At 68.0% G+C, this 57,671-nt stretch carries 48 protein-coding genes (1 of these 48 running past the window's edge); 23 read left to right on the top strand and 25 right to left on the bottom strand.

Annotated features, from left to right (window positions below):
• The 4 genes from K2R93_18185 to K2R93_18170 all read right to left on the bottom strand — a co-directional run.
• Positions 1–399 carry the 5' portion of a GMC family oxidoreductase N-terminal domain-containing protein gene (locus K2R93_18185; GenBank protein ID MBY0491774.1) on the bottom strand. Its footprint begins 927 nt before the window's first position, so only the first 399 of its 1,326 coding nucleotides appear in the window; it begins with the start codon at positions 397–399; its stop codon lies beyond the left edge, outside the window.
• A 1,039-nt stretch (positions 400–1,438) separates the two neighbouring features.
• On the bottom strand, positions 1,439–1,801 hold the full coding sequence (locus tag K2R93_18180) for a hypothetical protein (protein ID MBY0491773.1): 363 nt from the start codon (positions 1,799–1,801) through the stop codon (positions 1,439–1,441).
• Positions 1,802–1,962: 161 nt separating this feature from the next.
• Positions 1,963–2,898, bottom strand: coding sequence for an EamA family transporter (locus K2R93_18175; protein MBY0491772.1), 936 nt, complete (start codon positions 2,896–2,898; stop codon positions 1,963–1,965).
• Complete coding sequence (locus tag K2R93_18170) at positions 2,895–3,911, bottom strand: flippase-like domain-containing protein (protein MBY0491771.1); 1,017 nt, start codon at positions 3,909–3,911, stop codon at positions 2,895–2,897. The genes K2R93_18175 and K2R93_18170 overlap by 4 nt, the downstream gene beginning before the upstream one ends.
• Before the next feature lie 206 nt (positions 3,912–4,117).
• Here K2R93_18170 and K2R93_18165 point away from each other — a divergent pair, with 206 nt between their 5' ends.
• The gene (locus tag K2R93_18165) at positions 4,118–5,290 is read left to right on the top strand and encodes an aminotransferase class I/II-fold pyridoxal phosphate-dependent enzyme (protein ID MBY0491770.1); all 1,173 of its coding nucleotides are present in this window, start codon (positions 4,118–4,120) and stop codon (positions 5,288–5,290) included.
• On the opposite strand, the gene hrpB is transcribed toward K2R93_18165, so the two are convergent.
• Both hrpB and K2R93_18155 read right to left on the bottom strand, forming a co-directional pair.
• Positions 5,285–7,876, bottom strand: a complete 2,592-nt coding sequence (gene hrpB / locus K2R93_18160; protein ID MBY0491769.1) for an ATP-dependent helicase HrpB — start codon at positions 7,874–7,876, stop codon at positions 5,285–5,287. The genes K2R93_18165 and hrpB overlap by 6 nt on opposite strands.
• Before the next feature lie 25 nt (positions 7,877–7,901).
• Positions 7,902–10,310 carry a hypothetical protein gene (locus K2R93_18155; GenBank protein ID MBY0491768.1) on the bottom strand — a complete coding sequence of 803 codons (2,409 nt, stop codon included), beginning with the start codon at positions 10,308–10,310 and terminating at the stop codon, positions 7,902–7,904.
• 66 nt (positions 10,311–10,376) lie between these two features.
• Here K2R93_18155 and K2R93_18150 point away from each other — a divergent pair, with 66 nt between their 5' ends.
• From K2R93_18150 to K2R93_18135, 4 genes are all read left to right on the top strand, one after another.
• Entirely contained in the window at positions 10,377–11,552 is a 1,176-nt protein-coding gene (locus K2R93_18150; protein MBY0491767.1) for an alanyl-tRNA editing protein, read from the top strand.
• A 9-nt stretch (positions 11,553–11,561) separates the two neighbouring features.
• Positions 11,562–12,113, top strand: a complete 552-nt coding sequence (locus K2R93_18145) for a DinB family protein (GenBank protein ID MBY0491766.1) — start codon at positions 11,562–11,564, stop codon at positions 12,111–12,113.
• A 193-nt stretch (positions 12,114–12,306) separates the two neighbouring features.
• Positions 12,307–14,247, top strand: coding sequence for a transketolase (tkt, locus tag K2R93_18140; protein MBY0491765.1), 1,941 nt, complete (start codon positions 12,307–12,309; stop codon positions 14,245–14,247).
• A 107-nt stretch (positions 14,248–14,354) separates the two neighbouring features.
• Positions 14,355–15,710, top strand: coding sequence for a hypothetical protein (locus K2R93_18135; protein MBY0491764.1), 1,356 nt, complete (start codon positions 14,355–14,357; stop codon positions 15,708–15,710).
• Positions 15,711–15,907: 197 nt separating this feature from the next.
• On the opposite strand, the gene K2R93_18130 is transcribed toward K2R93_18135, so the two are convergent.
• Positions 15,908–17,476 (bottom strand): amidohydrolase family protein, encoded by a 1,569-nt coding sequence (locus K2R93_18130; GenBank protein ID MBY0491763.1) that lies wholly within the window; start codon positions 17,474–17,476, stop codon positions 15,908–15,910.
• On the bottom strand, positions 17,473–18,411 hold the full coding sequence (locus tag K2R93_18125) for an ornithine cyclodeaminase family protein (protein ID MBY0491762.1): 939 nt from the start codon (positions 18,409–18,411) through the stop codon (positions 17,473–17,475). The genes K2R93_18130 and K2R93_18125 overlap by 4 nt, the downstream gene beginning before the upstream one ends.
• Before the next feature lie 81 nt (positions 18,412–18,492).
• Between K2R93_18125 and K2R93_18120 the strand changes: the two genes are divergently transcribed.
• Positions 18,493–19,674 carry an FAD-binding oxidoreductase gene (locus K2R93_18120; protein MBY0491761.1) on the top strand — a complete coding sequence of 394 codons (1,182 nt, stop codon included), beginning with the start codon at positions 18,493–18,495 and terminating at the stop codon, positions 19,672–19,674.
• Positions 19,675–19,843: 169 nt separating this feature from the next.
• Here K2R93_18120 and K2R93_18115 read toward each other — a convergent pair whose 3' ends face one another.
• Positions 19,844–21,211, bottom strand: a complete 1,368-nt coding sequence (locus K2R93_18115; GenBank protein ID MBY0491760.1) for an MFS transporter — start codon at positions 21,209–21,211, stop codon at positions 19,844–19,846.
• Between the two features lie 136 nt (positions 21,212–21,347).
• On the opposite strand from K2R93_18115, the gene K2R93_18110 reads away from it, so the two are divergent.
• Both K2R93_18110 and K2R93_18105 read left to right on the top strand, forming a co-directional pair.
• Complete coding sequence (locus tag K2R93_18110; GenBank protein MBY0491759.1) at positions 21,348–22,679, top strand: hypothetical protein; 1,332 nt, start codon at positions 21,348–21,350, stop codon at positions 22,677–22,679.
• A 39-nt stretch (positions 22,680–22,718) separates the two neighbouring features.
• Positions 22,719–23,300 (top strand): rhomboid family intramembrane serine protease, encoded by a 582-nt coding sequence (locus K2R93_18105; protein ID MBY0491758.1) that lies wholly within the window; start codon positions 22,719–22,721, stop codon positions 23,298–23,300.
• An 8-nt stretch (positions 23,301–23,308) separates the two neighbouring features.
• Here the strand turns inward: K2R93_18105 and K2R93_18100 are convergent, their stop codons facing one another.
• Positions 23,309–24,799, bottom strand: coding sequence for an HDOD domain-containing protein (locus tag K2R93_18100; protein MBY0491757.1), 1,491 nt, complete (start codon positions 24,797–24,799; stop codon positions 23,309–23,311).
• A 116-nt stretch (positions 24,800–24,915) separates the two neighbouring features.
• Between K2R93_18100 and K2R93_18095 the strand changes: the two genes are divergently transcribed.
• Complete coding sequence (locus K2R93_18095) at positions 24,916–25,296, top strand: Rid family detoxifying hydrolase (GenBank protein ID MBY0491756.1); 381 nt, start codon at positions 24,916–24,918, stop codon at positions 25,294–25,296.
• Between the two features lie 9 nt (positions 25,297–25,305).
• Positions 25,306–26,421 (top strand): alpha/beta hydrolase, encoded by a 1,116-nt coding sequence (locus K2R93_18090; protein ID MBY0491755.1) that lies wholly within the window; start codon positions 25,306–25,308, stop codon positions 26,419–26,421.
• 174 nt (positions 26,422–26,595) lie between these two features.
• Here K2R93_18090 and K2R93_18085 read toward each other — a convergent pair whose 3' ends face one another.
• The 4 genes from K2R93_18085 to K2R93_18070 form a co-directional block, all read right to left on the bottom strand.
• Positions 26,596–27,108, bottom strand: a complete 513-nt coding sequence (locus tag K2R93_18085) for a lipocalin-like domain-containing protein (GenBank protein ID MBY0491754.1) — start codon at positions 27,106–27,108, stop codon at positions 26,596–26,598.
• Entirely contained in the window at positions 27,105–29,030 is a 1,926-nt protein-coding gene (locus tag K2R93_18080) for a multicopper oxidase domain-containing protein (protein ID MBY0491753.1), read from the bottom strand. Before K2R93_18080 ends, K2R93_18085 begins: the two co-directional genes overlap by 4 nt.
• Positions 29,031–29,125: 95 nt before the next feature.
• Positions 29,126–30,673 (bottom strand): PAS domain-containing protein, encoded by a 1,548-nt coding sequence (locus tag K2R93_18075; protein MBY0491752.1) that lies wholly within the window; start codon positions 30,671–30,673, stop codon positions 29,126–29,128.
• A 152-nt stretch (positions 30,674–30,825) separates the two neighbouring features.
• On the bottom strand, positions 30,826–31,371 hold the full coding sequence (locus K2R93_18070; GenBank protein ID MBY0491751.1) for a DUF4256 domain-containing protein: 546 nt from the start codon (positions 31,369–31,371) through the stop codon (positions 30,826–30,828).
• 478 nt (positions 31,372–31,849) lie between these two features.
• Between K2R93_18070 and K2R93_18065 the strand changes: the two genes are divergently transcribed.
• A complete protein-coding gene (locus K2R93_18065; GenBank protein ID MBY0491750.1) occupies positions 31,850–33,634 on the top strand; it encodes a DUF2075 domain-containing protein in 1,785 nt (594 codons plus the stop codon).
• A gap of 15 nt (positions 33,635–33,649) precedes the next feature.
• On the opposite strand, the gene K2R93_18060 is transcribed toward K2R93_18065, so the two are convergent.
• Complete coding sequence (locus K2R93_18060; protein ID MBY0491749.1) at positions 33,650–35,383, bottom strand: hypothetical protein; 1,734 nt, start codon at positions 35,381–35,383, stop codon at positions 33,650–33,652.
• 122 nt (positions 35,384–35,505) lie between these two features.
• Here K2R93_18060 and K2R93_18055 point away from each other — a divergent pair, with 122 nt between their 5' ends.
• Positions 35,506–36,123 (top strand): helix-turn-helix domain-containing protein, encoded by a 618-nt coding sequence (locus K2R93_18055; GenBank protein MBY0491748.1) that lies wholly within the window; start codon positions 35,506–35,508, stop codon positions 36,121–36,123.
• Positions 36,120–36,935, top strand: coding sequence for an SRPBCC domain-containing protein (locus tag K2R93_18050; GenBank protein ID MBY0491747.1), 816 nt, complete (start codon positions 36,120–36,122; stop codon positions 36,933–36,935). The genes K2R93_18055 and K2R93_18050 overlap by 4 nt, the downstream gene beginning before the upstream one ends.
• A 191-nt stretch (positions 36,936–37,126) precedes the next feature.
• Here the strand turns inward: K2R93_18050 and K2R93_18045 are convergent, their stop codons facing one another.
• The 3 genes from K2R93_18045 to K2R93_18035 all read right to left on the bottom strand — a co-directional run bounded on the left by K2R93_18045 (position 37,127) and on the right by K2R93_18035 (position 44,461).
• Positions 37,127–38,266: a hypothetical protein gene (locus tag K2R93_18045; GenBank protein ID MBY0491746.1), complete on the bottom strand. Its 1,140-nt coding sequence runs from the start codon at positions 38,264–38,266 to the stop codon at positions 37,127–37,129.
• 85 nt (positions 38,267–38,351) lie between these two features.
• A complete protein-coding gene (locus tag K2R93_18040; protein MBY0491745.1) occupies positions 38,352–41,792 on the bottom strand; it encodes a hypothetical protein in 3,441 nt (1,146 codons plus the stop codon).
• 122 nt (positions 41,793–41,914) lie between these two features.
• Positions 41,915–44,461, bottom strand: coding sequence for a protein kinase (locus K2R93_18035; protein ID MBY0491744.1), 2,547 nt, complete (start codon positions 44,459–44,461; stop codon positions 41,915–41,917).
• Between the two features lie 139 nt (positions 44,462–44,600).
• On the opposite strand from K2R93_18035, the gene K2R93_18030 reads away from it, so the two are divergent.
• On the top strand, positions 44,601–44,822 hold the full coding sequence (locus tag K2R93_18030; GenBank protein MBY0491743.1) for a (4Fe-4S)-binding protein: 222 nt from the start codon (positions 44,601–44,603) through the stop codon (positions 44,820–44,822).
• A 200-nt stretch (positions 44,823–45,022) separates the two neighbouring features.
• On the opposite strand, the gene msrA is transcribed toward K2R93_18030, so the two are convergent.
• Positions 45,023–45,523 (bottom strand): peptide-methionine (S)-S-oxide reductase MsrA, encoded by a 501-nt coding sequence (gene msrA / locus K2R93_18025; protein MBY0491742.1) that lies wholly within the window; start codon positions 45,521–45,523, stop codon positions 45,023–45,025.
• Positions 45,516–45,989 carry a peptide-methionine (R)-S-oxide reductase MsrB gene (msrB, locus tag K2R93_18020; GenBank protein ID MBY0491741.1) on the bottom strand — a complete coding sequence of 158 codons (474 nt, stop codon included), beginning with the start codon at positions 45,987–45,989 and terminating at the stop codon, positions 45,516–45,518. Before msrB ends, msrA begins: the two co-directional genes overlap by 8 nt.
• A 251-nt stretch (positions 45,990–46,240) precedes the next feature.
• On the opposite strand from msrB, the gene K2R93_18015 reads away from it, so the two are divergent.
• Positions 46,241–47,803, top strand: coding sequence for a YdiU family protein (locus K2R93_18015; protein ID MBY0491740.1), 1,563 nt, complete (start codon positions 46,241–46,243; stop codon positions 47,801–47,803).
• A 26-nt stretch (positions 47,804–47,829) separates the two neighbouring features.
• On the opposite strand, the gene K2R93_18010 is transcribed toward K2R93_18015, so the two are convergent.
• A complete protein-coding gene (locus tag K2R93_18010; GenBank protein ID MBY0491739.1) occupies positions 47,830–48,408 on the bottom strand; it encodes a hypothetical protein in 579 nt (192 codons plus the stop codon).
• 58 nt (positions 48,409–48,466) lie between these two features.
• A complete protein-coding gene (locus K2R93_18005; protein ID MBY0491738.1) occupies positions 48,467–48,877 on the bottom strand; it encodes a hypothetical protein in 411 nt (136 codons plus the stop codon).
• 49 nt (positions 48,878–48,926) lie between these two features.
• Between K2R93_18005 and K2R93_18000 the strand changes: the two genes are divergently transcribed.
• Genes K2R93_18000 through K2R93_17990 form a run of 3 tightly spaced genes read left to right on the top strand, consistent with a single transcriptional unit; the run spans position 48,927 to position 52,718 of the window.
• Positions 48,927–51,224: a molybdopterin-dependent oxidoreductase gene (locus K2R93_18000; GenBank protein ID MBY0491737.1), complete on the top strand. Its 2,298-nt coding sequence runs from the start codon at positions 48,927–48,929 to the stop codon at positions 51,222–51,224.
• A complete protein-coding gene (locus tag K2R93_17995) occupies positions 51,221–51,754 on the top strand; it encodes a (2Fe-2S)-binding protein (GenBank protein MBY0491736.1) in 534 nt (177 codons plus the stop codon). The genes K2R93_18000 and K2R93_17995 overlap by 4 nt, the downstream gene beginning before the upstream one ends.
• A gap of 7 nt (positions 51,755–51,761) precedes the next feature.
• On the top strand, positions 51,762–52,718 hold the full coding sequence (locus tag K2R93_17990; protein ID MBY0491735.1) for a DUF1080 domain-containing protein: 957 nt from the start codon (positions 51,762–51,764) through the stop codon (positions 52,716–52,718).
• 22 nt (positions 52,719–52,740) lie between these two features.
• Here the strand turns inward: K2R93_17990 and K2R93_17985 are convergent, their stop codons facing one another.
• Positions 52,741–53,538 carry a molybdopterin-dependent oxidoreductase gene (locus K2R93_17985; GenBank protein MBY0491734.1) on the bottom strand — a complete coding sequence of 266 codons (798 nt, stop codon included), beginning with the start codon at positions 53,536–53,538 and terminating at the stop codon, positions 52,741–52,743.
• Positions 53,535–54,413, bottom strand: a complete 879-nt coding sequence (locus K2R93_17980) for a cytochrome b/b6 domain-containing protein (GenBank protein ID MBY0491733.1) — start codon at positions 54,411–54,413, stop codon at positions 53,535–53,537. The genes K2R93_17985 and K2R93_17980 overlap by 4 nt, the downstream gene beginning before the upstream one ends.
• A gap of 20 nt (positions 54,414–54,433) precedes the next feature.
• Here K2R93_17980 and K2R93_17975 point away from each other — a divergent pair, with 20 nt between their 5' ends.
• The 3 genes from K2R93_17975 to K2R93_17965 are packed head-to-tail and all read left to right on the top strand — an operon-like array spanning position 54,434 to position 55,580.
• Positions 54,434–54,709 carry a hypothetical protein gene (locus K2R93_17975; protein MBY0491732.1) on the top strand — a complete coding sequence of 92 codons (276 nt, stop codon included), beginning with the start codon at positions 54,434–54,436 and terminating at the stop codon, positions 54,707–54,709.
• A 2-nt stretch (positions 54,710–54,711) separates the two neighbouring features.
• The gene (locus K2R93_17970; GenBank protein ID MBY0491731.1) at positions 54,712–55,308 is read left to right on the top strand and encodes a sigma-70 family RNA polymerase sigma factor; all 597 of its coding nucleotides are present in this window, start codon (positions 54,712–54,714) and stop codon (positions 55,306–55,308) included.
• Positions 55,305–55,580, top strand: coding sequence for a zf-HC2 domain-containing protein (locus K2R93_17965; GenBank protein MBY0491730.1), 276 nt, complete (start codon positions 55,305–55,307; stop codon positions 55,578–55,580). The genes K2R93_17970 and K2R93_17965 overlap by 4 nt, the downstream gene beginning before the upstream one ends.
• A gap of 238 nt (positions 55,581–55,818) precedes the next feature.
• On the opposite strand, the gene K2R93_17960 is transcribed toward K2R93_17965, so the two are convergent.
• The gene (locus K2R93_17960; protein ID MBY0491729.1) at positions 55,819–56,409 is read right to left on the bottom strand and encodes a DUF4126 domain-containing protein; all 591 of its coding nucleotides are present in this window, start codon (positions 56,407–56,409) and stop codon (positions 55,819–55,821) included.
• Between the two features lie 117 nt (positions 56,410–56,526).
• Between K2R93_17960 and K2R93_17955 the strand changes: the two genes are divergently transcribed.
• Entirely contained in the window at positions 56,527–57,039 is a 513-nt protein-coding gene (locus K2R93_17955; GenBank protein ID MBY0491728.1) for a hypothetical protein, read from the top strand.
• Positions 57,039–57,470 (top strand): hypothetical protein, encoded by a 432-nt coding sequence (locus K2R93_17950; protein MBY0491727.1) that lies wholly within the window; start codon positions 57,039–57,041, stop codon positions 57,468–57,470. The genes K2R93_17955 and K2R93_17950 overlap by 1 nt, the downstream gene beginning before the upstream one ends.
• The last annotated feature ends 201 nt before the right edge of the window (positions 57,471–57,671 follow it).

Raw genomic sequence — 57,671 nt, 5'->3', positions numbered from 1 at the left:
CGCCGCCATGTTGGCGTACAGCTGGGCGTTCGCCGCCAACGCGCGCGGCAGCCAGGTGACCAGCGCCGACTGCTTGGCCTCATGCCGACAGCCGGCGGTGCAGAAGCCGCAGCGCACGCACCCCGTGGCATTGAGTTCCCCCCCGCGTGCGGCCCAGCCGAGGGCGGCGGCACCGTCGAGGATGAGCCGGTTGTTCGCCGAGTGTGCGTCCGGTGGGACGGCGCTCACCTGCAGCCGGGCTTCGAGCTCCCGGAAGACGGGCGCGAGATCGGCCGCGCCAAGCCCGGCGAGCCCCGATTCGCGCGCCCACTGGTCGAGCACGAAGTCCGGGGTCGGGAGCCAGAGCATCCAATTGACGGTCGTGCCGCCCCCCACGGTCTCGCCCTGCAACAGCGCCATCGCGCCATCATCGGTGGTCCGCAGCCCCCCTCGGCGAGCAGGCGGTCGGCCATGGCCGCTTCGTCTTCAATGAAGTCGGCGCGCGAGTGCCAACCCCCGCCGTCCAGGATGACGACCTCGAACCCGGCCTCGGCGAGCTCCGCCGCGGCGACCGACCCACCGGCTCCGCTGCCGATAATGACGACGTCGGCGGTGCGATGGAGCGGGCGATCGAGCCGGACATGCACCCCGCGCGGCGGCGCTTCCGCGGGGAGATCCACCGGCAGCCGAATCGGCGTGCGCGCCACTGGCTCGGGCGCGGCCGGCGCGGAGTGCGCCGTGGGTTCCGCGGGGGGCAGCGGCCCTTCCCAGGGAAGCTCCGGCGTGCGGTGGCGAAAGGCGCCCCGGTATCCGATGGCCTGCCCCGCGGCCGGCGCACTGTAGTAGGTGACGAGCACCAACCGGCGCAGCGCCTGATAGGCCGTCCGCAGGATCGGCAACCGCGAGGCGCCCCACGCCGTGAGGCATCGGCGCTGATCGTCCGGGCTCAGCGCGGCGAAGCGAGTGAGCCGGCCGATGCCCAGGAGCGGGCCGATCGGGCTCGCCAGCAGGTCGATCGCCTGGCCGAGCTGGGCGCGCTTGTAGGCTGGTACTGTTGCGACTTTTTCGCAGCAGTTACGCGCCAGTGATTGTACATCCATAGGAGCATCGCCAACCCCTTCCGTGAGAATTCGCGCGAAGCAAGCGAGCGCATCTCGTTGTTTTGGAGAGAGATACGAATCGCTCACGGGTTTTCTCGGGTGACGGCGGGGCGGGGCACGCCCAACGGTACCGGTTGGTGCAACGCGCCACAAGCAGTGAGTCGGACCATCTGAATTTCGAGCCCCGATCGGGCCTCGGAATTCAGTCTCGGGCGCGGGGGTCAGACGATCAGGCCTCGGGATTCAGGCGCGGCGTGCGCTGCCTGAATCCCGAGGCCCGAGGTCCGATCACAGTGGCCGAGACCGAGGTCTGAGGCCAGAGCGCTGCCGAGGTCTGATGTCCGACCCGCGGGGCTCAACTACACGCCGAGCGCGAACTCCCGCTTGGTCTCCTCATGCGTGAGCACCCACAGGCTGTAGACCGCGAACGCAGTCCCCCACGGCCACCGGAAGAGGCGGAAGCAGCTCAACCCGATCACGACGTAGCGAGCCCAGTTCTGGTGGTTCAGCAGCGCGAAGCTCGCCACCAATCCCAATCCGCTCAGGATCCCGATGACCGCCGCGATCACCGCGCTGGTCACCGTGCCGATCACGATCACGACGGGGTTGAACGTGCCGAGCGATCCAAAGATGCCGCCGAACAACACACCGGCAGCGGCCAGCAGCCCGAGGGCACTGTAGGCAAGATTGACCAGCCCGACGACCTTCACATGGGTGCGCACCTGCAACTCCGGGGTTGGGGACAGGCATCCGTACGGGGTGGGGGCGCGCGGGATTCAGCGGGTCGGGAGCGTGTCGTGGAGACACCCAAACCCAAACCCACACCCACAACCCACCACCAAGAACCCGAAACCCCAAACCGATCAGTTCAGGGTTTCGGGCTCTAGGTCCTGGGTGACGGGTTCTTCCGGCTGCCCACCACGTTCACCATCGCCACCCCTCCCACAATGATCCCCATCGCCAGGAAGGCGGTGCTCGGCAGGCGCTCGCCGCCCAGCCACACGCCGAGCAGCACGGCGACCAGCGGGTTCACGTACGCGTACGTCCCCACGGCGGCGGGGCTCGCGACGCTCAGCAACCACATGTACGCGCTGAAGCCGATCAGGCTGCCGAAGGTGATCAGGTAGGCGAGCGACAGCCACGACTGCAGGCTGACCTGGGTGGTGGCGAGCGCGGTCCAGTTGCCGGTGGCTGCCGCCAGCAGAGTGAGACAGGCACCGCCCACGAGCATCTGCATGCTGATCGCCAGCGAGGCGGACTTTGATTGCGGCGCCGTGCGCGAGTAGAGCGATCCGACGGTCCAGCTCAGGGAGCCGACGACGAGGACGAGGGCGCCGATGGGATCCACCGCCGTCGTGCGGGCCCCCGCGCTCCCGTGCGCGGGCATGACCAGCAGCCCCACACCCACCAGCCCGATCAGCACCCCCACCACCTGCGCGACCTGGGGGCGCTTCCCCATCCACGCTTCGCTCAGCACGAGCCAGAGCGGGACCGTCGCCACCAGGACCGATTCGATCCCCGAGCTGACGCGTTGGCTCGCCCAGCTCACGCCGCCATTGGCGACGAAGAGCAGCAGGACGCCCACCACCGCGCTCGCCCGCCAGTTCGCCGCCGTCGGCTTGGGCGCGCCGCGCCAGCGGCTCCACGCGTAGAGCGCGCTGCCGGCCAGCAGGAAACGCATCGCGCCGAGGGCAAAGGGCGGAATCGTCTCCACCGCCCACTTGATGGCGAGATAGGTCGAGCCCCACACCACATAGATGATCAGAAACCCGCCGATCAGCTGCCAGCGTGGCACGGCGGGGGTGGGGCGAGCACTCACGTCGATGGCGTCGGAGAGGCCGTGGGTTTGAGCGCGCGCAGCGCCGCGTCACCGGCGGCGACGCCCCCCACGAGGATGTACAGATAGAAGGTGTAGAAGCGCCACCAGACGAGCGACGCCACAAAGATCGCGGGCGGAATGGCGCTCTTGAGCGTCGCCGCGAACGCGCCCTCAATGAAACCACCCCCGCCCGGCGCCGGTACCGCCACGCCGCCATAGAAGAGGGCGAGCGGCCACAACACGAGCGGCGCGAGCGTGTCCATCGTGAGCGGAAACCCACGATCGGCCACGTACACGAGAATCGGCAGCGTGGCGACCTTGCCGAGCACGTGCAGCACCGACCCGGCGAAGGCGAGCAGCATCAGCAGCGGATTCGCGGTACGCAGCGCCTGCACCGAGCTCCGGAGCGCGCGCAGGGTGCGTTGCACCGCGCGCCACCGCCCCGCATGCAGGCGGAGCCGGCGCGCCCATGCCGGCGGCGGTCCGTTCGCATTGCGCCGCGACAGGAACCACCCCGCCGCCCCCGCGCCAAGGACGAACGTGCTGTACCCGCCGACCAGCGCAATCAACCCGGTCGTAGACGCGCCTCGCCCCTGAAAGACCACCGCCAGCACCGTGCAGACCAGCACCAGCGACCACATCTCGAGAAACAGCTCGAGGAAGAGCACGAGCACGCGCTGCGCGGCCGGCGTGCCACTTTCGGCCAACACCAGAAATCGCGCCGGCTCCGCCCCCGACCGCGCCGGCGTAATCGCCGCGGCGAAATCCCCCGCCAGGCACACCCGCATCGCCGTCCCAAAGCGCAACGGAATCCCGCACGCCCGCGCCGATGCCTGAATCTTGAACGCCCGCGTGAAGATCTCCGCCGTCACCGTCGCGAGGGCCGCCGCATGCACGGTCCATCCCAACCACGGCATCCCCCCCGCCGGCCAGTTCCGCGCCACCACCCACCCCGACACGCCAAGCATGAGGGCGAACGAACCCAGGGTCAGGAGCCAGCGCTTCCAGGACATTCCAGAAAGGTAATTGCGGGAGGATTGGTTCTGATGTCGATTGAGTGAGCGAATGCTTATGCGAGACGCGTACACGTACTGCGCATAACTAACGCCCAGACGTACCGCGCAGACGTGGTGCGTCACCGCGGTACGTATGCGTTACACGTATGCGCCCCACGTATACGCCCCACGTATACGCCGTTCCCCCCCAGCCCCCCAAAGCAATGCCCAACCTGACCCGCCGCGACTGGCTCACCCGCACCAGCCTTGCCCTTGGCGCGACCGCCGCGCTGCCTGGTCTGCTCCCGGCGTCGCAGATGGCGCGCGCCTTGGGCGATGGCATCAGCTACACGGGGATGCTCCAGCAGCTCGAACGCGACGTCACGACGGCGCGGCGGCTCGCGGGGCCCGTTCGGCTCAACTACAACGAGAATCCGTTCGGCATGTCCCCGAAGGCCAAGGACGCGCTGATGGGGCACTGGGTGGAGCACACGTGGTACGCGCCGCCCATCCGCGCGGAGATTGCGGCGACGTTCGCCAGGCATGTCGGCGTGCCGGTCGATCACGTGCTCGTGACACAGGGCTCGAGTGAAGTGCTCTCGATCATGGGCGTCGCCTACGGCATGGGCGGGGGCGAACTGGTGACGCCATGGCCCACCTTCGAAGACACGCCGCGGTGGGGCGACACGATGCAGATGAAGGTGCATCGCATTCCGCTCGACGATCGGCTCGATCACGATCTCTACCAGATGGACGCGCGCATCGGGCAGTCCACGCGCCTCGTCTACGTGTGCAATCCGAACAACCCCACGTCGAACCTCGCCGATGACAAGGCGCTGCGGGACTTCGTGTCGAACGCCGCCCATCGCGCGCCGGTGATCGTGGACGAAGCATACATCGACTTCGTGGACGTGCCGGGGCACAAGAGCATGGTGGATCTCGTACTCAAGGGCGAGAACATCGTCGTGACGCGCACCGCCTCCAAGATCCACGGCCTCGCCGGCCTGCGCGTCGGCTTTGCCATCGCGCGCCCAGACATCCTGAACAAGATCAAGCAGTACGTCTCGGGCGATGCGAACGTCTTCGGTCTGCACGCCGCCAACGCGAGCCTGCAGGACACCGAGTATCAGGCCTTCGTGAAGCAGCGCAACACCGCGAGCCGCCAGCTGCTTACCGACACGCTCACGAAGCTCGGCAAGAAGGTGGCGCCCAGTCAGACGAACTTCGTCTTCTTCCAGGCCGGCAAGCCCACGACCGAGATGCAGAAGTATTTCGCCGCGAAGGGCTTCACGATCGGCCGCCCGTTCCCGCCGTACAACGACTGGTGCCGCGTGAGCATCGGGACGCCGGAGGAAATGCAGCAGTTCTGCGCGGTGCTGCCGGGCGCGTTTTCATGAGCCCCGCGGCTTCGCGCGCCGCGTCGCTTCCGCGGTGAGCGGATCCTCCGGCCACGGATGCCGCGGGTAGCGGCCGCGCAGCTCCTTGCGCACCTCGAAGTAGCTGCTCTTCCAGAAGCCAGCGAGATCGCGGGTCACCTGCACCGGGCGCTGAGCGGGTGAGAGCAGCTCCATCGTGACCGGTACGCGACCATCGAGCAGCATCGGCGTGCTCGTCCAGCCAAAGACCTCCTGCAGCTTCACGGCGAGCGTCGGCGCCTCAGGGGTGCTGTAGTCCACGGCAATGCGCGAGCCACTCGGCACCTCGAGATGCGTGGGCGCGAGGCGATCGAGGGCCGCGCGCTGATTCCAAGGCACCAGACTCGCGAGCGCCTCATGCCAGTCGAGCTGCTCGAGCTGCCCCCAGTTTCGCACGCCATCGAGAAACGGTGCCAGCCACGTGCTGGCCGACGCGAGCAACGCCGCGTCGCTGACATCGGGCCAGTCGCCGCCCAGATGATGATGCGCGAACGCCAGCCGTTCGCGGAGTCGCTCCGCACCGGTCGTGAGCGGCCACGCCGCCACCCCGATCTCCGTGAGATGCGCCAACACCGCCTCGCGCACAAGCGAAGGGTCCGCGTCGCGCAGCGGCTTCTCCTCCAGCACGAGCGCGCCGAGCGTGACGCGCTCCACCGCCTGAATGCGCCGCACACGCGCGTCCCAGAGCACCCGCGACTCCCGCACCACCTGCTCACCAAAGTCGGCGAGGATCTCCTCCAACGAAATCGGCGCCGCCCGCGCAATGCGATACTCCGGCGGCTGCCCCTCCAGCTCCGCAATGGCCAGGTACGGCGCATCATGAAGCGCGTCGTGCTTCACCAACGCCGCCCCACTCCCATTGCGCAGCACATACCGCGGCTCCGCCCCCGCCCGTCGTTGCGCCACCCGATCCGGAAACGCCAACGCGAGTAACCCCCCAGTCGCCGCGTCCTCAATCCCGCCTTTGGTCTTCCCGCCGTTCGTCTTCCCGCCGTTCCCGTCGTCCCAGCTTCCGCCGTCCAAGCTTCCGCCGTACAGGCTTCCGCCGTCCCGCAGTCGCCGCCCAATCTCCCCCGCCGCCACCTTGACCCGCCTCACCGAGTCCCGATCCACCCCCGCGCCCCGCTCTCCCACCACCGCCTCCACCCGCAGTCGCAAATCCGCCGGCATCGCCGTCCACGCCCCCTCCGCGCGCAGCACATCGCGCTCCTCCAGCAGCGCCGCGATCAGCGCCGCCAGCGCGCCCTCGCCGCGCGCCGTGCCCACGAGCACGAGATGCGCGAGCCGCGGTGACAACGGAAGCGCGGCCATCGCCCGCCCATGCGCCGTGATGCGCCCGTCGGCGTCGAGCGCGCCCAGCTGCGCCAACAGGCCGCGCGCCTGCGCGAACGGCCCCGCGCGCGGCACATCCAGCCAGCGCAGCTGCGCCGGGTCCACGACACCGGCATCGGCGAGTTCGAGCGCCAGACTCGCCAAGTCCGCCTCGAGAATCTCGGGCGGAGTACTCGGCAGGAACCCGTGCTCCTCGTGGGCATCCCACAGGCGATAGCAGACGCCCGGTGCCGTGCGCCCCGCGCGGCCGCGGCGCTGATCAGCACTCGCCCGGCTCACACGGGTGGTGCGCAGGCGCGTGAGCCCCGCGGCCGCATCGTAGCGCGGCAAGCGCGAGAGCCCCGCATCGACCACGATGCGCACCCCTTCCACCGTGAGACTGGTTTCGGCAACGCTCGTACTGAGCACCACTTTGCGAGCCCCCGGCGGGGCCGGCGCCAGCGCCGCGTCCTGCTCGGCGAGCGACAGCGTGCCGTGCAACGTGTGCAGGCGCACGTCGGCCGGCAGCGACCCGCTGAGGCGTTCGGCCACGCGCCGCTGCTCACCGGCCCCCGGCAAGAACACGAGCACATCACCGTCGTTCGCATCGAGCGCTTCGCGCACCACGCGGCTGGTCGTGGTTTCCAGCCGCTCGTCGCTGCGCGGCGGGCGATGATGCGTCGTGATGGGAAACATCCGCCCGCTGCTGCGGACCACCGGCGCCGGACCGTGGGCGTCGGCGATGAGCCGCGCGACGGCGTCACCATCGAGCGTGGCCGACATCACCAGCACCCGCAGATCGTCACGCAGCACCTGCTGTGATTCGAGTACGAGCGCGAGCCCGAGATCCGCATGCAGGGACCGCTCATGAAACTCATCGAAGAGCACCGCGCCGTAGGACTCGAGCGCCGCGTCGGCGGAGAGCAGGCGCGCCAGCACACCTTCGGTGACCACTTCGATCCGGGTCCGGCGCGACACCCGCGTATCACCGCGCACGCGATAGCCCACCGTTTCGCCAACCGGTTCCCCAAGCGTGCGCGCCATGAACTGCGCCGCCGCACGGGCGGCCAGCCGGCGCGGTTCGAGCATCACGAGGCGTTGCCCGCCAAGCCAGGGCTCCTCAAGCAACGCAAGCGGCACCCGCGTCGTCTTGCCCGCGCCGGGAGGCGCTTCGAGCACCGCGACGGTGCGGGTCCGCAACGCGTCGCGCAGCGCGGGCAGGGCCTCGTCGATCGGCAGCGCGCTCGTGAATCTCACGCGGCGTTCCGGCACACGGTCGTGCTCAGCGGCGCCGCCGAGCGCCGTCGAGCTGCTGCGCCAACCACTGCTGGGCGCGATCCATCACGTCATCGGCGCCACTGCGCATCAGTCGCACCGTGAGTCGCGCATCCACCACCGGCGAGATACCGACGCGCTGCCACGCCGAGCCATCGATGCGTCGCAGCTCCGCGGCCGGGACATCCACCGCCAACCGCCCCGGCAACGCGATGTGCACTCCCTCGGCCGGCGACCCCGCCGTGGCGGCACCAATGAACGTGACCTCCGTGGTGGCTTCGAGCGCCAGCGCGAGCCGCTCCATGGCGCCGCTCGTGCGTTCGTCCACCAGAGCGACCAGTCGCCCGGCGTAGTGCCCCGTCGTATCGCCACGGCTCACCCGCGCGCGCGTCTCGCGTTCATCGGCGCACTGCTGCGTGGCCTCCCGCAACGATTCGGCGAGACAGGGCGCGCTCTGGTACCGATGCAGCTCGCGCGCCACGACGGCGACATCGCGCGCGCGCACCGCGGCGAGCAGTCGCTCGCCCACCCGGCTGCTGTCGGCCAGCTCACCACGCAGGTCCACGATCCACGCCCGCGCTGCGCGATGCTGCGCAATAGCCGCGTCCACCGTCTGATCGGTAAGCCGATCCACATCGAGATACGCGATGCCGTTCGGCAACGCGAGCGACGCGGCCTGCTGCGGGCGCTCGACGGTGGGGAGCAAGGGCACGAAGCGCTCGCGGCGAGTCACGGTGACCTGGCGCTCGCGATTGTTGGCATCGCGCAGGCGCAGCAGCATGCCACCTTCCGGCCCCCGAGGCAGGAGCCGCATCAACGCCTCGGTGCGGGCCGCATCATTCGGCGCCGACACATCGCGGCGATGTTCGGCAAGCCACGCGGTAATCGGGAAGCCATCCACCGCCAGGAGCTCGAGCCCGCGTTCGAGTCCGGCGGTGCGCACGTCGGGGTCGTTCAGCACGTCGCTGATGATCGCGCGCCCTTCGACCAGCCGCACACGGAAGGGCGCGCTCGCCAGGCCGCGCACCGAATCGGCGGAAGGTCCCGTCAGCTGCACCTGCGCATCATCGAAGCTCGTCGTGAGATCGCGCAGGGCGGCGGCATACTGCACCGCCGTCTTCGCGCCTTCAAGGCGGCCCACCGTCCGCGCAAAGACGGCATCGATATCGTCGTCGTACAGATCGCGATGCGCATGCCGGGCGCGCATCGCGCTCCAGAGACGCGCGCCAGCGAGCACGCGTGCGCCCATGAAGGGATACGGATCGCTGTCGTAGTACCCCGGCAGCGCCGCCGGCTTGCGCACCAGCGGGAACCGGAAGGCGCGCGGTGCCCGCCCGGCGCGCAGCAGCGTCATCGCCGCGCGCAGCACCGGTGCCGTATCACTCGGCGCCGCCGCCGCGCTCACCGTCGTGTCGGCCACGAGACCGCTCGAGCCATCGGCGTGCACCAGCTCACCCGTACGGAGCCGCACCGAAAGCCCGTCGCCGATGGCGATCGATACCGACGGCACCAGCACATCATCGCGCACCGAGCCCTCGGCCACCAGCGTGCCGCGGGCACTCGCCACCAGCCCCAGCACGCTGCGCGGCAGCACCGTGTTGGCGTTGGCGAGCACCATGACGCGACGTGGCGCGGGGCTGCGGGGAATGAGCAGGCCGCCGTCGCGCCCCAGCCACGCATCATCGAAACGCCACACACCGGCATCAAGGCGCATGCCGCCCACGCGGCGCGTGCGCACGCTGCTGCGAGTGAACGGCAAGCTGGCGAGCTGCTCCACCAGCTGCGTGTTCGCAAAGAACGCCTCGACACTGTCGGCATCCGCCGGCGTCGTGGCGCGGAGATCGAGCACCACGCGCAGCGGGGCGTTCTCGAGGGCGGTGCGCACGGTGACCGCCGCCGCTTCGTCATAGCGCGTGGCGGTCGGTACCCGGAGGACCAGAATGCTGTCGCGCGTGCGCTCGGCGCTCACGCGCGCGTCCACCGGTGCGGGCGCGGTCATCGCGCCACGCTCAACGCGGGTGAGCGGATCGTCGAGTACGGCCAGAAAGCGCCCATACGCCGCTTCCAGCGCTTCGGGAGAGTTTGCGCTTCGGACCAGCGTGACCGCACGGATGTACGCCGAATCGAGCGGCACCCCGCGCACGGCCGCGGCGGGATGATGCAGCGACGCCAGATGCCACACCCACGACAATCGCACCAGCCGGGCGATCCCGGCGGAATCGGAGGGCGCGGCGTCTGGTTCTGCCTGCGGCGGCAGCAGCGGCAACCGCACGCCGGGCGCGGCCGCGGGCTCTGGGAGTGGCTGCGGCCCCGTCGCCATGGGAGGCTTGGCCACCGGCACACAGCCGCCGAGCATCAGGCTCACCGCAGCCAGCGTCGTGCCGAACACGCGCACAGGAAGGTGGGGTCGCGACATATTCCCCAAGATACGCACGCCGCCCGGTGTGCGAAGCTCCACCCGTGGCCGCATGCCCTCCCTGCCGTGACCGATCGCCTCTATTACAACGACGCCGCTCTGCTCCGCTTCAGCGCCACGATCACGGCGCTCGCCGACGGGGGTCGCGTGGTCTATCTGGATCGCACGGCCTTCTACCCCACGTCCGGGGGGCAGCCGCACGACCTGGGCACGCTGGCGGACATGGCGATCACCGACGTGGTGGATGAAGAGGCGCGCATTGCGCATCACCTCGCCGAACCCATCGGGCTGCCGGTGGGCGCGATGGTCGTGGGACAGATCGACGCGGCCCGGCGCTACGATCACATGCAGCAGCACAGTGGGCAGCACCTCCTGTCGGCCCTGCTGCACGATGCGTACGGCTGGCCCACGGTGAGTGTGCACTTCGGCGACGAAACCTCCACGCTCGACGTTGCGGCGGCGGACATTCCGGCCACACTGCTGCCCGATCTTGAGCGGCGCGCGAACGCCCTCGTCGTGGAGAACCGCCCCATCACGATCAGCTACGAGGACGCCGCCACTGCTGAAGGGCTGCGCAAGGCCAGCGATCGCGACGGTGAGCTCCGCATTGTGACCATCGAAGGGCTCGACCGCAGCGCCTGCGGCGGCACCCATGTGTCGCGCACGGCTGAGATCGGTGCGCTGCTGCTGCGACGCACCGAGAAGACCAAAGGCCAGATGCGCATCGAGTTCGTCTGTGGCCATCGCGCGGTGGCCCGTGCGCGACTCGACGCCGAGCTGCTCACGCGCAGTGCCCGCCCGCTATCAGCCGCGCCGAGCGACCTGCCCGCCCTCGTCGAAGCCCAGCAGGCCCGCGTGCTCGAGCTGGAGCGGGAGCGGCGCAAGCTGCTGCTGCAGCTCGCGGGGTTCGAGGCCGACGCCCTGTGGCGCGCCGCACCCGTCGATGCCGACGGCATGCGTCGCATCGCGGTGTCGTCGACGGGTCCGGTGAAGGACATGGAACCGCTCGTGCAGCAGCTGGTAGCGCTTGGCGCGTGTACGGTGCTCGTCACGCAGCCCGGCACCTTCGCGCTGCTGTTCGGCACCGCGGCCGATACGACCGTCGACGCGGGACAGACGCTGCGTGCCGCGCTGCACGCGCATGGCGGACGCGGTGGCGGATCGCCCCGCCTCGCGCAGGGCTCAGTGCCGTCGGCCGAAGCGCTGGAGGCGGTGCGCACCACGCTCGGGTTTCGCGAATAGATTGCGAGCATGGCACTCTCCATCCCTCGGCCCGGTGCGGGTGAACATGCCCCGTACGCCATCACGTATGTGAACGCCACAGCCGCCGCGTTGGCCGCGCGGGGCACTGATGATGTCGTAGCCCTGCTCGCCGCACAGCCCGCCGAATGGCGCGCCCTGCTCGGCGCGGCCGATCCATCGCTCGGCACGTATCGCTATGCCCCCGGCAAGTGGACACTCGCGGAGTCGCTGGTGCACGTCGCGGACACCGAGCGCGTGTTCGCGTATCGTCTGCTGCGCATCGCGCGCGGCGACCGCACGCCGCTGCCGGGCTTCGAGCAGGATGATTGGGTGCCGGAAAGTCGCGCCGAGCGGCGCTCGCTCGCCGATGTGCTCAACGAAATCGAGGCGGTGCGCGCGGCCACGTTGGCGCTGGTCCGATCGCTCGATGACACCGCGGTGGCCCAAAGCGGCATCTCCAGCAATCACCCCGTCACCGCACGGGCGCTGATCTGGATGCTGGCCGGGCACATGGCCCACCATCTGACGCTGACCCGCGAGAAGTACCTCGCCGGGGCGTAGCCGAGGCCGCTCACGCGGCGAAACCGGGCCGCCACCGCGCCCCCGGAGTGAGTAGATTTCAGGGCTGTGGCGCGCCACAGCGGCGCGCCCGGCCCTGACCTGCGCTCTAGGGAGCCCCTGCGTGTCCGCTTCTTCTGTCACTTCCTCGCCCGACGTCACGCGTCTGGCGATTGATACGGTTCGTACGCTGGCCATGGACGCGGTCCAGGCCGCCGAGTCGGGGCATCCCGGCACGCCGATGGCGCTCGCCCCCCTCGCGTACGCCCTTTATACCAAGCATCTCCGCCACGATCCGCAGGCCCCGGGGTGGGTCGATCGCGACCGCTTTGTGCTCTCGGTCGGCCACGCCTCGATGCTGCTGTATGGCACGCTGCACCTCGCCGGGTACGACCTGCCCCTCGAGCAGATCAAGGCGTTCCGCCAGTGGGGCAGCCTCACGCCCGGGCACCCGGAAGTGCACCACACCAAGGGCGTGGAGACGACCACCGGTCCCCTCGGCCAGGGCGTCGCGAACGCGATGGGCTTCGCGATCGCGGAGGCGAACCTCGCGGCGACCTTCAATCGCCCCGGACATACGATCGTCGATCACTACACGTACTTCGTGGCCGGCGACGGCTGCCTCATGGAAGGCATCTCGCACGAAGCGGCGAGCTACGCCGGCCACCTGAAGCTGGGCAAGCTGATCGGCTTCTTTGATGATAACGGCATCACGATCGACGGCAGCACGGCACTCACCTGCAGCGATGACGCGGCCAAGCGCTTCGAGAGCTACGGCTGGCAGGTGCTGCACATCAGCGATGTGAATGATCTCGCGCAGATCGACGCCGCCGTCGCCGCCGCCAAGGCGGAGACCGCGCGGCCCACGATGATCATCACGAAGACGCACATCGGCTTCGGCTCGCCCAACCGTCAGGATACGTCCAAGGCGCACGGCGAACCGCTGGGCAAGGATGAGATCGCGCTGACGAAGGCGGCCTATGGCTGGCCGTCGAGCGAGCCGTTCTTCATTCCCGACGGCGTGCGGGAGCACTGGGCCGGCGCGGTGGCCACGCGCGCGGCGGCACACAGCGACTGGCATGCGCGCTTCGACGCCTACAAGGCGGCGCATCCCGACCTCGCCGCCGAGTTCCAGCGGCGTATGCATGGCGAGCTGCCGGCGGCGATCGATGGCGCGTTTCCGACGTTCGACGCCAAGAGCGGCGCCGTCGCGACACGCGCGGCGAGCGGTGTGGTCCTCAACGCCATCGCCCCGGCGATCCCGGAGCTCATCGGCGGTAGCGCCGACCTCGCCGGCTCGAACCTGACGATGGTGAAGGGTGCGCCGATCTTCTCGGCCGCCGAGCCGGGCGCGCGCAACTTCACGTTCGGCATTCGCGAGCACGCGATGGGCGCGATCATGAACGGCATGGGGCTGCACGGCGGCGTGATTCCGTACGGCGGCACGTTCCTCGTGTTCAGCGACTACATGCGCCCGGCGATCCGCCTGGCCGGCCTGATGAACGTGCAGGCGATCTACGTCTTCACGCACGACTCGATCGGTCTGGGCGAAGATGGCCCGACGCACCAGCCCATCGAACATCTCGCGGCGCTGCGCTGCATCCCCAACCTGCTCGTCCTGCGGCCGGCGGATGCCGACGAAGTGAGCGAAGCGTGGCGCATCGCCATCGCGCACAAGACGGGCCCGGTGGCGCTCGTGCTGACGCGCCAGAAGGTGGCGTACTTCGGCGAACCCGCGCGCGCGAAGGCGGGGGTGGCCAAGGGCGCGTACGTCGTGGCCGATGAGGGCGCGCCGCAGGTGGTGCTGCTGGCGAGTGGCTCGGAAGTGGAGATCGCCCTCAAGGCGCGCGACACGTTGGCCGCGGACGGGGTGAAGGCGCGGGTCGTGAGCTGCCCGAGCCTCGAGCTCTTCGCGCAGCAGTCGGCCGAATATCGTGCGAGCATTCTGCCGGCCGGTGTGCCGCGCGTGGCGGTCGAAGCCGCGCATCCGGCGAGCTGGTACCGCTGGGTCGGCGACACGGGCGCCATCGTGGGCATCGAGACGTTCGGCGCGAGCGCACCGGCGCCGGTGCTGTACGACAAGTTCGGCATCACCGCCGCGCGCGTGACCGAGGCGGCGCGGGGTGTGCTCACCTGAGTTTCCTGCCACAGAGACCACGGAAACGCACGGTTCCTTCCGCACGAGGGGAAGGAACCGTGCGTTTCCGCGAAATCCGCGGCCGACTTTTTCTCGGAGGAGATCTCGTGCTTCGCCGATTCATTATGCTCGCCAGCGGTACCGCGCTTCTGGCCGCCTGCGGGGGATCAGACACCGCCAGCACCTCCAATGGCACGTCGCTGCCTGACGGCTCCTTTGCCCGTATTCAGCGCGACATACTCACGCCGCAGTGCGCGAGCTGCCACAAGACCGGCACGACCGACGCAAAAACCTCGCAGCTGGTCCTGACCGCCGACTCGTCGTACCAGCAGTTGGTGGGGGTGAACTCGGTACAGGCCATTGCCAAGGCCGATGGCGTGCAGCGCGTGAAGCCTTTCCGCGCCGATAGCTCGTTGCTCTTTCACAAGCTCGCCTGGATTCCCGGGCATCACAGCCGCGACTACGGCAACCTGATGCCGATGGGCACCACGACCGGGCTGTCGTCGGGGCAGCTCGAGTTCGTGCGCCGCTGGATCGAAGCCGGCGCCCCGCGCACCGGCAATGTCGTGGACACCACGGTGCTCCTCGACTCCCGCACGCAGACCGCGAGCTTCACGCCGCTCACCGCCCCGGCGGCGGGCACCGGCCTGCAGCTCACGGTGGACAGCTTTGCCGTCTCGCCCACGATGGAGCGCGAGCTCTTCCTGTACCGTCGGCTCGGCAACGCGAGTGACCTCTACGTCACCCGCATCCAGTCGCGCATGCGCCCGGGCAGCCATCACCTGCTGCTCTACACGTTCGACGACTCGAAGACCGCGTTCCCGTGCAACACGCGCCCGGTTCCCGATGTCGTGCGCGACATCCGCAATGCCGACGGCACGATGAATCTGGTCAACATGCTCCCCATGGCCTGCCACGTGTTCTTCGCCGGGGCCATGACGCAGGACTTTGACTACACCTTCCCCGCCGGCGTCGCCCTCAAGCTCCCGGCGAACGCGGCGCTCGATTTCAACGTGCACTACGTGAACCGCTCGCCCGCGCCGCTCCCCGGGCAGGCGATGGCCAATCTGTACACGACGCCGCTCGCCCAGGTGCAGAAGGTTGCGCGATCGCTCAATCTCGCCAACACGAGCTTCACGCTCCCGGCGAAAACGCGGACGACCATCCGCACCGTCTTCCCGACGTCTGTGCGTACCACGGTGCTGGGCCTCACCTCGCACATGCACGCACTCGGCGAGCGCTACGAGATTCTCGTGCGCCGCGCCAACGGTACCGAAACGAGCGTCTACGTGAACACCGACTGGGAGCACCCGGCGTTCATCAACTTCGCCACGCCGCTGGTGCTGGACGTGGGTGATGCGCTGGTCTCGGTGGTGACGTACAACAACGTCCGCGACACCGCCGTGGGCTTCGGGCTGCTGTCGACGGACGAGATGAATATCATCTTCGGGTACGCGTACTGATCGCCTGTTTCGATAGCGCCGAGTCGGCGGCCAGCACGCTGAACTGATCGCACAGAGTACACAGAGCACACAGAGCCACATGTGAAGCGGCGGCGCACTTCGAAGCCATCCGGAGCGCGCCGCTGTGTTCTCTGTGGCTCTGTGAGCTCTGTGCGATCAGTTCAAGAAAGCGCCGGCGCCGGCGACCACCGAGCCTCTCACCGCCGCCGAAGCCCGCGCCCCGCGGTGGCCCCCGTGAGCGCCCGATCGCGCACCGCCGCGACCCCGTTCACGAAGACGTGCACCATGCCTTCGGAAAGCTTCGTGGGCTCCACATAGGTCGCCACGGCGCGGATCGTCTTGGGATCGAACACGATCACATCCGCGAACGCGCCGGCGCGCAGCACCCCGCGATCGGCAATACCATAGGTCTCGGCGACCTGGGCGCTCGACGCCTGGATCATGCGTTGCATGGTGATCACCGGCTTGTCGAGCACGTAGTTGCGAATCTTCCGCGGGTACGTGGCATACATGCGCGGATGGCCACCGGAGCCGTCGGAGCTCGTCATGACCCATGGATTCTTCATGAACGTCTCGATGTCCGGTTCGCTCATGTTGAAGCTGGCGACACTCATGTCCTGCCCTTCGATGATGAGCTGCAGGGCCGTTTCCGCCGGCGGCAGGTTGCGCGCGAGGGCGACCTGCTTGAGTGTCTGCCCCACATACTGACGGCCACCCACGAGCAGCAGGGTGCTGTCGCCGCCGCGGCGGCGCAGGTTGTCGCGCATCTCCACCAGCGTCTTCGCCTTGAGCGCCGGATCCGCCAGGCGCAGCATCATGCTGTCGCGGCCACCGGCCTGCACCCAGCGCGGCATGAGCGCGGCACTCAGGCCGGTTCCGCTCGCCGTCCAGGGATACTGATCGCCGGTAACTTTGCAGCCGCTGGTGCGGGCGGAGTCCATGATGGCCAGCACGCTGTCGGCCTTCCCCCACACATCCACGCCGAGCGTCTTGATGTGCCCGACATTGGCCGTGAGCCCGGATTCGCACCCGATGCGAATCGTCTCCCGCACGGAGTTGAGCAGACCGATCGTGTAGCTGCTTTCGTCGCGCTGATGCGTGTCGTAGACGCCGCCAAAGGGTTTGGCGGCGCTCACGACTTTGATGACTTCCTCGGTGGTGGCGAACGACTGCGGATCGTAGAACAGCCCGGAACCCACGCCGTAGGCCCCTTCGCGCATGGCCTTGGTAATCAGCGCACGCATCGAATCGACCTGCGCCGGCGTCGCCGGCGCGGAGCTCTGCTTCATCACCGTCGTGCGCACGGTGCCGAAACCCACCGTCGCATAGGCGTTGGTGCCCAGTCCGAGCTGCTCGCCTTCGCTGAGCACGCGCGCCACATCCCACGGGCCGCGGCCATCCGGCCCGATCGTGACCGTCGTGACGCCCTGCAGGAGATACGCCGCGTTCTTGCGGCGCTCTTCACTGACGCGTGGCAACCCCTCGTAGATGTGCGTGTGCGGATCGATGAACCCCGGGCTCACGATGAAGCCCGTCGCGTCGAGGCGTTGCTTCACCACCGCCCCGCGTGGCACGGCGCCTACGAAAGCGATGCGATCGCCACGGAGCCCCACCGCCACGCGACGCGCGGCGCCGCCCAGGCCGTCGTACACGGTGCCGTTCTCAATCACGACATCCACCGTGTCAATCCGTGTCTGCGCAGCGGCCGTGGCCGAAACCAGCACGCTCGCACACAGCACGGTTGTGACCGACGCGCGCATCGTCATCCCCCCACGAAGGCGTGAGAGACCGCGAGCGACGCCGCGGCCAGATCTTCCAGCGCATGTCCGACGGACTTGAACAAGGTCACCTCCGTGCGTGAGCGGCGCACCACGACGTCGCCCCGCACGACCGCCGCCAGATCGGCCAGCACGTCGGCCCGCGTGATCACGCGCGCCGCCAGCGGTTGCAGCAGATCGCCCGCTTCGGCGAGCGCGCCGTCGAAGGTATCGACGACGATCCGCGCGCGCGCCACCGCCATGTCATCGACTTCCCGCATGCTGGGCGTGTACGCCCCCACGAGATCCAGATGGGTGCCCTCGGAGAGCCACTCCCCGCGCACGATCGGTTCGTGCGAGGTGGTCGCACAGCTCACGATATCCGCCGTGGGCACCGCCGTGGCGAGATCCCGCACCGCTTCCGCTTCGATCCCGTGCTCGGCCAGCTCGGCCACGCAATGCTGCGCCCGCGTGATGTCACGCCCCCACACCAGCACGCGGCGCAGGCCGGGGCGGAGCGCCACATGGGCGCGCGCCATCCACGGGGCGAGGCGACCGGTGCCCACCACCAGCAGCGTGCGCGCATCGTCGCGGGCCAGATACCGCGCCGCCAGCGCCGACGTCACCGCCGTGCGTCGCACGGTGAGCGCCTCACCATCGAGCAGCGCCACCGGCGCGCCCGTCTGGCGATCGAGCAGGAGATAGGTGGCATCTACCGTGTGCCCCCCGTGCCGCGGCGCGTCGGGGATGACGGTGACGAGCTTGATGCCGATGCGATCGGCGTTCCACGCCGGCATCAGCAACAGGTGATCGTGCGCCGCCATGCTGTGGGCATGACGCGTGGGGGCCTCGGGCGGCGCCACGAAGGCGCGCGCCAGGGCGTCGGCGAGCGGCGCCCAATCGAGCGCCGCGTGGACCTGTTCGGCGGAGAGCTGCGGGAGCATGTTCAAGAGTCTACGCACCGGAGCCGAATCGCGCTCGTTGGCGCCGCCCCGGTGTCCCGCCTCTCCTCTCTCCGTCCGGACATGCAGGTAGTCATCATCGGCGGCGGCGTCATGGGCGCCGCGACCGCCTGGTTTCTTGCGCGGGAGCATCGCGCCGCCGTCACCGTCATCGAACGCGACGCGAGCTACACCCTCGCCTCGAGCGCCCGCTCGGCCTGCGCCATCCGGCAGCAGTTCTCGACGTCGGTCAACATCCGCATCTCCCAGGAGAGCCTCGCGTTCTACCGCTCGATCGGCCTGCGCCTGGCGGTGGGGGATGAGGTGCCCGATATCGGCCTCGTCGAACCAGGCTATCTCTATCTCGCCGCCACCGAAGAAGGGGCGATGGTGCTGCGGGCACAGCACGAGCTACAGGCGAGCCACCAGGTGCACACCGCCCTGCTCACCCCCAGCGCGCTCGCGGCGCGCTACGCGTGGATGCACACCGACGATGTGATTCTGGGCTCGCTCGGCCTCTCCACCGCCACCAGTGGCGAGGGATGGTTCGACGGCTACGCCGCCATGCAGGCGTTTCGGAAGGCGGCCATCGCCGCCGGCGCCACGTTTGTGGAGGCAAATGCGACCGGCTTTGCCACCGACGGCGAACGGGTCACGCACGTACGGCTCGCCGATGGGTCAACGATCGCCGCCGACGCGGTCGTCATCGCTGCCGGCGCCTGGTCGCGTTTCATCGCCGCCGAACTGGGCATCACCCTGCCCGTCTTTGGCCGCAAGCGCGACGTGTTTGCCTGCGAAGCCGATGTGGACATCAGCGACGCCCCGCTGCTCATCGACCCCAGCGGCGTGTGGTTCCGCCCGGAGAAGGCGCGCGGGCAATTCCTCTGCGGCTCACCGCCGCGGGATCGGGATCCGGATGATGTCTCGCTCGACCGCGTGGATCATGGCCTTTTCGAGGAGCACATCTGGCCGATTCTCGCCAACCGCGTCCCCGCGTTCGATCGGGTGAAGGTGCACAGCAGCTGGGCTGGCTACTACGAGATGAACGACTTCGACCACAACGGTCTCGTAGGGCGGCTCACGCCGTGGCGCAACGCGTATACGGCGAGCGGCTTCTCCGGTCACGGGCTCCAGCAAGCACCGGCGGTCGGTCGCGGACTCGCTGAGCTCATCGCGACGGGTGGCTATCGCTCGCTCGATCTGACGGGGCTGCGATTCGATCGCATTGCCGAGGACGCGCCGCTGCTCGAGCAGAACGTGATTTGAGAGGGGAGAGGGGAGAGGGGAGAGGGGAGATCTCGCACAGAGGCACAGGGGGCACAGAGGAACACAGAGAACAACAACACACATGGTGTGCAGTTCTCTGTGAAGCTCTGTGCCCCCTGTGCCTCTGTGCGAGACAACCCAACTCACCTCCGCGGCGACGCCAGCGGAGTCACCCCGCGCTCGTGCGCTCGCCGGCGTCAGGCGTACGTGGCGCCACGATGACCGTCAGGATCGCCCCCACCACCGCGATGGCGCCGACGGTCAGGAAGGCGCCGGTGTTGCCCCCCGTCGCCTCGCGCAGCCGGCCGATCAGATCGGGGCCGAAGTGGCCGCCGAGATTGCCGATGCTGTTGATGAATGCGATACCCGCGGCGGCGGCACTGCCGCGCAGGAAGAGCGTGGGTAGCGACCAGAAGCATCCCATCTGCCCGAGGACGCCGATCGCCACCAGCGTCAGGCCGATCATGCTCGCCACCTGCTGGTGCTTGAGCGCCGCGAGCAGGAACATCCCCGTCGCCGAACAGATCAGCGTGCCGGCGACATGCCAGCGGCGTTCGTTGCGCCGGTCGGAGCTCTTGCCGATCAGCACCATCGCCACGCCGGCGCATCCCCACGGAATCGCACTCAGCAGACCGACGCGCAGGTAGTCGCCCTTGGGGATCCCGAATTCCTGGATGATGGTGGGCATCCAGAAGTTCACGCCGTAGAGCGGCACGGCGCCGCAGAAGCACACCACCGCCAGCACGAACACGCGCCAGTCGCGGAAGGTGTCGCGCACGGTGTGCCGCGTCGTGGTCGTCTCGGCGCGCGCCGTCCGATCGAGCTCGAGCGCCACCTGAATCGCCCGCTTCTCCTCGTCGGTCAGCCACCGCGCGTCCTGCGGTCCGTTTGGCAGCCGGAAGAAGACCACGACGCCCATGATCAGGCTCGGCAGACATTCGAGCACGAACAACCACTGCCACCCACCCCACCCGGCGCGCCCATCGAAGTGTTCCATGATCCAGCCGCTGAGCGGGCCGCCGACCACGTTGGCGACCGCGATGGCCGTCATGAAGATCGACACCGTTTGCGCGCGGCGCGCCATCGGGAACCAGAACGTCAGGTAGAGAATGATCCCCGGAAAGAAGCCGGCCTCCGCGACACCCAGCAGAAAGCGCAGGGCGTAGAAGCTGAACGCGGTGCGCTCCACGCCGAAGAGCGCCGGCAGCGGGCCCCAGGGGATCACGTCGAGAAAAGCAAACCCGCCGCTCACCATGGCCCACGTGATCATGATGCGCGCGATCCACCGGCGCGCACCGACGCGTTCGAGCAGCAGATTCGCCGGCACCTCGAACATGAAGTAGCCGATGAAGAAGATGCCGGCGCCGAACCCGTACGTGGCATCCGACCACTGGAACGCGCCCGCCATCTGCAGCTTGGCGAAGCCCACGTTCACGCGGTCCAGGAACGCGACGATGTAGCAGACGAACAGCAGCGGCAGCAACCGCCAGGCGACCTTGTCGAAGGTCTGCGCGGTGGCCGGGTAGGAGAGGGCCATGGCGGCAAGCTACACGCGGTTGGCGCGAGGGCCAGCGGTAAACGTGCGGGGCGCAGATGGCATCACACCCCCGAAACCTTCCCTCCCGCCCTCCGTTTCTATCCGTATGTGTCTCCGACGCTCTTTTTGGCGGGCCATGGCACTCGGCAGTGCCGCCGTCGTACTCCTCAGCAGCCGCCCGGCGAGCGCGCAGGGCGCCAGCCCCACCGCGCCGACCCGGCCTGCGACCGCCGCCACCGAACCGGCCGCGCTCAAGATCTTTCTCGATTGTCCGCGTGAGGCCGACGGCTGCGCGCTGGACTACTTCGTCGTCGAACTTCCCTTCGCCAACTGGACCCGCGATCGACTGTTCGCCGATGTGCAGCTCCTCGTCACCACGCTCACCACGGGCAGTGGCGGCGATGAGTGGACGGTCGCCTTCATCGGCCGCGAGCGGTTCAGCGGCCTGGCCGACACCCTCAAGACCACGACGCTTCCCAACGCCTCCGAAGACGACATTCGGCGTGCGTTGCGTGATCAGTTCCTGCGCGGCCTGTTCCGCTTCGTGCAACGGACGCCGCTGGCCCCGCAGTTCCGCGTGCAGTACGAGCGACCCGCGCAGGCCGCCGCAAAGACGCCGGAGTCCGTGCGTGATCCTTGGAATTTCTGGACCATTGAGACGGAGCTCAACATGTTCCTCAATGGTGAACAGCGGCAGCGCTTCGCGAACTTCGGCGCCTCGGTCGAAGCGCGACGGATCACCGAGAGCTGGAAGCTGGTGGTCGCGGCCGAATCCGAGTACAACGAGTCGCGGTTCACGCTGAACGACACTGGCGATGGGGCGACGGAGTTCACGAACATCATTCGCAACGATGGCGCCCGCCTGCGTGCCGTGCACTCCCTGTCACCGCGCTGGTCCGCCGGCGTGGTGGGGTCGGCGCGCCGCAGCGACTTCCTGAATACGCGCCTCGCCGCGCGCGGTGGTCCGGTCATCGAAGCGAATCTCTTTCCGTGGCGCGAAGCCACGCAGCGTCAGCTGACGGCGAGCTATGCGCTCGCCTGGAACGACTTTCGCTATCTCGAGCGCACCGTCTTCGGGAAGATCGCCGAGCAGCGGCCCAGTCAGGTCCTCACGGTGGCCACGAACAGCCGCCAGAAGTGGGGCTCGCTCGACCTCACCGCGCGCGGCTCCCAGTATCTCCATGACCTCAACCGCTATGAGCTCTCGCTCGGCGGATCGGTGCAGTTGCAGCTCATCCGCGGGCTCTCGCTGACCATCGACGGACGGTACTCCCGTGTGCGCGACCAGCTCTACCTCCCCGCCGGTGGTCTTTCGAACGAGGAGATTCTGGTGCGGCAGCGGGCGCTGGCGACCGGATACCAGTACTTCACCTATGTGGGGCTGAGCTACACCTTCGGCTCCATCTACAACACCATCGTCAATCCGCGGCTCGACTCGTTCCGCCTCCTCAGCAACAGCGGCTTCTGATGCGTCGACTTTCCCGGATTCGCCGCTAGCTTTCCCCTCATGCCGTCGTCGTCCGTCGCCCGTACCACCAAGAAGGTGGCCCGCACCGCGAAGCAGCAGATCACCACCCTTGGCACCGCCGTGGGGGCGTTCTGGACGACGTTCGTGGTGAACACGATGCTGGGCGGTGCGCTCACGCAGTTCGGCGTGGTGCCGCGCACCATCACCGGGCTGCGCGGCATTCTCTTCGCGCCCTTCCTGCACGGCAATCTCGCGCATCTGATCAGCAACACGCTGCCGTTTCTGGCGCTGGGCTGGATGGTGATGCTCCGCGACAGCCGCCACTTCGTGCCCGTGACGCTCTACAGCATGCTCGGCGCGGGGCTCGGCGCCTGGCTGCTTGGCTCGCCGGGATCGGTGCACATCGGCGCGAGCGGCGTGGTGATGGGCTATCTGGGCTTTCTGCTGCTCGCCGGTGTCTACACCCGCAGCGTCGGCAGCATCGTGCTGAGTCTCATCACCGCCGGCCTGTGGGGCGGTCTCGTGCTCGGGATCGCGCCAAGCCAGCCGGGGGTGAGCTGGCAGGCGCATCTCGGTGGGTTCATCGGCGGCATTCTCGCCGCGCGCGCCTATCGCAAGTAAGCGACGCGTTAGCTGCGCCGCTTCACGATCGCTTCGACCACCAGATCCACGATCCCCTTCACATACCGCACGGTCGCGCGGTCGGGGCTTTCGGCGTCGCCCACGCGGTCGCAGTACAGGCAGCCCACGATCTTCCCCAGCACGATGATGGGGAAGACGCCGAACTGCCGCACGCCCATATCCTGGGCCCACTTGGCTTCGGCGCTCGTGAACGAGCGGTCCGTTGGCAGATAGACGCTCGAGCGCTGCTGGGTCAGCGTCACGATTGGACCACCGCGCACACTCACCGGGAAATCAAAGCGCGGCAGGAGCGCTTCCACCTCATGCCCGAGCCCCGTACGCGCCGTGAGTTGCGTTTTGTCGGGCGACAGGAAGCAGACGAGGACGCGATCGAAGGGGCCGGTCCGGAGCACCGTCTCCATGGCGTTCAGCACGACCTCCCCCACACTCGACCCCGACGCGGGATTCACGTGCTCCTCGAGCTCCAGCCGGAGCTGGGCGCGCAACGACGTGTGCGCCGCCCGGGGCGGTCCTTCTTCTTCGGTCGCGGTGATCGTTTCGCCCAGCGCCGCGCGCGCCGCCTTGGCGAGCTGGCGGAAGCGCATGCGATCGGTGGCGATCTGCGGGCTCACAAACAGCTCCCGCGTTTCTTGCAGCGCTTCGGTGACCACGGCGCCAACCTTCTCGCGTGAGAGCTTGATCTTGCCCTCATGCTGCTCGAGCACCTCGCTCACCGCCATCGCCACCGCATCATCGGGCACCTCCTGCCGGTAGAGCGCCTGCGTGAGATCGTGGCTGAAGGCGGTGACCGCCGCCGTGATGCTCGCCGAGGCAGACGGGCGCGCCCGGATGCCCTGTACCACGACATCGGGCATCCCCCACTGCCGGCACACTTCAACGGCCAGGTCGGCGTACGGAAAGCCCAACACCTTTTTCGCGGCCGCGTTCTCGGAGATCCCTTCATCCGTCATCAACGTGCGGATGCGGATGTAGTCGTCGGGGAAGTGACCGGCGATGAGCACCTCCCCGAGATTGCGGAACATGCCGCAGAGATGCGCTTCCTCGGGCTCCATGAGCCCCATCTCCGTCGCCGTGGCGCGCGCGTGATTCGCGGTGAGGAGACTCATCAGCATGAGCTCCTTGAGCGCCGGACTCTTCTTGGCGTAGTTGTCGAAGAGCAGGAGCCCGCTGGCAATCTGCCGCACCGTGCGCGCGCCGAGCATCATCATGGCGTGCGTCGCGCTCTGGATGGCGCGATTGCTGCGCCGATAGTGCACACTGTTTGCCGTGCGGACGACGCCCAGCGTCAGCGAGTACTCGTTGAGCACCCGGTTGGCGAGGCGCTGGAGCGAGGCCAGATCATCGTCGAGGGCACTGATCGTCTCCACGATCTGCTTCGACAACGCCGGGAAGTCCGACCCTTCCAGAATGCGCTTGAGGCGCAGCTGGACGGCATCCGGTTGATCGGCGGCGGCGGAGGCGCGGAGAGAAAGTGACATTTCTTTCGGTAGTCTCGGCACGTCCGGCGCGTATTTTCTTCTGGTCCCAGCATTCGTTCCGGCCGCGAAACAGTCACGCCGCCACCGGAACGCCCCACCCTCCGCTCGACCCTGCCATGCCCCGGAAAGCCGCTAAAGTGTCCCGTGGTCCCGCCGCCCTCGGCCCCTATTCCCACGCCGTCTGGGCCGGGAAGCTCCTCTACTGCTCCGGTCAGACCCCCATCGACCCGGCCACCGGCAAGCTGATCGAGGGCGACGTCGAGGCCCAGACGCGCCGCATCTTCGAAACCATCGCGCTCATTCTTGACGACGCCGGTCTCGACATGAACGATGTGGTGAAGTGCAACGTGTACCTCACCGACATGGCCGACTTCGCCGCGATGAACAAGGCCTACGGCGAGGCGTTCCAGGCGCCGTACCCGGCGCGCACGACCGTGGCCGTCGCGGGTCTGCCGCTCGGTGCCCGCGTGGAAATCGAAGCTATCGCCCGCAAGTAAGGAGATCGCATGCGTCGGATTCGTCACTCGCTGGTGGTTGCGTCGCTGCTCCTCGCCGGTGTCGCTCACGCCCAGCGGGTGGCGGCGACGGTGCCGCGTGACACGATTGCCGCGCGCCTGCGGAACCTCGAAGGCATTCACACGCCCGAGGGGATCGACACGCTCCAGCAGCTCGAGGTGAATGGCAGCACGCAGTGGATCGGCATTCGCGGCCTCAACCGCGACAATCCACTGCTGCTCGTGTTGCATGGGGGCCCCGGCAGTGCACTGCTGGGCATGACGTGGGCGTATCAGAAGCCGTGGGAAGACTTCTTCACGGTGGTGAACTGGGAGCAGCGCGGCGTCGGCAAGAACTTCAGTGCGGCCGACTCCGCGCGGCTGGGTGCCACGCTGTCGCCCAAGCAACTGGTCGATGACGCCGAGGTCGTGGTGCAGCAGCTGCGCCGGCAGTTCGGCAATCGCAAGATCATCGTGCTCGGCTTCTCGTACGGCACGTCCATTGGGCCGTTTCTCGTGCAGCGGCACCCCGATTGGTACGCCGCCTATGTGAGCGTCGGGCAGATGAGCACGGCCGACAACGAGCGCATCAACTATCAGGAAGTGCTGCGCCGCGCGCGGGCCAAGGGCGACACCGCCGTGGTGCGCGAACTGTTGGCGATGGCCCCGTATCCGCCCACCGATCGCGCGCCGAATTACCGGGAGCTCAACGTCATTCGCCGCTACACGGCGATGTTCGACGGCAACTGGTACGGCAAGAAGGATCTCAGCCTCTACTACGCGCTGCCCGCCTGGGGCCCCGATTACACCCTCGAGGAAGCGGCCGGCGTCGGGCCGGCGATGGGGTGGATGGGCAAGCATCTCGTCGACAGCGGCAATCATCGACCCACGCTGCCGGATCACTTCGACGTGCCGGTCGTGATGCTGCACGGTCGCTACGATCTCATGACGACCTACGATGGCGCCAAGGTCTACTTCGATCGCATCACTGCGCCCAAGAAGGAGTTCATCACCTTCGAGCGGAGTGCGCACTTCGTCATGTTCGAGCAACCCGGACTGTTTCTGTTGACGATGGTGCAGAAGGTGCTTCCGCTGGCGGGTGGGGCGAAGACGTTCGAGCGGCGGTGAGCTGATTCCGACGTCAGATGTCCTGACATCGGAGGTCGGTAACCCCCGAGAGCTCAGGGCGTAGAAGGTCAGGGGGGAGAGCTCAGGACCGCCGTTGCGGTCCTGAGCTCTCCCCCCTGACGTTCTTCCCCCTGAACTCTCAGGGTTTCACCCCAAAAAATGCTCTCCCTTTTTTCACCCGATTTTCCGCCACCGGAGCCGTCGAGTCACGACAGCTCCATCCCCGCGTCTCGCCTCAAACCAGATCACCATCTCATCACCGCGGCGCACCACATGCCGCGTGAGGGTGCGCCCCATGTCGCCGGCGCTGAGCGCGCCGATCAGGTGGTGGGTGACCGTCCCCGTTTTCGCGTCGAAGGTATACGTCCCGAAATAGGCGTCGTAGCCGCCACTCGCGGCGCTGTTATTCGGATCGGCGACACTCGGCGCGGCCGCCGTGGCGGCCTTCGCGCGATCGCGCGCCATCAACTGCGCCTGCACATGCCCGCGCGTGTCATAGCTGATCCACGCAATGGGGTCTGACCCGAGCGGTCCATCCGCCGGTTGCACGCCGGCGGCGGAGCTGTCGGTGCGCGAGACGAGCTCCCAGGTGCCGATGGGGGCCTGCGCGCTTGCCGTCTGGCCCACGCCGAGCGCCGCGGAGAGGGCCACGAGTGCGGTCAGGGTCGCCGTGTGGTGTCGCGTCATGGCTGCGTCCGAATTGGCAACAGGGTGACCATCGGGCCCTTCTCGCCACGCGGATCGGTCGGATACCAGCGCGTCGTGAGTCGCAACGCGAAGTTCTGGGCGCTGGCGGGAACGGTGATCTCCACATCGAACGTCTGCCCGGCGCTCACCGTTTTGCTGGCGCGCACGGTGCGCTGCTGCGCCGCGGGGAGATCGGCGCCATCCACGGCGCGCAGCGTCCACGACTGCACGGTGGAATCGCGCACGAGGGCCACGTTGAGCTGCTCGTCCACCGGAATGCTGATGATCCGCAGGCGGTGTGTGCCCGGTGCGAGCATCAGTGGCCCGGGCGCCGTGCGGCCGTTGATGCTGGGCAGATGGGCGCCCGGCGCCCCCAGCATGCCCAGCACGATGACGTGATCGCGCGTGGTGTCGCGTGGTGCGCCGGGCTCCTCGACGATCAGTGCCCCATAGAGGCCGGTGGACAGCTCGCTGCCCGCTTCATCATGCGTGTGATAGATGAAGGTGCCGGCGCGCGGCGGGGTCATACGCACGATGAACGAGTCGCCCGGGGCGATGGGTGGGCGCACGCTCGCGCCCGCACCGCTCCAGCCGCCGACACCGTCGAACCAGCTTTCGATCTCCATGCCGTGCCAGTGCACCGCGAGTGGCGACGCGAGGCGATTCACCACGGTGATGGCGGTGGGTTCGCCACGGCGCAGCACCAGCGTCGAGCCGGGGAACGGCACCGAATCACGCGCCGGCTCCGCCCCGCCCTGCTGCAGCACGAACGACTGCCCGGCGTGCGTGCCGAACACATTGGCTCGCTGCGTCGCCACCAGGCGCATCGTGCGTCGCGCCGGCACGCCCGGATTCTTCCCGCTCGCCAGCGCGAGCGTCGCCGCCGCGGTCCGTCCGGGTCGCGGCGCCACGTGAATCCCCATCACCAACCCCGCCATGTTTTCTTCGGCGTGGTTCACCGCCGCATGGGCCTCGTGGGAGGGCGCGCGCGGCTCGATCTGCTGCACCAACGCCATGTGCCGCACGAGGTGGCAGTGGAAGAGCCAGTTGCCCGCTCGCTCCGGCACCCACGTCAGCGACATCGTGCCGTTGAGGGGGAGCATCTCCGTCACAACGCGACGTGCCTGTCCGGGCGCGTACAGCGTGTCGAGCATGCCATCACCGCGCGCCGTCACCATGTAGTAGAAGCCGTGCAGATGCATCGGGTGCTGCGCCGCGGTGGCATTGATGACGCGCCAACGCACCGTGTCGCCCACCGTGTAACGCAAGCGCTCGGTGTTCGGCCAGCTGGCGCCGTTCACCATCATCTTGAACGACGGATCGTGGTGCACACGCGGATCGTCGTCATCCAGCCATCGCGTAATGAGCAGGATCCGCTCGCCGCGCGGCGGTGTGCTCCCGCGCGCATCGACGATAAGCGCGCCCACGAGCGGCCCTTCCTGCTTCTCGCCACTCGCCCATTCGTCGGGCACCGGTGCGGTGGGATGCTGCACCGCGGGCCGGACGCGCGCATAGTAGTAGTACGATCCGGCGGCGGTGACGGTGAAGCTGACCGTGCGCGTCGCATTGGGCGCGAGCGCCACCGAATCCGTCCCTTTCCCGGCGGCATGATCCTGCAGCCCAAAGACCATCAGTGACACGCCGAGCGTGTTGCGCAGCGTCACGCGCACCACGGTCCCCGACGGTGCGCGCAGCAAGGGTCCCGGCACGCGTGCCGGTTTGCCCACCTCCACGAAGGCGTACGCCGGCAGATCGGCGCCGGTGGCGCCTTCGGGGCGCCAGCCGACTTCCTGGATGTTGAAGGCGACGCGCAGCGTATCGCCGACGCGCGTGCCGGCGGGGACGCGGTAGTCCTCGAGACCGGCGCGCGGCAGGGCGGGAGGCGCGGCGGCGAGAAGAGCGGCAGTGAGGAATGGAAGCATGGTCGAAACTGCCTCGGACGGCGGAGGTCAGGAACCCCTCAGGCATCAGGAAGGAGGGATTCCTCACCTCCGCGATCCGACCGCCGTTCGGTCGCTCAGCCTGCCACAGCCGACTCCCAGATCCGCTCCAATGCCGCCAGGAGCTCGGCCGATCCGAATGGCTTCGCCATCAGCAGCACCGAGTCCTGCACCGTTGCGGTCTCCTCCGGCGTCAGGTAGCCACTCATCAGTACCGCCGGGAGCGGGGTGCGGAGGGTGCGCAACTGCGCCACCAGATCATGGCCGTCGCCGTCCGCGAGCGTGATGTCCGAGATCACCGCATGCAGCGGTCCCTCGTGTGCGCGCACCAGATGCAGGGCATCGTCCACGCCAGAGGCCTCGAGCACCGTGTAGCCGGCGCGTCGCAACCCGCGCGCCACGTAGACGCGAACGCCCAGATCGTCGTCAACGACGAGCAGGGTTTCGACACGCGTGATGGCGCGCGCAATGTTCGGGCGTTCCACGGTGGTGGGAGACGGCGGCTCGGCCGCGGCCGGCAAGTGAATCGTGAAGACCGTGCCGTGGTCGAGCTGCGAGGTCACGCCGATCGTTCCACCATTGCTATTCACGATGGCGTAGACGGTCGCGAGCCCGAGACCAAAGCCACTCCGTTCCGCATTCGTGGTGAAGTACGGCTCGAAGATGCGCGCCATGATCGACGGGCTCATGCCGGCGCCGGTATCGCGCACCGTCAGCTCGAGATCCGTCAAGGCGTCCACGGTGCCACCGGCCACCCATGCGGGATTCCGCGTGGCCACGACGAGCGTGCCACGCCCGCGCATGGCATCACGCGCGTTCGTGGCCAGATTCACGATGACCTGCGACAGCTGCCCGTCATCGATCTTCACCACCGTGCGCGTGGCGTCCAACTGCAGATCAATGCGAATCTGCTCACCCAGCAGTCGCTGCAGCATCGGCGTCATGCCGCGCAGCAGCTCGTGCACGCACACGAAGCGGCGCGCCGTGGGGGTCTGACGACTGAACGTCAGCAGCTGCCGCGTGAGCTGGGCGGCACGGTCCACGGCATCGCGCATCGTCCGCACATCAGTCTGGGCGTCGCCGGCGGGCAGCGTCTCCCGGAGGTTGTCGCAGATGCTGCCGATCACCGTCAGCAGATTGTTGAAATCGTGGGACAGTCCGGCGGCCAGTCGCCCGACCGACTCCATGCGCTGCGACTGTTCCTGCGCCAGCTCGGCGTGCCGCTGCTCCGTGATGTCGGTGCCGAAACCCAGCACGTACTCGACCTCGCCATCTGACGCAAAGGACGGCAGCAGCATCCGGCGGTAGTGGCGCGTCTCCCCGCTGCGGGCGGTGAAGCTTTCGTCGAAGGAGCAGGGCTCGCCGGTGCGCGCGACCCGTCGCACGGCATTCAGGCGTCGAACCGCGACATCGACGGGCAGTCCGCGCCGATGCCCGTATTCCGCATCGGTCTTGCCGACGATCCACTGCCGCACTTCGGGATCACCGATCGCACTCGGTGTGACGTACAGATATCGCCCGTCGGGTCGAAGGACCGCGAGTTGCGTCGGGAGCGCCGCAAGAATGGACGCCAGGGACTGGGACAGCTCGGCAGGAAGCCCATCGTCGGGCTTTCGTGGCGGCATCGTCGCTCGCACGGAAGGAGGCAGGAAACTCTACAGCAGCCTCGACTATACGCGAATGCCGAACGACGCGTTCGCACATTTTCGTGAAATGCACGACACGAATGCCCGCCGCGAGAGCACCACGGCCCGACGGTGTCCTCGCTTCCTGGCGTCTACACGACCAACTGCCCCCGCCAACCGCGCGCGGCATAGTACGACTGGGCCCCATTATGGTACGTAAAGACCCGCCCATAGCGCCGATCACCAAAGATCGATCCACCGAGTTTCCGCACTGCGGGCGGCGTCAGCAGCCAACTCGATGTCTTGAGATCGAATGACCCGAGCTGCTGCAGCGCCGCGTACTGCGCTTCATCCAGCAGCTGCACACCCATCGCGGCGGCCATCCCCACGGCACTCCCCACCGGCTTCGCTTCCTTGCGTGCGTCGAGCGCCTCCTGATCGTAGCACAGACTGCGGCGACCACTCGGGCTTTCCGCCGAGCAATCGCAGAACGTGACGGCCCCGCTCTTGGCATCGCAGGCAATCACATCCGGCTCACCGCCGGTGTCCTCCATCGCCTTGAGCACATCGAGCGCGGTCTTGCTCGCCTCGAGGCGTGCGTGCACCTGCTCCCAGGTGATGCCCTTGTGTCGGGCCGCGTGCGTGTCGAAGCGGGCGCGCAGCGTAGCCAGCAGGGCAGTCTTCTCAGCGGCTTTCATCGAACGACCAGATGAGGTGAAGAGGCGGGACTCCGTATTGTGCACGCGGTGCGACCTATTTGGCGAACCCATCCAGAAAGGCGCGCGCAAACGGCGAGCGCTCGATCGCGGCTTCATCCGGGCGTGCACGTGGGAGTTCCCCGCGAACGAGGGCAGCGCCGGCGCGATCAGACCAGAGAGTCGGGGTACCGCAGGGAGGGATTTCGTCCCTACTTCGCCGCGGTTCTGAACACGCGCTAGTTTCGGAGAAAATCGACTCTCGGCGCGGTCGGCTAACCGTCGCGCCGGTGAATGTGACGCCGTCCACTGCCTCGTCAGCCGACATCGAATGAAATCGAATCGACCTGCCTCCGGTTGGGAGTCCTCCTTCGCGGAATTCCGGGAAGCTCCACCCCGCACGATCCGTGAACGGCTCGCAGAATTTGTCGTGGATGCATCGGAAGAGCAGCGGCGCGCCTGGGCAGATTCTATTCCGCCCTTGCAGGCTGAGGTGTCGGAAGTGCTGATTCGCGACGAGCTGGCACGACAGTATTCGGCGATTCTCGAGTATGAGCTGCCGATGGAGTCCCGTCGTCCCGATGTGATTCTGCTCGTGGGCGCCGGAGTGATGGTCGTTGAGCTCAAGGGAAAGCTGTCGCCTTCCCAGGCGGATCTGGATCAGGCGGCCGCGTACGCCCGTGATCTACGCAACTATCACCGCGAGTGCGCGAATCGGGACGTCGTGCCGGTGCTGGTACCCACACGCGCGCGCGGCTATCAGCACCAAATCGATGGCGTGCATGTAGCCGGCCCCGATGCGCTGGACGACCTAGTCGCAGAGATTACTCGCGCACGACGGGAGCCCGTTATCAACCGACAAGCCTTCCTGTCGGAAGAGGCTTATTGCCCGTTACCGACCATTGTGGAAGCGGCGCGTGAATTGATGGCCTCCGGTACGTTGCGCACGATCTCTCGTGCGCACGCGGCAACCAAGCCGGCGCTCGAGGAGATCACGCGACTGATCCACTTGGCAGCGGCGACCAAGTCTCGACACCTGATCCTGCTGACGGGGGTTCCAGGGGCGGGGAAGACACTCGTGGGCCTGCAAACGGTGCACGCCCGCTTTCTCGATGATCTCGCAGTGGACCGCGGGAACGCGAAGCCGTCCGCGCCAGCCGTCTATCTCAGTGGAAACGGCCCGTTGGTCGAGGTGCTGCAATACGAAATGAAAAGCGCGGGCGGTGACGGCAAAACGTTCGTGCGCGGCGTGAAGGAGTACGTCAAGCGCTACTCGTCAGCGCGCTCGCCCATACCGCCAGAGCACGTGCTGATTTTCGATGAGGCGCAACGTGCGTATGACCGCGACAAGATGCGCGCGTCACACAAGAATGACGCGGCACGAAGCGAGCCAGAGGAATTCATTACCTTCGCGGATCGCATACCAGACTGGTGTGTCGTCGTAGGACTCATCGGCAGCGGCCAAGAGATTCACGTTGGCGAGGAGGCCGGCCTGGCGCAGTGGCGCATCGCGGTGGAGGGATCCTCGAAGTCGAACGAGTGGACCATTCATGCGCCACCCGCCGTCGCCGGACTGTTTCGTAGCGGCACGGTCGAATTTGAACTCACGCCGGCGCTGAACCTCGACACAGAGCTTCGCTTTCATCAAGCAAAGGACCTGCACCGCTATGTGGCGCAGCTGCTCGACGGCGTGGAGGCGGCACAGTTAGCACCCATCGCTCACCGCTTGAATGCCGATGGACTTCACCTGCGCATCACGCGATCGCTTGATGTTGCCAAGCGCTATCTGCGTGATCGATATGGAGAAGATCGCAACGCCCGCTTTGGCATGATCGCTTCCTCGAAAGATCGGGACCTGGCCGCATTCGGCGTTCCCAACGACTTTCAGTCCACCAAGCGGGTCAAGATGGGGCCGTGGTATGGCGACCATGAGCGGGATTACGGTGGGCACAGCTGTCGTCGCCTGGAGACCTGTGTCACCGAGTTTGGCGCACAGGGCCTTGAGCTAGACGCCGCGCTGCTCGCGTGGGGCACGGACTTCATCCGTCACGATGGCCTCTGGTCCAACGCGCGCGCTAGCGGATATCGTCAGCGATCACTGGTACGTGATGCGTTTCAGCTTCGGCTGAACGCATATCGCGTGCTCCTCACACGCGGTCGCGACGCCACGGTGGTATACGTCCCGCCACTCGAGTGCCTCAACGAGACCTACCGATACCTCGTGGACTCGGGCATGACCGAGCTCCTGGAGCGTCGAGAGGAGTAGGCGCGACAAGGCGTTCTAGGATCCCCGCCCCACCGTCCAGTCGCGCGCAAACGCATACAAGCAAGCGAGCATCGGCGATGCCATCGCCGCCGCCACAAACGGCTGCTCCGTGGCACCGCTTTTGGCGCGAAGCGTTTGGAGCATCGCGATTCGCCCTCGCGTTGACCGCGGCACGGCGCCCCCCAGCCGCACCAACGGCGCCAACCGTACAAATCCCTCCCGCTCCGCCGCACTGAACCCCGCAAACGGATCCGCCGCCGGCAGCCCCAGCGCACGTGCCAGCGCCTCCGCGATCTCCCTGGCCGCCGCGCGGTGATCATGCGGGTGCGTCCGCTCCAGCAGCTGCGCCGCCCCGTGCGCGCACCGCGCGAGCCACGGTTCCGGGAAGTACGGGTACGCGTCGCCGCCGGGGAGGACGAGCTGCATCGTGCCATGTGCCAGTGCGCGCAGCGTGGCGGCCGATGACTTCTTCACCTTCGCGCGCGCCAGCCGCGCCGCCTCACGCTCGGCGCGCTCACGTAACGCCGGCTCGTACGGGCGGAACCCCAGGCGCCAATAGAACCAGTACGCGCCACTCGCGATCGCTTCGTCGTTCTCCTCGCCGAACTGCACCGCGTCCACGACAAAGCGCGTGACGCCAAACAGCGTGTGGAACGCCCGCAGCGTCTGCTGCCACAGGAACGCCGCCTCCGATCCGCGGAAGGGCGCGAAGATGTTGAGCCCCGTGTTCGCCTGATGCCACAGCGGCGTCACGCCGCCATAGCCCACCGGCACGGTGTTCGAGAACAGCACGTAGCCGTAGTTCGATTCGAGGCTGAGCCGCCGTTCCGGGCGCACCCCCAACACCGCCAGAGCCACGCCCTCGCCCAGCGAACACCACCACACTTCCGCCGGGTTCGCGTGCGAGAAGGCGTACACTTCGCGGCAGCGGGCGGCGAGCACCGCACGCGCCACGTCGATCACCGCACGCGCGCGTGGCTCGCTGAGCAACTCGATATCCGGCAGTGGCGTGGCGATGCCGGCGATCGGATCGCCCGTCACACGGCGCATCGCGCGGCGCGGGACCACGGTCGGCTCCGTGAGCGCGTTGTGCGTGACCGACCCCTCCGATTGCCGCAACGACCAGCGCACCGGCGGTGGCTGAAGATCGTACTGCGCCCGGAACGCCGCGTATGCCGCTGGAGGCGCGGCTGCGGCGCTGGCCATGAGCCAGGCGAGGGCGCTCTCCTGGCGGCGATCGCGTTCGCCATCCATCCACGCCCGCGTGCTGAACTCGCCGCTTTCAAAGCCGTCGTCTTCCGCGGGATGCAGCAACGGGCGGATCATCGCATCGATCGCACTCGTGTCGTCGATGGCCGCCCAGTCCAATTCGGCCGCGCGCGGCCAGCGCGCGGTGATCCAGTGCGCGATCTCGGCGGTCGGCGAATACGCGCTCACGCTACCGGCCATGCCGCTGTCGTTGGCGAGGGCCCGCTGGCGGGGCGACAGCGCGCGCAGCGCCGGCTCGATACGCCGAAGCGCGCCCCGCGCGGCGTCGCGCACGGCGATCGAGTCGGGAAACGCGCAGAGAAAGAGCAGATCCTCCTGGAGCGCATCGAGCGCTCGGTAGCTGCGGAGCCGGACCCCGCGCCGGGCGATGGCCCGGAGCAACGCCAGCTTGGCCGCGGTGGTCGCCCCGTCGTGCTCACGGCACAGCGGCCGGAGGGCGGCGCACGCCGCGGCACTGAGGGGTCGACGGGGGGTCGGCATGGGGCGACAGTACGCCCCCGCGTTCGCTCGGGGCGTCGGGGATTGCCCCCAGCCCGGTGAGGGTCAGGATGAGGCGAGACTCGCTATTGACAAGAAAGTTTGTCAAAGGTACCCTACCTCCCATGTTCGACGTCCACGTCATCGACGACCCCGCCGCGGCCACCGTCGCCCTCGACCCGGTCCGCGCTCGCCTCCTCGCGGAGCTCGCCGAGCCGGCCTCGGCGGCCACCCTGGCCACCCGGGTCGGGCTCGCCCGGCAGAAGGTCAACTACCACCTGCGCGCCCTCGAAGCACACGGGCTGGTGCAGTTGGCCGAGGAGAAGCAGTGGGGCGGCCTGACGGAACGGCGGCTGGTGGCGTCGGCGGCGAGCTACATGGTGTCGCCGCAGGCGCTGGGCCCGGCGGCCATCACGCCCGAGCGGACGCGCGATCGGCTCTCGGCCAGTTACCTCGTGGCCCTCGGCGCGCGCATGGTGCGCGAAGTGGGCGCCCTGGTCCGGCGGGCGCACGACGCCGGGAAGCGGCTGGCGACGCTGTCGATCGATACCGAGGTGCACTTCGCCTCGCCCGCCGATCGCGCGGCGTTCACGCACGAACTCGCCAACGCGGTCGCCGACCTCGTGGCGACGTACCACCACCCCACCGCGCCGGGCTCCCGCGCCCATCGTCTCATTGTGGCGGCGCATCCACTCCCTCTGCCGCAGCCCCCGCTGCCGCCTACCCCAACGGAGCTCTCATGAGCGTGCATCAGGATCCCAACGGACGTCGGTCCGTGTCCATCGAAGTCGACGTGCCGGGCACGCCCGAACAGATCTGGCAGGCCATCGCCACCAGCGAAGGCGTGTCGAGCTGGTTTCAACCGACCGAGTTCGAAATGCAGGACGGCAAAGTAGTCGTGCAGGCCTCGACCTTTGGCCCCGACATGGTGGCGCGCTCGAAGGTGACGGCGTGGGACGCCCCGCGGATGTTCGCGACCGAAATGCAGGGGTGGATTCCCGGCTCACCGCCGCTCGCCACCGAGTGGCACGTCGAGGCCAAGAGCGGCGACGCGTGCACCATTCGCATCGTGTACAGCCTCTTCGCCGATAACGCCGACTGGGACGATCAGCTCCTCGGCGCGAGCGGGGCCTTTGGTGGCTTCCTGCGCACGCTGCGTATCTACTGCACGCACTTCCTGGGCAAGCCGAGCGCCGTGATGCAGATCGCGATCCCGGCCGCGATGAGCGAGGCGGAGGCGTGGGACGCGCTCACCACGATGGTGGGCGTAAAGGGGCGCGCGGTGGGCGAGTCATTCTCGGCGCCCACTGGCGCGCCGGAGTACGCCGGCGTGCTCGAGTTCTACACTGATGATCCCAAGGATGCGCTCTTCCGTGTGAGTGCGCCGGGCGAAGCGATTGGTGCGTTGGGCGTGTACACGTATCCCGGCGCGGACCACACGATGGTGGCGGTGAACTTCTATCACTACGGCAGCGACGCGAAGGAACGCGCGCAGCGTGAGCAGGGCGTGTGGGAGTCGTGGATGCAGGCGCGATTCCCTGCCCCCGCCGCGTAGGCAGTTGATCGGACCTCAGAATTCAGAGCCCCGATCAGGCATCCGAATTCGGTCTCGCCATCTGACATCAGCCATCGGGCCCCGGGATTCAGAAATCGCCACTGATGTCTGAATCCCGAGGCCCGAAGAGCGATCTCCGCGACCGAGACCGAATTCTGAAGCCCGATCAGGCTCCGATGTCTGAAGCCCGATCACACGAGCGCGCGGGCCCTCGCGATGCGCGTCAACTCGGCGCGCATCGCCGGATCCTTCGACGCCTGCACACGCCGCTCGGCTTCCTCGAGCGTCGCCATCCCCGTCTCGCGCTCGCCTGCCGCAACGCGCACGGCGCCTTCGGTACGCAGCCGCGCGATGGGTGATTCGAACGGCGATGGAGTGGCGGCCTGCAGTTCCGCGCGCGCCCGCGCCGCGTCGCGTTCACCCACGGCCGCCCAGTACGCCGATTCGAGCGTCACATATGACTGCAGTGTGGGTGAAAGCGTCTCACGCGCCGCCCGAACCTCGGCCATGTGCACCGCAGCACGGGCATCATCGCCGACCTCGGTGGCGTGGCTATACAGCATGAGATGCAGCATCGTCCCGTCGAGCGAGTGATCGGCCAAGTGTGCGGCGCGCTCGAGCAGGGCGCGGTCCCACTCCCTGGCCGGCACTCCCGCCGACGCCAGCGAGGCCAGCGCCGACGAGTAGCACCAGCGATCGGCCGCCTCGCCGCCCGCGCGCAACATGCGGAGCCGCGCGCCGTCGGTATAGAACTGACCCGTGCGCGATGGCACCGTGGTCGCCAGGAAGATGCCGAACGACGCCAACGCCGTAAGCACGAGATACAGGCGTGCGGTCCGTTCACCGAGTGGCAGTAACGCCGCACACGACGCGGTCAGCAGCAGCGAGGCGAGCGGGCCCCACATCACGACGCGGGTGAGGTTGGCCCGCAGTGCTGGCCCCGGAACGGCCGCCGGGATGGTGGCAGCCACCCCGCCCCAGAGCGCGGCCGTGCGATTGAACTGCACACGCACCGCGCCATCGATTCGCCGCACCACCAGAGGACCCGCCGCGAAGAGCATGAAGCGGTTCCCCTGCACCAGCCCGGCGATGAGGTGCCCCAGCTCGTGCACCAGCAACACCGTCCACAAGCCCAGGAAGACGACCACGCCAATGATCGGAAGCGGCGTGCGCTCGACGCCGATCACGTCGCGACCCGATGATTTGGCCAGGGTACCGCCGAGGGCGCCGACGCCGAGCCCCACCGCGGCCATGACGAGAATCGTCAGCACCATACGCACGGGTGAGGCGCGGCGTGCGGGGGTCTGGGGCGGAGCGGCAGTGCGGGACATGGGCACAAGATGGCCGAAAATGCGCAAGCGGGCACCGGAGACGCTCCGGTGCCCGCCTTTTGTTACATCACGGCACACGCGCGGGTTACATCCCCGCCGGCACCGTCAGTGTCACGCCGGCACCCTGCAGCGCTGCGGCCAGCGCACGCGCCTTCGCGAGCATCGCCTGCCCTTCGCTCATCGCCGCGCTGAGCGCCGAGAGCGCCGCCGCCATCTGCTTTTGCTGCCCATCACCCGGCACGGCCCACTCGCCGAGCAGGTTGCCCTTCGCACCGGCGACCTGCTGCAACGCGTTCTGCGCCGCCGCGGCCGCTGCGGCACCACCACCGCCGCCACCACCACCGAAGCCACCGCCGAACGCCGACACGCCCACGCCGAGGTTCGGCCGGAACGCATCCCACTCCTTCTGGAAGGCATCGAACTGCGCCTTCACATCGGCACTCGCGCTCGGCGTCGAATCGAGCTTCGCCTTCGCGGCGCGCAGCGCCGTGTTGAGCGTGGTGAGCTTCGCCGCGAGATCGGTGCCCTGCTGCTGTGCGGTGTGCAGCTCCATCGCCTTGGCGTTCCACGCCGCGCGCTCTGCACCCGTGAGCGTCACCTGCGGGTCCATGACGATCGTGAGCTTCTTGGTTTCGACCGTCTTGCCGTCGGCTACCAGGGCGACGTTATACGTGCCCGGCAGCACCTGCGGGCCCTGCGGGCCGCCACCACCGCCACGGCCGAAGCCACCGAAACCGCCGGCGTTGCCGCACGGATTCTCGGCCTGATACCCCACCGGCGGCAGGTTCTCCGGATACCCCGGAATCACCACGCGCGGCTGGAAGCCCCCCGGACCACCGGCGCCGCGACCGCCACCGGCCGGCGGGCCGGCGGGCGCATTCGCATCGCGAATCGGTTCGACGCGATGATCCCAGCACACCGTCTGGATGCCCGCGACATTCTTCGCCGCCGGCACCGGCAGTTCCCGCACGAGCGTGCCATTCGCATCGGTGATGCGCAGCGAGGGATTGCCCACTGGCTTCTTGAAGTGCAGCTGGATCACCGCATCCGTGGGCGGGTTCTCGCCCGTCCAGAACTGGTGGCCCCAGAACTCTTCGTTGCGATCATCCTTGCTCTTCCACTGCAGCGACGGGCCCGGCGTGAAGAGCTTCGCATCGGCCGCCTGCGCCGCAGCGTACTCCTGGATGGGCTCGAGGTGATCGAGAATCCAGATGGCGCGGCCGTGCGACGCCACGATGAGCGCGTTGTCGCGCGGGTGGATCGTGAGCTCGTCCACGCGCACCGTGGGGAAGTTCGCCTTGAAGCGCTTCCACGTGGTGCCGCGATCGATGGACAGGAAGATCCCCGTTTCGGTGCCGATATAGAGCACGTCCGGGTTCTTCGTGTCTTCGGTGAGCGTCTTCACCACTTCATCGTGCAGGTTGTTCGTGAGCTTCGTGAACGTCTGCCCGTAGTTCTTCGACACCCAGATGTAGCTCTGGTAGTCGTTGAGGCGATGGTTGTCGACCGTGACGTACACCGTGGCCGCATCGAAGCGGCTCGGCACGACTTCACTCACGAACGCATGCCCCGCGGGGAAGCCCGGCAGGTTCTTCGTGATGTTCGTCCACGTCTTGCCGTTGTCCTTCGACATGCTCACGGTGCCGTCATCGGTGCCCGTGTAGAACACCCCCGGCTGCTTCGGGCTTTCGGCAAGCGCCACGATCGTGGGCCAGGCGGCAATGCCGTCGTTCTTGGCGATCGTGATGTCCTTGCCCTTGAGCCCCATCGTCACGATGGAGTCGCGGATCTCGTTCTTCGTGAGATCGGGGCTGATCGCTTCCCACGAGTCGCCGCGGTCGCGCGAACGGAACACCCGGTTGCCGGCGGCGAGCAGCACGTGCGCATCGGCACCGCTCAGCAGCAGTGGCGTATCCCAGTGGAAGCGATACGTCTCGCCCTTGGTGGCATTCACCACATTCTGCGGCGTCGGGCGGATGGAGCGCGATTCGCCGGTCACCTTGTTGCGGCGGATCATGTTGCCGTCCTGCGACTCGGTATAGATGATGCGCGAGTCGAACTGGTCGGGGATGGCCACGAAGCCGTCGCCGCCAAGGATCTGGAACCAGTCGTAGTTGTAGATGCCGCGGCTATGACGCGAGGCGCTCGGGCCACACCAGTCATAGTTGTCCTGCATACCGCCGCACACGTTGAACGGATACTCCATGTCGTAACCGACATGGTAGAAGAGCCCCACCGGGATCGTGAGGTGCGCCTGCCACGTCTTGGCCATGTCGTACGACATCGCCACGCCACCGTCACCGCCGATCAGCACATGATCGCCGTTCTTCGGGTCGATCCAGATGGCGTGGATGTCGTCATGAACGACAAGCGCGGCGTCGGTCTCGAACGTCTTGCCGCCGTCGAGCGAGAGATGCAGCCCCACGCCGCCGGCGTAGATGCGATCGCTGTTGTTCGCATCGATGCGGATCTGCGAGAAGTACATCGGGCGCGCGTTGGTGGCGCTCATCTTGGTCCACGTCGCGCCGCCGTCGGTGCTCCGGTAGGTGCCCGTCACGCCCGCATTCGCGCCCGCTCCTCCGCGTCCCTCCGCCGGCGCGCCGGCGCCCTCTGCGCCCTCGGCCGGCGCCGCGGCGCCACGTCCGCCCACGATGGGCGCCGGCCCTTCGACCTGCGCGTAGACGATGTTCTGATCCTTACGGAACACGTCGACGGCGATGCGACCGAGTGAGCCGGTGGGGAAGCCCGTACCGGTGACCTTGGTCCACGTGTCACCACCATCGGTGCTCTTCCAGAGCGCGCTGCCCGGGCCGCCACCATTCATGCAGCAGGCCGTTCGGCGACGCTGATAAGTGCTCGCGTAGAGCACGTTCGGGTCCTGCGCCGACATCACGAGGTCATTCGCACCCGTTTCGTCGTCGACCTTGAGGACCTGCTTCCACGTCTTGCCGCCGTCGGTGGTCTTGTAGACCCCGCGTTCACCGCCGGGGCCGAAGAGCGGGCCCGTCGCGGCCACCAGAACCACATCGTTGTTCGTCGGATGAATGACGATGCGGTTGATGTGCTTCGATTCCGGCAGCCCCATCAGCGCGAATGTCTTGCCGCCGTCGGTGCTCTTCCAGATGCCCCCGCCCCAGCTCGTGCTCTGGCGGTTGTTCGACTCGCCGGCGCCGACCCACAGGAGATCGGGGTTCGACTGCGACACCGCGACATCACCGATCGCGATGAGCCCCTGGTCCTGGAAGATCGGGGTGTAGGTCGCGCCGTTGTTGGTGGTCTTCCACACGCCACCGTGCGCGGTGCCGACGTAGTAGATCGCCGGATTGGCTTCGTAGACGGCGAAGTCGGCGATGCGCCCCGACATCGTGGCCGGGCCGATGGAGCGGAAGTGCAGCTTGTCGAATTCGGTCGCAACCGGGACAGGCGCCAGCGGCGCCGGGGCCGCCGCGACCTTGGCCGGTGCTTTCCCCTTGGGCGCTTGCGCCGCGAGCGGGGCCGACGCGCCGGCCAGGGACAGGATCGCCAAGGGAGCGATCCTGCGCAGGGAACGGGACATGAGACGGATGGGTGGGAAGGGGGACCATCGAGGGCTGTGTGCCCGGGGGATAACGTGCGCGGCAATCCCGCGTTGAGCGAGGCCCCCGCCCCTTACCGGTCCTTCGCCTTCTCCTGCGCGCCGGCCACCACCCGCGCCCAGGCCGCCGTCTGCAGCGAGTCGGCCAGCGCGATCAGCGACGGATCGAAGAACCCAGAGCGCATGACGCGGAAATCGATCCCCGACGGCGACTCCAGGAAGGCCTGCCGGATCCACTGCTGGGCCGCCTCGCGCTCGCCGTGCGCCGCGTGATAGAGCGCGAGCTCACCCATCGCGAGCGACAGCGCGTACGTCGAATCCACCGGCGCCTTGCCGGTCAGCATCGCTTCCAGACTATCGGCCAGACGCTTGCCCTCGGCCGGCGCGCCGGTGCGCTCCAGGCAGAGCGCGCGCACGCCGAGGTACGGGCCGGCCGGCACACCGGGGCAGTCGGCCAGCGCGCTGCCGCCCAGCTGCAAGCGGCCCAGCAGCTCCATCTGCGAAATGATCGGCACGTCGGGGAGCATGCTGCGGGCGACGCTGCCGTTGCGCACCGTCGTCGCGAACTGATGCGACGGAATGGAATAGAGCGCCGAGGCCACGCGCTGCCCGGCCGACCGCGGATCGAGCCGCACTTCGGCTTCGGCCAGGGCGAGGGCGTCATCCCAGCGCCCCTGCCGCGCAAACAGCCCCGCGCGGAACGTCGCAAGGAACGGACTCCCCGCGCTCAAGCGGTCGGCGCGACCGAAATGCTCCGCGAGATACTCCACCGGCGCCCCGGTGATCGTCCCGATGAGCGCGCGCGACAGGGACCCGTCGCCGAGATCAGCGCGCAGCGCGACGGCCCGATCAGCGAGGGCGAGCGCGCGCGACGCGAGCACGTATTCGCCGTCGTCCTGCCGATAGCGATAGAACACCGACAGCGCGAGCGCATTCGACAGCTCCGAACTCGCCTGTGCATAGGTCGAGTCGAGTTGCAGCGCCTTCTCGAAGTGCACGATGGCCGCGCGGAATCCTTCCGGCGTGCGCTTGGAGACCTGCTCACGCCCCATCAGCCATTCGACGAACGCATCGGCTTTGCGGGGCACGGCTGCCGCTGCGCCATCGGTGCTGAGTGACAGTCGCGCCACCGCCTGTCCGGCCAGCGTGCGTACGGTGTGCGTCAGGGTATCGAGCGGCAACGAATCGCGCACCCGCAACGTCAGCGGCCCGGCGAGTGTCTGCTTGAGCGTGCCGGAAAGCGTGCGCAGCTCGAGGCGCAATGCCAGCGTCCCGTCGCGCTGCGGCGTGCCGACGATGACCACGGCCGAGTCGAGTCCCTGGGCACGCAACGTGTCCGCGACCTGACTGCTGGTGAGACTCGCCTCGAAGAGACGCTGCACCGAGACCTGTCCCAGCAGACGCAGTCCGGAGACGGGGCTCAGCTGCGCCGTGAGCAGATGCAGCAGCTGATCGCGCAGCGCGGTCGCATTGGGCACCGACGCCGGCAGTTCCGGTGCGAGCACGGTCAGCCGCTGCACGCGGGGGGTGACATCGCGCGTGCGCAGCGTCCACACGCCGATGGCGGCGGCGGCCACCACGCCCAGCGCGGCGAGTGCCGGGCGCCAGCCGCGACGGCGACCCGCGGGTGGGGTGGCCTCGACCGGCGTGGCGAACCCACGGGCGGCCTGTTCGGGTGTGGCGTACGTGGCCGAGACCGACGGCGGCGTCCCGCGTCCGGGGTCGCTGTTGATGGCGCCGTACTCGCCACTGCCGAGGCTGCTATCGAGTGGAATGCCTTCGAGGATGGTCAGCGCCCGCGCCGCCGACTCCGGGCGCGTGGCCGGGTCCCACCCCAGGCAGGATTCCACGAGCGCGGCCAGCGTGGGCGGCACATCCGTACGGATCGCCCGCAGCGGCGTGAACGCATTCTGCGCCTGCGCCGCCAGCGACTCGGTGGGCGTCCGCCCGGTCCACGGCACCCGACCGGCGAGCATCTCGTACGCCACCACGCCCGCCGCGTAGATGTCGCTGTGCGGGCCCACGTTTTCGGCGTCCACCAGCTGTTCGGGCGCCATGTACGTCGGCGTGCCGAGCACGACTCCCGGCTGCGTGGTGCCCCGCGCCGCGCCGGGGCCGGTGATGGCCTTGGCGATGCCGAAGTCGGCGAGCACCGCACTGGTGCCGGCGAGGAAGATGTTCTCGGGCTTGAGGTCACGGTGAATGACCCCATACGCGTGCGCACAGGCCAGCGCATCGAAGACGTTGCGCAGAATGCGCACCGTGGCACCGATCGACAGCCGCCCGTCGTGCTGCATGCGGCTGCGCAGCGATTCGCCGCGGACGTACGGCATCACGTAGTACGGGATGTGATGCCCCACGGTATCCTCGATCGCCCCGACCTCGATGACCGGGACGATGGTGGGGTGCTGCATGCGCGCCGTCTGCAGGACCTCGAGCCGGAAGCGCCCGATGCGCTCTTCGTCGACGAGATCAGGGGCCAGCACCTTCACGACCACCTCGCGCTCGAGGACACGGTCCTCGGCGAGGTAGATGCGGGACATTCCGCCACCGGTCAGCTCGCGCGAGATCCGGTAACGATCGCCGAGCGCCGTTTGCAGCTTGGAGCGAAGGTCGGGCATGGTCAGTGGAGGGGACCGACAGGCGTGCCCGGCAAACATAGGAGCAACGGCAGGGGCTGGTAAGCGGCCCGAACGATGAGCGCGCCGTTATCCGGCGTCGGTGCCCTGTGTACTTTGAGAGACCCTGACCGGACTCCCGATGGACGACACCCCCACCCGCGAGTATCCCGCCGGCGCCCTCGTCGTCGAGTGGCGCCAGCCCCTCTGCCAGCACAGCGGCAATTGTGTGCGGGCCAATCCACGCGTGTTCAATCCGCGCCGCCAGCCATGGGTGGAAACGGAACACGCCACCGACGCAGAGATCGAAGCGGCGGTGGCGCGGTGCCCCAGCGGGGCATTGAGGATTCGGAAGTCGGACTAGGGACAACGATGGAGGTGGGAGTCGAGATCGGGCTCGGACGTCGGGGTCGGAGTGCCCGCAGCGAGGGCCTGCTGCGCTCCGTGGTTCAGCCAACAGCGTGACCGGCACGGTGCGGCCCCCAGCACTCCGACCCACACCTCCGACAACCGTCCCGACTCCCAATTCCATATCCGGTCCGGACACCGATCACAGACGCGATCTCACCGCATCCAATGACAGGTATACCCGCCAGGATTCTTGCGGAGATAGTCCTGGTGGTACCCCTCCGCCGTCCACCACGTCGCCTCGGGTGAGATCTCGGTGGTGATCGGCTTCTTCCACAGCCCACTCGCCTGCACGCGCGCCTTCACCCGCTCCGCCGTCTCCTGCTGCTCCGGCGTCGTGTAGAAGATCGCGCTCCGGTACTGCGTCCCGATGTCGTTCCCCTGCCGGTTGAGCGTGGTGGGGTCATGCATGCGGAAGAACCAGTTCTCGAGCAGCGACTCGTAGGTCAGCACCGTGGGGTCGAACACGATGCGCACGGCTTCGGCATGCCCGCTCTTGCTGTCGTGCGTGTCGTGATACGTGGGATGCTCGAGCCACCCGCCGGTGTACCCGACATCGGTGTCGAGCACGCCGGGGATTTCGCGCAGCAGCTCTTCCATCCCCCAGAAGCAGCCGCCGGCCAGAATGGCGACTTCCTGCGGACGCGCGTCAGCCATGCGCGCCGCCGTTGGAGAAGAGATGCGCGTACTCTGCGTACCCTTCCTTCTCGAGGTCAGCGACCGGAATGAACCGGAGCGACGCCGAGTTGATGCAGTAGCGCAGGCCACCGGCCTCGCGCGGGCCATCGGGGAAGACGTGGCCGAGGTGCGAGTCGCCATGCTTGGAGCGCACTTCGACGCGGCGCATGCCGTAGCTGGTGTCGGCGTGCTCCGTCACGTTCGGCGCGACCGGCTTCGTGAAGCTCGGCCACCCGGTGCCGGAATCGAACTTGTCGGTGCTGGCAAAGAGCGGCTCGCCACTCACGATATCGACGTACAGGCCGGCTTCGTGATTGTCCCAGTAGGCGTTCCGGAACGGCGGTTCAGTGCCGCACTGCTGGGTGACGGCGAACTGCTCGGGCGAGAGCTTGCTCGCGAGCTCGTCCTTGGACGGCTTGGCGTAGGTCTTGGTGTGGTCGGACATACTGGTTGTAGTGATTTGCGGGGTACCGAGTTCCCACGGTAGTTGATCGGACTTCCGACCTCGGCCACCAGTCAGGCATCGGAATTCGGTCTCGGCAGCGGAGATCGGATGTCGGACCCTCAGGATTCTGCCATCGCCGGAATGAATTCCGAGGTCCGACTTCTGTTGTCCGCGCCCGAGACCGAGGTCCGAGGCCCGATCGAGCCCCGAAGTCCGAGATCCGATCCACCACATCAGGGTATAATCCTCGCGTGCCCCTGACCTTCGACAACCAGTTCACCACCCGCCTCCCCGGCGACCCCAATCCCGCGAACACGCGCCGCCAGGTGCTCGGCGCGGCGTGGAGCCCCGTGGAACCCACGCCAGTGGCCGCGCCACGTGTGCTCGCGGTGTCGCCCGACGTCATGGCCCTCGTGGGCTTCGAGCCCGGCGCCCAAGACGCACCCGAGTTCGCGAATGTCTTCGGCGGCAACGCGCTGCTGCCCGGCATGCGCCCCTATGCGGCCAATTATGGCGGGCACCAGTTCGGGAACTGGGCCGGCCAGCTCGGCGACGGGCGCGCGATCAGCCTGGGCGAAGTCGTGAACGCGCACGGCCAGCGGTGGGAGCTCCAGCTCAAGGGAGCCGGCCCCACGCCCTATTCACGCACCGCCGATGGGCGCGCGGTGCTGCGCTCGAGCATTCGCGAGTTTCTGTGCAGCGAAGCGATGCACTATCTGGGGGTGCCCACCACGCGCGCCCTGTCGCTCGTGGCGACCGGCGAAGCGGTGGTGCGCGATATGTTCTACAACGGCAACGCGCGCGAAGAACCGGGCGCGATCGTGTGCCGCGTGAGCCCCAGCTTCATCCGGTTCGGCAACTTCGAGATCTTCGCCGCGCGCGGCGAACTCGAATTGCTGGCGCAACTCGTCGATTTCACGATCGCGCGTGACTATCCGCATCTCACCGGTACCACCGACGAGAAGCGCATCGCGTGGTTTGCCGAGGTCGCCGAACGCACCGCGATCATGGTCGTGCACTGGATGCGCGTGGGCTTCGTGCACGGCGTGATGAACACCGACAACATGTCCATCCTCGGACTGACGATCGACTACGGCCCGTATGGTTGGGTTGACAACTTCGATCCGACGTGGACGCCGAACACCACCGACGCGCATGGGCGTCGCTATCGCTTCGGGCAGCAGCCCACGATCGCGCAGTGGAACCTCGTGCGCCTCGCCGAAGCCATCGCGCCGGTCATGCCGCCGGGTGAGCACCTGCAGGCCGGCATCGATCGCTTCGCGGCCACATTCGTGCGCGAGTACGATGCCATGAACGCCGCCAAGTTCGGGCTGCCGATCACGGACGACGCCAAGACGCTCATGCGCGAGGCGTTCAAGCTGCTCTACGACGCCGAAGTCGACTACACGTTGTTCTTCCGTGCGCTCGGCGAGATCCCCGACGAGCTCCCGGCCACGCCGGCGGTCACGCTGCTCGGCGATGTGTTCTACGACGACGCCCGGCGCGATGCCGAAGCCGCGAACGTGCAGGCCTGGCTCGAGCGCTGGCACGCCATGGTGCGGGAGACGGGCGTGCCCTTCGCCGAACGGCGCGCGCGCATGCACGCCGTGAACCCGTGGTTCGTGCTGCGCAATTACGTGGCGCAGCAGGCCATCGATGCCGCCGAAGCCGGCGATCCGAGCCTCGTGCGCACGCTGCTCGACGTGCTGCGCACCCCCTACGACGAACAGCCGGCCCACGCCGCGTTTGCGCAACGTCGCCCCGAGTGGGCGAAGACCAAGGCCGGCTGTTCGATGCTGTCCTGTTCGAGCTAGCGCGCCGCGCGCGCCAGCGCGGAGCGCTACATGGCGGGCTGCTTCCCCTGCGCCGCCTTCACCGCCTCGATGAACCGGCGGGCGTCTTCTTCCGAGAAGCGTCCGCCGTTCGTCTTGCCGCTGTGCGTCTTCCCGCGGTTCGTCTTCCCGCCGTTCGTCTCTCCACTGTTGATGTTCACTACCCCCTCATGAACATCAAAATGCAGCTCCCCATTCTCATAGCGCAGGTTCTCGACGTCCTTCGCCGGCACGCGCACCTTGAACCCCATCGCGGTATTCACCGCCGCGCTCACCGCGTTGCCGATGATCGCGCCCACGCCGCCCTTGTCGCCCGTTTCCTTCTTGATGCTGTCGGCGACGCTCTGCCGCAGGCTGTCGGAGAGCTGAATCACGACCGAATCTCCGACCACGGCGAGCACCAGCGCGCCGTCGGTGCTCGTGATCTTCACGTCGCCGTCGCCAACCGCGGCAACTTCCTTGGTATCGGGGCTGAACTGCACCGCCACCGAGGACTTGCTCGAGGTGTCGTCCGGTGTCTTCTCGCCGCACGCACTCACCAGCGTGCCCATGGCGAGCAGCAGTATTCCCGTCGTCCGTGCCATCATGCGCTCCTGAGAATCTCGAGGGATCGGGTGGCGGGCGCCGCGATGCGCCCAGCAGTCCCTACGGCTTTTTCTCCAGCGAGTTTTGGCGGTCCAGCACGACCGACACGAACGCCAGCACTTCGTCCGGGCGGAACACCGCCCCGGTCGCGCCATTCCCCACGTCGAACATCTGGGCGCCCACCCCCTTCACGGCAAAGCTCAGGCGCCCGTCGGCGAACTTGACGTTCTCCAGATAGGTGGCCGGCACACTGACCTTGCTGTTGGGGGTCATCATGTGGACCGTGTCGCCGATCACCTCGATGGCGATCGTCCCGTCGGCGCTCACCATCTGCAGGTCATCCGGGCCTAGGAGCCGCGTCTGCGCCACCTGCTTGGCGGCTGCCTGCACGGCGGCATCCTGGGGGTCACTCTTGGCGCAGCCCACCGCGGCGCACAGCGCGGCGGCAGCGATCAGACGGAAGCGAAACATCGGCTGGACGGGGAAGGCGGAGCGGTGAGGAGCTGAATATCTTCACAATATGAGACGGCGGACCTTCCTGCTGGCAGGGCTCGGGGCCGGCAGTGCCCTCTTTCTGGGATGGTCCCTGGTGCCGCCGCGGCAGCGGCTGCGCGGATCGGCCACGCCGGCGCTCCCCGCCGGCGCGATCGCCCTCAATGGCTGGCTCGCCATTGCCCCCGACGACACCGTCACCATCATCGCGCCCAAAGCGGAGATGGGACAGGGGGTCCACACCGCGCTCGCCATGCTCATCGCCGAAGAGCTGGGGTGCGACTGGGCCAAGGTGAGCGTCCGCTACAGCCCGGTGGATGCGATCTACAACAACGTCGCGGCCATCGTGGATGGCTTGCCCTTCCACCCGGACCTCGATGACAACGCCGGAGTCCGTGCGCTGCGCTGGCTGACCGCGAAGACCATCCGCGAGGCCGGCGTCATGATGACCGGTGGGTCGAGCAGTGTGCGCGATTGCTGGGAGATCGCGCGCGTCGCCGGCGCCACGGCGCGCACCGCACTGGTGCAGGTGGCGGCGCAGCGATGGAACGTGGCGCCCGCGGCGTGCACGGTGGCCAACGGCGTCATCACGAGCGCCAAGGGCACCCTGCGCTTTGGCGAACTCGTCACCGAGGCCGCCGCGGTGAAGCCGGCCGACGTCACCCTCAAGGCGCCCGGCGCCTTCACCCTCATCGGGAAGGACCGGCCGCGGCTGGAAGGGCGCGACAAGGTCACCGGAGCGGCGACGTTCGGCATCGACGTGCGCGTCCCCGGCCTCAAGTACGCGGCCGTCGCCATGCCTCCGGCATTCGGCAGTACGCCGCTGCGCTACGACCAGGCAGCAGCCATGGCCAAACCCGGCGTGCGCGCCGTGGTCGCATTGCCGGGCAGCGACTGCGGCGATCCGCCCGCCGTCGCCGTGGTGGCCGATGGGTGGTGGCAGGCGCGTCAGGGCGTCGCCGCGCTCAACGTGCAATGGAGCCTGAGCCCCGCCGGTGCGCTGTCCACACCCGGCCTGATGGAAACGCTGCGATCGCAGGCGCTCACCGACGACGGCCTCCCCATGCGCAGCAGTGGCGATGCGATGGGCGCGCTGGCCGCTGCCGATCGCGTGGTAGATGTCGTCTACGACGCGCCGTATCTGGCGCACGCGCCGATGGAGCCGATGAACGCCACGGTGCGCGTCACCGCCGATGCCGTCGAGTGCTGGGTCGGCACCCAGGTGCCCACCTTTGCCGTGAAGGCGCTCGCGCGCATCGCCGGCGTGAGCGAAGAGCAGGTCACGCTGCATCAGCAGCTGCTGGGCGGCGCCTTCGGTCGGCGCCTGGAAGTGGACGTGATCGCGCAATGCACCGCCATTGCGAAGGCAGTGCCTGGCACGCCGGTGCAGCTCCTCTATGCCCGCGAAGACGATACGCGGCACGCGCCCTATCGCCCGGCCACCGTCGCACGACTGCGTGCCGGCATCAATGCCGCGGGCGCCATCACCGGCGTCGTGGCGCATTCGGCGGGGCAGGCGCCGTTCCGCGAGCTGAGCCGACGCGTGCGGCTCATCTGGACCGAGAACGGCCCCGATCGTACCACCAGCGAAGGCACGTGGGATCAGCCGTACGAGTTCCCCGCCCTGCGCGCCTCGCACGCCGACTGTGCGTTTCCCGTGCCCGTCGGATCGTGGCGCGCCGTCGGGCATTCGCATCAGGCGTTCTTTTTCGAGTCGTTCATCGACGAACTTGCCGCCGCGACCATGCAGGATCCGCTGGCCTTCCGGTTGTCGCTGCTCACCAGGCATCCGCGCGCCACGGCGGTGCTCAAGGCGGTGGCCGAGCGCGCGGGCTGGGGCACGCCACTGGCCGCAGGCGAAGACGGTCGCCCGCGCGCGCGCGGGCTCGCGCTCCACATGGCCTTCGGGACCACGGTCGCACAGATCGCCGAAGTCTCACTCGGCGAGAACGAACGCATTCGCGTGCATCGCGTCACCTGTGCCGTGGACTGTGGGCTCGCGGTGAATCCCAACGGGATCCGGCAACAGATGGAGAGCGGGATCATCTTCGGCCTCTCGGCCGCCCTCGGCGGCGCCATCACCATTGACCAGGGGCGCGTGCGCGAAGGCAACTTCGATACGCTGCAGCCGCTGCGCATCGCCGACACGCCCATCATCGACACGATCATCATGCCGAGCAGTGCGCCCCCCACCGGGGTGGGCGAGCCGGGGTTGCCGCCCATCGCGCCGGCCGTCGCCAACGCGCTCTTCGTGCTCACCGGCACGCGCCTGCGCTCGCTGCCGCTGCGCGTGCCAAGCGGGCAGCTCGTGGGGCGGGCGCCATGAGCGAAAGCATCACGCTGCAGGTGAACGGCGCCTCGCGCGCGCTGAACGTGGCACCCGAGACCCCGCTCCTCTGGGTTCTGCGGGAAACGCTTCAGCTCACCGGCACCAAGTTCGGGTGCGGCATGGCGCTCTGCGGAGCGTGTACGGTGCATCTCGACGGCATCCCGACGCGCGCCTGCATCACCCCCGTTGGTGCGGTCGGTGCGCGAGCGGTCACGACCATCGAAGGCGTCACCGGCGAAGGCAGCGCCGTGACGGTAGCCCGCGCGGTGCAGGACGCTTGGGTCGCGCAGGACGTCGCGCAGTGCGGCTACTGCCAGTCCGGGCAGGTCATGGCCGCCGTGGCGCTCCTGGTCAGTAACCGATCGCCGTCCGACAGCGATATTGACAGTGCGATGCAGGGCAACCTGTGTCGCTGCGGATCGTATCCGCGCATTCGCGCCGCCATTCACGCGGCGGCGCAGCAGTTGACCACCTCCCCAGACGCGACCCCTCCCGCGGCCGACGCGTCACCCACCCGCTCACGCTGAGCTTCGCATGTCTGTTCGTGTTCGTGCCACGGCGGCTGTTGCGCTGACGGTCGTTTCGTCGATCCTCGCCACGCGCGTTGCTGCGCAACCGGTCAATACCGCGGTCGCCGGCCGCTGGGACCTCACGGTGCAGGGTCCCGATCGCGAGTACCCCTCGTGGCTCGAGGTCTATCTCTCCGGCAGTCGCACGCTCGTGGGCCGCTTCGTGCATGACGGCGGCAGCGCGCGCCCGGTGGCGAAGGTGACGTTCGCCAACAACGTGGTGCGCTTTGCCATTCCGCCACAGTGGGAGGGCGGGAACGGCGAACTGCAGGTCGAAGCGACGCTCGCCAACGACACGCTGCGCGGCACGCTCACCACGGTGAGCGGCGAGAAGCACGCGCTCGTCGGCGTGCGCGCTCCAATGCTGCGCCGCACCGCCGCGCCGGTGTGGGACAAGCCCATCGCGCTCTTCGACGGCACGACCATGAATGCCTGGGAGCCGATGGGCGACAACAGCCGCTGGAGCGTGGTGAATGGCATCCTCACCAATGCCCGCGGCGGCGCCAACCTGCGCACGAAGCAGGTCTTCGAAGACTTCAAGCTGCACGCCGAGGTGCGTCTGCCGCCCGGCGGGAACAGCGGCATCTACCTCCGCGGCCGTCACGAGGTGCAGGTCGAAGACTCCGTCGGCGTGGAACCCAAGTCCACGCACATGGGTGGCGTCTACGGCTTCCTGGTGCCCAACGAGAACGTCTACACCGGGCCCAATCAGTGGCAGACGTTCGACATCACGCTGATCGGGCGCCGCGTCACGGTCGTGCTCAACGGCAAGGCGATCATCGTCGATCAGACGATCCCCGGCATCACCGGCGGCGCCATCGACAGCAAGGAAGGCGAGCCGGGCCCCATCTACCTGCAGGGCGATCACGGGCGCATCGAGTACCGCAACATCGTGATCACGCCGGCGCGCTCGGCCAAGTAGCAAGGCCCATGGTGCGGCCCACTCAGGTCCCGCCGAACCACTCATACCCCTCGTCGCTCCAATACCCGCCATTGGGAGCGGGCATGAAGGTGATGCGCGTCAGGTACTTGGTGTTCTTGTAGCCGAGCTTGATGGGGGAGTGAATGCGCGCCGGCGCCCCGTAGGCCGGTGAGAGCGCCTTTCCGTCTTTCGCGACCACCACGAGCGTCTGGGGATGCATCGCACTCTCCACATCCCAGCTCTCGTGGTAGTCGCTGTCGAATGAGGCGAAGTCCACATACCCGGCATCGGCCGTGGGCTGTGCGAGCGCGGCGAGCGTGCGAAACGGAACTCCCTGGAACTCCACCGCCGCGCTCCACCCTTCCACGCAGTAGTGATGCACGCGCTGCGTTTGCGTGGCCATGCCGCGCACCTGGTCGTACGTGAGGCGCAGCGGGGTCTTCACCGCACCGGTGACCTCGAGCGTCCACGCACCGCGCATCATCGCATTCCAGGTCGGCACCTGGTCTGATATGAAGTAGGACGGGAACGCGTCACCGGCCACCATCACGCCGCGCGGGACGCGATCGGTTCGATTGGCCTGACGCAGCAGCCAACGCTCCAGGCGCTCGTTCCCCTGGCCGACGGTCTTGAGCACGCGATCCACCTGATCGCTGCCGGGGGCGCTGCAGGCGGCCACCAGCGGCGCCGCCACCCCGAGGCTCATGAGCCGTACGAACGCGCGGCGATCGAGTGCCCCGCGTGCCTGCAGCGACTCGGCGGTCGTTTCCACGCGGGTCGTGATGATCCGGCGCAACGTCGCGAGCCCATGCCGGTTCATGCGACCTCCGTTGGCGCCGGCGCCTCTGTGATGGGTGCCGACACGTGCGCGCGGCGCGGCAACAGATGCAGCAGCGGCCGCGCATTGCGCGCTTCCGGCGACCACCGCTCGGCGTCGTACCCGCCCGACGTCATGGCCCGCAGCGCGTAGGGGTCCACCGTAAAGACCATGAACACGTGCACGACCACGAGCAGCCCGAGGAGCAGCATCGCGCTGAAATGCCACCAGCGCGCCCAGGCGTAGCCCCCCAGCAGCGAGGTGAGCCAGCCGAGGCTCACCGGCTTCCAGATGGCGAGCCCGGAGATGATCAGCACCGCCGCACACACCAGCATGGTCGTATACGCGTACTGCTGCAGCGCATTGTGCTTCCCCTGGACCGGATGATCGCGGCGCAGGAAGAGATAGAAGCGCGCCATCTCGAGCGCATCCCGCCATCGCGACACCCGGGGGACAATGGTCCGCCAACGGCCACGCTGATACAGATGCGCGAGGTATACGAGGCCATTGAGACCGAGCACCCACATCATGGCAAAGTGCCAGTGGCGGGCGCCGCCCAGCCATCCGCCAATGGTGATGGCATCAGGCGCACGCATCCCCTCAAAGGGCCAGAGCGCCCACGGCGCGCTGCCTTTGGGAGCGAAGGCGGGCGACGCATTGAAGATCCGGAGCCCGGATGCCGCCATGACGAGCACGGCAACCGCGGAGATCCAGTGGGTCGCGCGGGCGATTGGGTGATGACGAGGCGAGGGCGTGGTCGTGCGCTCACGTAGACGCGACCCCGCATGGCAGTTCCCGTTCGCCCCTCCCGCGGGCGCCGGGAACTTCCCGGAAGGCGTCGGTCTACCTGTGTTGCGCCGGTTGATCGACCGGCTCAACCCCAACCGGAACTCGACCCATGCGAATGTCCCAGCTGCTCCCCACCGTGGCGCTCGTCGTCGCGTCGGCCACCACGCTGCACGCGCAGGATGCCATGAAGGCGAAGGGCGACAGCGCCAAGAAGGGCGCAATGACCAAGAAAGATGCCATGAAGCACGATGGCATGGCCAAGGGCGACGCCATGAAGCATGATGGCATGGCAAAGACCGACGCCATGAAACACGAGATGAAGCACGAGATGAAGAAGGATGCCATGGGCAAGGCGCCCGCCAAGAAAGACACCGTCAAGCGCTGAGCATGACCGCTTCGGAGCGTGATGCCGCCTTTGAGCGGGAGGCGTTGGCCTGTCTTGGCGACGTGGCCCGCTTCGCGCGCTCGCTCACGAAGGACGCCACCGCGGCGGATGATCTCGTGCAGGAGACCTTTCTCCTCGCCTATCGGGGGTATGCGTCGTTTCAGCCGGGCGCCGATGTGCGACGGTGGCTCTTCACCATCTGTCATCACGCGTGGCTGCGCATCGCGCAGCGGGAGCAGCGGTTGGTGCTCACCACCGATGGTGACGACGCCGAACTGGAGACGCTGGGTGCCGTGATGGGGCACGTGGCGGCCCAGCGCAGCGGCTTGGATCGCTTTGTGAACACGCTCGACGTGGGGCCGGCGATACGCGCCGCCATTGACGGACTCGCGCCGCCCTTCCGTGCCGCCGCGCAGTTGGTGGATGTGGACGGCTACGCGTATGACGAGGCCGCCGAGGTGCTGGGCGTCCCCGTCGGGACGGTGCGCTCGCGACTCTTTCGGGCGCGGCGACTCCTGCAGGAACAGTTGTTCGACTATGCGCGCGACGCCGGCGTCGTTCGCCAGCCTTCGTCACCCGCTCAGGAGTCCCGCCCATGAGCTCGCCCCACTTTGATCCGGTCGCCGTCATCGACTGCGATACCGCGGTTCGCCGTCTCTGGGATTATCTCGACGCCGAGCTCGACGCCCCACGCTTCGCCGAAGTCGAGCAGCATCTCGCCGCGTGCGCCGAGTGCTCGGAGCATGTCTCGTTCTCGCGCGCCTTCCTGCGCGCCGTGCACGAGGCAGCGGCGCCGGCCGCGCTGTCGGAGGAGACCCTGCGGCAGCGCGTGCTTGCGCGGCTCGCCGCCGAGGGATTCCGCACCCCGTGATGCCGGGGATCTGGCGGGATTTGGCGGGACTCGGTGGGATTTGGAGGGATTTGGTGGGATGAGGGGATCACTGAAACAGCAGCAGGGATTCAATGGATCAAGTGGATTACGCGGATACCACATGGTGTTGTGGTATCCGCGAAATCCATAAGATCCCCTCAATCCCCCAGTGCTGTTTCAGTAATCCCGACGATCCCTTCGGCATCCCCAGAATCCAACACGCTCTCGCCCAACGCCTTCAAGGACCGCGCGGGATTCGCGGCGCCGTCGGCGTCTCCGCCGCCGCGCGCCGTGCGGCGGTGCGCCCGAACATCAACGAGTGCACACGCCGCGCGAAGAACACGAGCAGCAACAGCACCGCGACGAGCGTGACGACCGGCAGGAAAATCGCGAGCGCACTCGTCACGACTGCGCCGATCAGCTCCAGCAGCGCCACGACGGGATTGCCCAGCCCGCCGGTGAGCGTGGTGCTCTTGAAGCGTGTGAACACCGTGGCACCCTGCGTCACGCCGGCCGCGCCACCGGCCAGCAGCACCGCGCTCCACTTGAGGAGCGGCGGCAGATCGACCACGACGCTGGCGGCGGCGAGCATGCCGGCCAGCATCGCCGCCGGCGTGGCGACAACGTCCAGCAGCTGATCGAGCCACGGAATGGCGTACGCGCCCACCTCGAGAATGGTCGCCGTGGCGAGCGCCGCGAGCGCCGGCGTGCTGGTGAGCCACGCAAACTCGGGGGAGAGCGGCAGCACGTCGGTCTTGGCGGCAATTGCCGCCGCCAGTAGCGGGACGAACACCCGGAACCCCGCCGCCGCCGCGAGTCCGAGCCCCACCGCCACGCCAATGAGCGCGTCGGTACCGGGCAGATCGAGGGCAGCAAGCGCGGCGAGCATGCGGGAGAGATACCCCAATCCGGTTCCGGAAGCGAATGCCGGGCGCTACCCTGTGGCATGGGCGTCATTCTCCGCTGGCTCTTCTTTGCCACGCTGTCGGTCATCCTGCTGCTGCAGCTGCGAGGGCTCGATCAGTCGCTGATCTCCCCCGAGACGCCCTTCGGCATCGTGGGCTACGAATTGGCGTTCACCGCTGCCAGGGCTCGACAGATCCTCGAGGCGTGGCGGGGCATGGATGCGCTCGAAACCGCGCGCGTCAGCCTCGGGCTCGATGTCGCCTTCCTGCTGGCCTATCCGTGGTTCTTCCGGAGCTCCTGCCAGCTGCTGCTGCGCCGCGGCGTGGCCACGCGCTTTGACCGTATCGGCCAGTGGGTGGCCGGGGCCGTCCTCCTCTGCACCCCACTCGACGCGACCGAGAACTTCGTCCTCTGGCGCATGCTGGAAACGAACGTCACACCGGTCGGCGCCGCCCTTGCCGGCCTCGTCGCGACGCTCAAGTTCTTGCTGGTCCTCGCCGCCGGTCTCTGGTGTCTCGTGGCGCTGTCGCGCCGCTTCTCTTCGTCCCGCTAATGCCCGAATCCCCAAGCTCCGGCGGCATCGCCGCCCGCGCCGTCGCCGCGCTCGTGCTCGTGTTCGGCACGTACAATCCGGAAGGCCTCTCATACTTCCACTGGGCGATCGCGCCTCTGCGCACCGGCACCCCCACCGCCGGCCCCGCCTCCGTGAAGGTGCTCGTCGGCATCCTCCTCCTCGGCGCCTGGGGTGTGTTCATCAACGCCACCCGCCGCTCCATCGGCATTGCCGGCGCGCTGCTCATCATGGCGCTCTCCGCCTGCGTCACCTGGGTCCTCATGGACTTCGGCGTCGTCAGCGCCAGCTCCAGCCGCGGCATCACGCACGTCGTGCTCTTCTGCACGGCCATGCTGCTCGCGGTCGGCATGAACTGGAGCCACGTGCAGCGGCGGTTGAGTGGGCAGGTGGACATGGACAACACGGATTGAGGGTTCGGTTGGGGTTTCTTTGAGAGCCGAGAACCGAGCCGTGAGCATCGAGAAGTGAGCGGTGAGCTCACCGCTCATGTCTGTTCAGACCGGGATGATGGGTGACACCGAGACCGGGATGATGGGTGACACTGGGCCATGTTTTGAGCTCCACGCGGAGGAGCTCGATGCCCTGGCAGACCAGTACCCCCATGTCCAAGC

Source organism: Gemmatimonadaceae bacterium (assembly GCA_019752115.1).
Classification (GTDB): Bacteria; Gemmatimonadota; Gemmatimonadetes; order Gemmatimonadales; family Gemmatimonadaceae; genus Gemmatimonas.
This window is presented reverse-complemented; position numbering and strand designations above follow the sequence as displayed.

Excerpts from the sequence above, each read along its gene's own strand:
- K2R93_18100 (MBY0491757.1), bottom strand. The coding sequence starts at position 24,799 with ATGTCACTTTCTCTCCGCGCCTCCGCCGCCGCCGATCAACCGGATGCC.
- K2R93_17970 (MBY0491731.1), top strand. The coding sequence starts at position 54,712 with ATGACCGCTTCGGAGCGTGATGCCGCCTTTGAGCGGGAGGCGTTGGCC.
- K2R93_17950 (MBY0491727.1), top strand. The coding sequence starts at position 57,039 with ATGCCCGAATCCCCAAGCTCCGGCGGCATCGCCGCCCGCGCCGTCGCC.
- msrA (MBY0491742.1), bottom strand. The coding sequence starts at position 45,523 with ATGGCTGACGCGCGTCCGCAGGAAGTCGCCATTCTGGCCGGCGGCTGC.
- K2R93_18145 (MBY0491766.1), top strand. The coding sequence starts at position 11,562 with ATGGCACTCTCCATCCCTCGGCCCGGTGCGGGTGAACATGCCCCGTAC.
- K2R93_18125 (MBY0491762.1), bottom strand. The coding sequence starts at position 18,411 with ATGCTCCCGCAGCTCTCCGCCGAACAGGTCCACGCGGCGCTCGATTGG.
- K2R93_18165 (MBY0491770.1), top strand. The coding sequence starts at position 4,118 with ATGCCCAACCTGACCCGCCGCGACTGGCTCACCCGCACCAGCCTTGCC.
- K2R93_18105 (MBY0491758.1), top strand. The coding sequence starts at position 22,719 with ATGCCGTCGTCGTCCGTCGCCCGTACCACCAAGAAGGTGGCCCGCACC.
- K2R93_18050 (MBY0491747.1), top strand. The coding sequence starts at position 36,120 with ATGAGCGTGCATCAGGATCCCAACGGACGTCGGTCCGTGTCCATCGAA.
- K2R93_18010 (MBY0491739.1), bottom strand. The coding sequence starts at position 48,408 with ATGATGGCACGGACGACGGGAATACTGCTGCTCGCCATGGGCACGCTG.
- K2R93_18090 (MBY0491755.1), top strand. The coding sequence starts at position 25,306 with ATGCGTCGGATTCGTCACTCGCTGGTGGTTGCGTCGCTGCTCCTCGCC.
- K2R93_18120 (MBY0491761.1), top strand. The coding sequence starts at position 18,493 with ATGCAGGTAGTCATCATCGGCGGCGGCGTCATGGGCGCCGCGACCGCC.
- K2R93_18045 (MBY0491746.1), bottom strand. The coding sequence starts at position 38,266 with ATGTCCCGCACTGCCGCTCCGCCCCAGACCCCCGCACGCCGCGCCTCA.
- K2R93_17995 (MBY0491736.1), top strand. The coding sequence starts at position 51,221 with ATGAGCGAAAGCATCACGCTGCAGGTGAACGGCGCCTCGCGCGCGCTG.
- K2R93_18055 (MBY0491748.1), top strand. The coding sequence starts at position 35,506 with ATGTTCGACGTCCACGTCATCGACGACCCCGCCGCGGCCACCGTCGCC.
- K2R93_18155 (MBY0491768.1), bottom strand. The coding sequence starts at position 10,310 with ATGTCGCGACCCCACCTTCCTGTGCGCGTGTTCGGCACGACGCTGGCT.
- K2R93_18110 (MBY0491759.1), top strand. The coding sequence starts at position 21,348 with ATGGCACTCGGCAGTGCCGCCGTCGTACTCCTCAGCAGCCGCCCGGCG.
- K2R93_17990 (MBY0491735.1), top strand. The coding sequence starts at position 51,762 with ATGTCTGTTCGTGTTCGTGCCACGGCGGCTGTTGCGCTGACGGTCGTT.
- K2R93_18000 (MBY0491737.1), top strand. The coding sequence starts at position 48,927 with ATGAGACGGCGGACCTTCCTGCTGGCAGGGCTCGGGGCCGGCAGTGCC.
- K2R93_17985 (MBY0491734.1), bottom strand. The coding sequence starts at position 53,538 with ATGAACCGGCATGGGCTCGCGACGTTGCGCCGGATCATCACGACCCGC.
- K2R93_18170 (MBY0491771.1), bottom strand. The coding sequence starts at position 3,911 with ATGTCCTGGAAGCGCTGGCTCCTGACCCTGGGTTCGTTCGCCCTCATG.
- K2R93_17975 (MBY0491732.1), top strand. The coding sequence starts at position 54,434 with ATGCGAATGTCCCAGCTGCTCCCCACCGTGGCGCTCGTCGTCGCGTCG.
- K2R93_18080 (MBY0491753.1), bottom strand. The coding sequence starts at position 29,030 with ATGCTTCCATTCCTCACTGCCGCTCTTCTCGCCGCCGCGCCTCCCGCC.
- K2R93_18030 (MBY0491743.1), top strand. The coding sequence starts at position 44,601 with ATGGACGACACCCCCACCCGCGAGTATCCCGCCGGCGCCCTCGTCGTC.
- tkt (MBY0491765.1), top strand. The coding sequence starts at position 12,307 with ATGGACGCGGTCCAGGCCGCCGAGTCGGGGCATCCCGGCACGCCGATG.
- K2R93_17965 (MBY0491730.1), top strand. The coding sequence starts at position 55,305 with ATGAGCTCGCCCCACTTTGATCCGGTCGCCGTCATCGACTGCGATACC.
- K2R93_18035 (MBY0491744.1), bottom strand. The coding sequence starts at position 44,461 with ATGCCCGACCTTCGCTCCAAGCTGCAAACGGCGCTCGGCGATCGTTAC.
- K2R93_18095 (MBY0491756.1), top strand. The coding sequence starts at position 24,916 with ATGCCCCGGAAAGCCGCTAAAGTGTCCCGTGGTCCCGCCGCCCTCGGC.
- K2R93_18070 (MBY0491751.1), bottom strand. The coding sequence starts at position 31,371 with ATGAAAGCCGCTGAGAAGACTGCCCTGCTGGCTACGCTGCGCGCCCGC.
- K2R93_17955 (MBY0491728.1), top strand. The coding sequence starts at position 56,527 with ATGGGCGTCATTCTCCGCTGGCTCTTCTTTGCCACGCTGTCGGTCATC.
- K2R93_18130 (MBY0491763.1), bottom strand. The coding sequence starts at position 17,476 with ATGACGATGCGCGCGTCGGTCACAACCGTGCTGTGTGCGAGCGTGCTG.
- K2R93_18075 (MBY0491752.1), bottom strand. The coding sequence starts at position 30,673 with ATGCCGCCACGAAAGCCCGACGATGGGCTTCCTGCCGAGCTGTCCCAG.
- K2R93_18005 (MBY0491738.1), bottom strand. The coding sequence starts at position 48,877 with ATGTTTCGCTTCCGTCTGATCGCTGCCGCCGCGCTGTGCGCCGCGGTG.
- K2R93_18060 (MBY0491749.1), bottom strand. The coding sequence starts at position 35,383 with ATGCCGACCCCCCGTCGACCCCTCAGTGCCGCGGCGTGCGCCGCCCTC.
- msrB (MBY0491741.1), bottom strand. The coding sequence starts at position 45,989 with ATGTCCGACCACACCAAGACCTACGCCAAGCCGTCCAAGGACGAGCTC.
- K2R93_18115 (MBY0491760.1), bottom strand. The coding sequence starts at position 21,211 with ATGGCCCTCTCCTACCCGGCCACCGCGCAGACCTTCGACAAGGTCGCC.
- K2R93_18085 (MBY0491754.1), bottom strand. The coding sequence starts at position 27,108 with ATGACGCGACACCACACGGCGACCCTGACCGCACTCGTGGCCCTCTCC.